Below are 57671 nucleotides of genomic sequence, written 5' to 3'. Positions count from 1 at the left end.
CAGGGCGTACAGCTTCAGTCGGTCACCGCCTTGGCAGGAGGCTTGGCGGCCGCGCAATACCTGGCGGGTGGCGTTGAATCGTTCAGTAAGCTATTCAGAACGGATCACACCATAACCTATGGAGGTACTGATCGAGATGCGATCTTTGAGCAGCAGCTGTCAGTCAGATGTAAAGATCGGATTGTGCCAAATGTGACTGCTCGCTTGCGAACGAATGCTGCCGAGATCATCATCGATGGCATTCAACGTATGTCAGTTTTCGCGCAAAGCTACGATGCAGTGGACGCTTCGTACAAGACCGAACTGGCGCGAATCACTGCAGGTGCTGCGGAAATCGGCTCGGATAAAAATCTAACGGAAGATGAGAAGAAGAAAAGGTTGAACGCGTTGAAGTTGGCGGCAACCAAGCTGGGCGTAACAAAGGCCAATCTGGATAAGTACCAGGCCCCGGTCGACTCTGCAAAGGCGATGCTGGCCACGGACATGAAGGCGCTTGGGGAGTCACTTATATGGGGGCAGCAAGCCTTAGTCGACCAGAAATTGCTTCCGTTGCATGCAAGCAAGATTGACACGAAAAGTCTGAGCCGGGTGACGTATGAACTAACAGTCGAGGATGGCATGATCACATCTTCGGCAATGTTCCGTAGTGATCGAATCAGGCCCGTCTCAACAGCTGAGCTGACATACTATTTGAGGGATAACCAGAACTTGCCAATTAGTGCGGGTTACTGGACGAAAACCAGCGCAGACGACACGGTAAAGATGAAGAAGCTGGAGTTCAATGATGTCGAGAACTCTATGAAGGTGGCGAGCCGGGCTCAACCCGAGCCAGAAGCACCGGCAGCCCCAGCGCCGAAGGCTACTGCTCAAACCCCATGACGCGGAATCCGTGGCCCTGGCGACACTCCCGTTGGGGGAGCGTCGCCAGGGCCGCTGTGGTGTCCGATGTGGTTAGCTGGCCAGACTAGCGACGCATTTGAGTAGATGGTGATGACCTAGCGGGCGATCGTTGCTTGGTAACGGATGCACCTTGATGCGTGCAGTTGGCATGTTGATCATCCTGGCAGCAGCGGCTCTGACTGTCTCACCTACCGGCAATATGTCGCTGCAGTTTAAGACCTATCTCAACCGCGGCGATTTACGCCAAACGGCCTTAGGGCGTTACGATTGCCTCCTGAATGATGCAGGGATCATTGGCCTAAGCGGAATTTTCTCGTTCGATAGTCCAGCACAAGCTTGTAGCGGCTGAGGCCGTCTCGTCCGAGCGCCACATCGAAGGATACGGTCTCGGCACCGCGGGGCAGAAGGAAGACGGAAACATTGGTAAATGCATGTACTAGCCGCAATCGCTCACCAGGCAGCGCAACGTCCGGAGGAAGGCGACAGCCGGCGGACGCGAAGGGGTTCCCAACCTCTGACAACCAGCTCGGATCACCCGCTCTCGTTCATCAGTTTCCAAGGCCAAAAAAAGCAGACACGGCTCCCTGCGGCACTGTCTAATAAGGGCGACCAGGTTGCTGGTAACCTTGCCCGCCATGGAAGCCTTAAACACTACGCAACCCGCCGCGATCAGGATCATCGTTGTCCCGTCGCCTACCCGGAAGAAGCGTATTGCGTTGCACCGCCGCAGATCCCGCGACGACCATATCGCGTCGTCACACACCAAGTTTGGAATCACTCAATTTCGGCTGAAACTCTGCGTTGGCAGGCTAACCGTTTCGGCCGCTCAAGATGTCTGAGTCTCGCGCCAACCCGCCCTTGCACTATCGTCTAGACGATCTGCGCGTCGACGTGGCGCGGCAGAGTGTGATTCGTAACGGTAGTCAGGTGCTGGACGTATCCGGACTCAGCTTCCGCCTGCTGCATTGCCTGCTGGCGCAAGGCACCCGGGTTGTCGGCTTCGATGAGCTGATCACGCAGGTCTGGGCTCCTGCTCACGTCAACGAAGAAACTGTGACCCAACGCGTGCGCCTGTTGCGTCAGGCACTGGGCGACGATGGGCGCCAAGCGCGCTACCTGCGCTCGGTGCGCGGACAGGGCTACCAGCTCTGCAGCGAGCCTGTTGCCGAAGATACAGCGGCTACCTTGACGCCTGTATCCAAGCATCGCCTCACGTTCTCGGTGGCTGCCCTGTTGATGGTGTCGGCTGGCATCGCCTGGTGGAAGTGGCCGGTATTCCATACAGGCACTATCTCGCCGTTGCTGCTGCGCGCGGAGCATTACGCCGGCATCGGCCAGCAGGACAACAATGAGCGCGCGATCGCGCTGTATCACCAACGCTTGCAGGAAGCTCCAGACGATGTGCAGGCACTGTTGGGCGTTGCCCGCGCCCAAGCCGCTCGCCTATGCCTTTACAACGGCAGCCGCGAGGACGCCGACGAGGCGCAGGCTTTGGCGGAGGCGGTGATCGCGCGGCAACCGCGGCTGGCCGCCGCCCACGCGGTGCTGGCCTACGCCCACGATTGCCGTGGCGAGGTCGAAGCGGCAATTTCCGGCTACGAGCGTGCCGTGCAGCTGGATCCGTCGGCTGATGCAAGCCGCGCATCAGCTGCATATCTGTACGCACGCCAAGGACGATTGAGTGAAGCACTTGCCACCAACTTGGCCGTACGTCGCCCCGAGCACCTGCGCTTCTGGGAACTGCAGGTCGCCTCCAACCTCGACCTGCTCGGGTACACCACAGCAGCGGAGACACGCTACCGGCGCAGCTTCCAGCTGTATCCCGACAACGTGTTCTCCAACCTCGCCTGGCCAACCTTTCTTTACGAACATGGGCGCGCTGGCGAAGTGCAGGCGGCGCTGGACGAGGCGCTGGCGCGGCGGACCGAGCATGCGGCGCTGTATCTGCTGGCCACGGAGTTGGCGCTGCAGCGTGGTGATCTCGCTGTAGCGCGGGCGCAAGTTCAGCGGGCCCGCGCGCTGAAGCCACATGCAAGCCTGCCGACGACCCTCGCCTGGGTCACCGGGGCTGAACTCAAACCGCCGGCAGCGGTGCTGCTGGAGCACTCCGCTGCCTTGCGCGCGGGATTGGCGCAAGGCAGCGATCCCGTCGATGGTCTCGATGCCGCCCTGCTAGCGGAGCTCGCCGGCTACCGCCATGCCGCACTGGCGGCGCTACAGGCAGCGGTCGCCGCCGGCTACCGCGATGCCGGCTATCTGCGCGTGTCACCGTTGTTCGCCGGTCTGCGCGATGATCCCGGCTTCGCCTCGGTGCTGGCCATGATGGAAACAGCCGTCGCAGCCGACCGGACACGCGTGAACACAACTGGCCAGCTACCGCGTGATGCGGACACGGTCACGGTAGCGCGCTGAGGATGTAGTCCTGCAGCAGCTTTTTGGTTTCCTGATGCATGCCCCGCTGATTGAAGCGGGTACGGGTCACGACGACCACCAGCTGTTTCTCCGGTACCACGAATACGGCGTTGCCACCATTGCCGGACATCGTCCACCCATGCAGTTGTTGTGCGCCTGCGGTGAACGGAAAGCGCCACATCTGGTAGCCGTAATCCGCATCGAATGGGGTCTGTGCCCGCACCTGCGTCATCGCCCGTATCCAGTCGGCCGGCAGGATCTGCCGGCCTTTCCAGCGCCCGGCGTCAATGATCAGCTGGCCCAGTTTGGCAAGGTCCCGGCTTCGATATTCGGTGCCGCCGCCTCCCATACCGACTCCCTCGGACGAATTCCGCCAAGTTGCCTTTTCGATCCCCAGCGGCCGCTCCAGAACGTCGGCCGCGAAACGCTCCAAGGGCATTCCACTGGCGAGTTCAACAATGGCGCCGAGCAGGAAAGAGTTGGCGGTGCAGTAGGCGAAGGCACGCCCGTGCGGACTGTCCGCTGGCCGCTTGGTCCATGGCGCATAGCCACGCTCGGGCAGGCCGAGGGCGAAGCCCGTCCAGTCGGCGCTGACGTACATGCGCTCCTCGTGGCCGGCCGAGTACTGGTTGTTGTCGTCGCACTCCCACTGCGCGCTCATCGTGAGCAGGTCTTCGAGCGTGATCGCATCTTTGAAAGAACCCTGATGCGCGGGTGTCCTGTCCGGAAAGAAGCTCAACACCGGCGCTTTGACGCCGGCGATCATGCCCCGGTCGATCGCTGCGCCCACTAGCATCGCGGTCACGCTCTTGGTTAAAGAGCGGGTGTTGTGCAGGGTCATGCGGTCGGCACCGTTGAAATAGGCCTCGTGGACCAGCACGCCTTGGTGTACTACCAGCACGCTGGTGGTGTCAGGTGCCTGGCCACTGGTGATCGCAGCGTCCAAGGCGGCGAGCCGGGCAACATCCAAGCCGTGCGCGGCTGGATCGGTGGCTGTCCAATCGTCACTGGATGCAGAGGGCGGTGCGGCAGCGGCCGTAGAAAGCACGGGCAGAATGAAGGCCGTGAACAGGGCAAGGCGGATCAGGAATGACATCACAACGCTCCAAATGGGGAGCAGCCAGCTCACCGTACTGCGGAGTGAAGTGCCTGATGCTCGAATGAAGATTTATGAAGTCTTTTACGATCAACAGCTTGCAATTACGGAGTCAGCTCGAGAGCAAAGTAAGTATGCCCTGGCAAAGCTGCGGGTTTTAAGCAGTTGGGGTCCCTCAAAGGGGCCTTTCCCAATCGCTAAGAGCAACATCAACAGCTAGAAGCAATGGGGTGAATCCGGCTGAGAGATAGGTCAAGCCTTGGTAGTCCCCGGCAAAGCCAGGGGACTTCCTTAGGAAAACTTCATGTCGTGTGTCTGCTCTCGGCCAGAACTAGGGACCTTCCCTTCCCTACCCCCCCGATAACGACTCCTAATCCCCTGCCCCATCGCCCGCTATCGGCAAGAAGCAGGCGATTCGCATCTCCGGCCGGTTCAGTCAGTTCTGGATGCGTGTCAACACGAATGACAACTCCATTCGTAAGCCGCACATCAAGCGAGATAAGGGGCGGTTAGTACCCTCTCAACTTTATTGTTCCCGCTTCTTCTTACGTAGAGTTTGTAATTGCTTGTTTACCAGGCTGCCTATGGCCCGGTTTCTAGCAAGCGCACTACTTCAGCCCTATCCTCCAGGCCCGCTTGAAAATCCGCGGGAAGGACGGGTTCGTAAGCGTCGCCCTTCAGCAGGAAGATACGGGTGGTGCCGGTCACGTAGTCCTGCATCATGCCAAGCTCGTGATGCCACATCCGCCACAGAGGTACACGCAGCGTGCGCGGCGGCGGCTTGGTCTGAGCGAACAGCACCTCCTGCACTTCAAGGTTTAGCCAGATCTGGTTGGTCAGGCCCGGGCCTGTTCGGGCGGCACGATCAGTCACCGGCTGTCCCTGGCCATCGACCATATCGACACTGGCAACCTTCGCGACGACCACATGATCGGCCTTGCGCACCTTCTCTTCCAACGGCGTCGGCGCGATGGTGGTTGTCAGGGCAAGGCTAGGGAGACACATCGCCAACAGCAGCAACATAGTTTTCATGAATCCTCCATCTTCCTATCGACCGTCGCATCTGCGTGGGCGCATTCCCAGACTGATGTTTGCCATTGAGTTTCCGAGCAGGGCAATTCCGGACGCTTCCCTTGCCCAGGTTACGCCGGCTCTGGTGACGGTCCAAGCAGATGCGCCAATCGCTCACCATGGAATCATAGAAAACCGTCCTTGGCGCACACCCACGGGCGAAATCCAACGATGAAGAATACCCATGGAACATCAGAGTCCGAGTCGTGCAGTAGCTCCTTTACCGCACGAATCTTGACCCCGCTGCGGACAACCGTTTCGCCATTCAACAGTATCGCTGACGACCTTGAGCCAACCACTTTGTCGACATAGCCGTAGCAGATGCAGTAGCGGCACAGAACTGAAAGATAGAAAACAAGGCGAGTACGACAGTAATCGCGACCAAAACTGGACTGGCCAGCCTTTCGTAGACACCTGGGAGCCATAATCTAGGCACTCGATGTGGACCCGGCATCACGCGGCGCGTGTTACGCAGCTGGGCGGTCGGAGGGCTTCGATGCGGTCGAGACGGAGGATATCCGAGTGCATCTGATGCAAGGCAAGGGTTACGGCAGTCAGCGTTTCCGGCGTCACGTCGAATCGCCGGCTGGGCGCTGCGCCGATGCTCGCCCGCGTGGGCGACCGCGTCTCATCCAGCGTGAAATTGAACCTGGAACCTTTAGGCCGCGGGAAAAAGTTATGGCTCGCGCTGAACAATTGATTGGAAATGACACGACGCGCCTGCCTATGCTTCGCCTCGAAGTCGATCCATGACAGTTCATGACACAACGGCAGCATCCGGCAACGCGAAGCCCTGGGACACCAACGGTGTGGCGTAGCGGAACCGCAAAAACGGTGTCAGGGGCAACTTCCCGAGGCCGTTCCGGCCAGGACGGTCACCGGCGGAGACTAATTGTTCCTGACCCTTCTCGTTGCCGAATCCCTGTAAACATCAATGGCTGAAGTTATGCACAACTACAAATCCTCCCTCGCCGGATTCAGTGCACTCTGGTTTGCGTCATGCCTGGCATTGAGCACGCTCGCTCACGCGACGGAACCCGCGACTGGCGCCAAACCTTTTGAATGGAAATCCAGCGAGCCCCTGATCAAGCCTCCCGCCGATGCCAAACATATCCATGGCGTCAAAGACCCAACCGTCGTCTACCACGACAATCGATACCATGTATTCATGACCACGGCCGCGGCAACAGGCTGGGGCATGGCCTATACGAGCTTCGCTGATTGGGACGAAGCGCCGAAGGCGCCCCTGTTTATGCTCGACCAGTCCCCCATCGGGCCGGGTTACCGCGCTGCGCCGCAGGTGTTCTATTTCGCGCCGCAAAAGCTCTGGTATCTGATTTACCAAGGCGGCGACCCGTTGTATTCCACCACCAAGAATCTGGCCGATCCCCGCTCATGGACGGCGCCGCAGCCGTTCTACCCGACCATCCCGGAAAGCGTTAAAGACGCCAACGGCAAGGCGGCCTGGCTGGACTTCTGGAACATCTGCGACGACAAGAAGTGCCATCTGTTTTTCACCGACGACCACGGCAGCTTCTTCCGCGGTGAAACAACGGTGGAGCGCTTCCCCCATGGCTTCTCCGAGCCCGTGGTCGTCATGAAGGAAAAGCGCGAGGACATGTTCGAGGCGAGCAACACCTACAAGATCACCGGCACCCACCAGTACTTGACGCTGATCGAAGCGATCGGACCCACCGGCAGGTACTTCCGGGCATGGACAGCCGATCGCCTGGACGGCAAGTGGCAACCCATTCCCGGTGCCAGGATGAACACGTTCGCTGGCGCGGAAAACGTCAAGTTCGACGGCCGGATCTGGTCCGAAGGCGTATCCCATGGCGAACTGATCCGCGATGGCGTCGACCAGACGCTGAGCATCGACCCCTGCCAGCCGCTGAGATTCCTCTACCAGGGCTTGGACATGGAAAAAGACAAGAAGTACGAGTACATCGAACTGCCCTATCGGCTGGGCGTGATCACCGCCACCGCCCCAAACGCCATCAGCGAGTTGTGCAAGGAATGAACATGAGTGTAGTGAAGAGCAGCGTACTGGCGCTTGCAATGCTGGCGACCGCTCCCGTGTTCGCCGCCGTGACCATCAGCATCGATCCGGCCAAGCCTGGTGCCGTCATCAACAAGAATGTCTACGGCCAGTTCGCCGAACACCTGGGCACCGGCGTCTACGAAGGCATGTGGGTCGGCCCCACGTCGAACATCCCCAACACCCGGGGCTGGCGCAATGACGTCGTCGGCGCGCTCAAGGAGTTGCACGTGCCGCTGGTGCGTTGGCCGGGCGGCTGCTTCGCCGACACCTATCATTGGCGCGACGGCATCGGCCCTCAGGACAAGCGCCCGAGCAACATCAACGGTAATGGCAACGTAGAACAGATCAACGCTGTCGGCACCCACGAATTCTTCGACCTGATCGACATGCTGGGTGCCGACGCCTACGTCAACGGCAACGTCGGTACCGGCACCGTGCAAGAGATGTCCGATTGGGTCGAGTACATGACGGCGGACGGGGGCTCGCCCCTGGCCAGGCTGCGCGCTCAGAACGGGCGCGAAAAGCCGTTCAAAGTCGCCTTCTTCGGTATCGGCAACGAGTTGTGGGGCTGCGGCGGCAACCTGAAGCCCGAGTACTACGCGGCCCTGTACAGCAATTACGAGACCTTCCTGAGGGCGCCCGCGCAGTCCAGGCCAAAAATGATCGCCAGCGGCGGCAGTGGCTTCGACACCACGTGGACCGATGTCCTGAGCAAGGAACTGAAAGGCCGCACGACCGGCATCAGCGTCCATCAGTACACCATCGTAGGCGCCACTTGGGAGGACAAGGGCGCGGCCCTCGGCTTCAAGGAAGGCGGGTGGATCTCGATCCTTGCCAATACCTTGAAGATGGATCAGCTGATCAAAGATCACGTGGCGGTACTGGACAAGACCGATCCCGAGAAGAAGATCGGGATGATGATCGATGAGTGGGGCACCTGGTATGACGACGCCGACAAGGGCGCCAGAAGCGCGTTGTTCCAGCAGAACTCCCTGCGCGACGCGCTCGTGGCGGCGCTCAACTTCAACATCTTCCATGAGCACGCGGAACGGGTGCCGCTGACCACCATTGCCCAGATGGTCAACGTCCTGCAGGCGATGATCCTGACCGACAAGGAGAAGATGGTTCTGACCCCGACCTACTACGCCTTCCAGATGTATGTACCGTTTCAGGATGCCACGTCGCTGCCGCTGGCAATCAAGGACAACACCCGCTACACCCTGGGCGCAGTGACCATTCCGGGCGTGAGCGCTTCGGCGGCGCGCGCTAAAGACGGCAAGCTGTACCTGGCACTGGTCAACACCGATCCGCACAAGCCGGTCGATGTCGCCGTCAACGTCGCCGGCACAAAGGTAAAAGCGGCGGCCGGCAAGGTGCTGACCTCGACCGTGATGGATGCGCATAACACGTTCCAGAATCCGCAGGTCGTCAAGCCGGCCGCCTTCAGCGCGCGTGCCGCAGGCGGCAAGCTGTCGATCAATGTGCCTGCCAAGGCCGTGATGGTGGTCGCTTTGGAGGAGTAGACGATGCGATCACTTTCAATCACGGCGATTCTGGCGGCGTTACTGGTATGCGTGCCGGCCCTTGGCTTCGCCGAACCCAAGCAACGCCTGATTGTCCTCAGCGATATCGAGGCCGATCCCGATGACAGCCAGTCGCTCGTGCGCTTGCTTCTGTACGCGAACCAGATCGATATCGAAGGCATCGTCGCCACTACCTCTACGCATCAGAAGTCGCGTATCGCACCGGCATCCATGCAGGTGATCATCGATGCCTACGGCCGAGTTCAACCCAATCTGTCGAAGCACGAACCGGGTTTTCCGAAAGCGGAGGCGCTGAAAGCGGTGGTGCGTTCCGGCTCGCAGCTCTATGGCATGCAAGGTGTCGGCGACGGCAAGGACTCGCCGGGATCGGACGCCATCATCAAGGCCCTGGAGAAAAATGACACGCGGCCCCTATGGGTTGCGGTTTGGGGCGGCGCTAATACGCTTGCTCAAGCGTTGTATCGGATTGAACACGACAGGACGCCGGAGCAGACCGCTCGCCTGGTAAGCAGGTTGCGCGTCTACACGATCTCCGATCAGGACGATTCCGGTTTCTGGATACGCAAAGAGTTTCCCGAATTGTTTTACATCGTCAGCCCCGGCGGATATGGCAATGGCACTTGGACTGGCATCCACACAGCCGAGCCGGGCTTCGACAGCTCTGAAGTGAGCAACAATTGGATCGCCGCGCATATTCAACAAGGGCATGGAGCGCTGGGCGCGATGTATCCGGATGTCTCTTTTGGCATGGAGGGCGATACGCCCTCCTTCCTGTCCTTGATACCCAACGGTCTGAACGCACCCGAGCATCCGGACTGGGGCGGCTGGGGTGGACGCTACGAGTTGTATACGCCAGCGTTGGAGAACACCAATCCGGAAGGCTTCACCGGCAACGTACCTGTATTGCAAGAACCTCGTGCTATCTGGACCAACGCCGTGGATAGTTACAGGCCGATGGTCTACAACGACTATGGCCGCAGCGTGCGTGCCCACGACAAAGTCAGCAGTGGGTACAGGACCACGATCTGGCGCTGGCGCAAAGAATTCCAGAATGATTTCGCTGCCCGAATGGATTGGAGCATCAAGCCATACGAGGGGGCGAATCATCCGCCAGTGGTAAAGCTCGGCCATAGCGATCGGCTGACCGTCAAATCCGGCGAAGACTTCATGATGAGCGCCGCCGGCAGCTTCGACCCCGATGGAGATAGCTTGAGCTACCTGTGGTTTCAGTATCCCGAAGCTGGCAGCTACAAGAAGGAAATCAAACTGGGGTATGCGGAAAATCATCATACCGTTTGGGGGCAGGCGCCAGTGGTAAGCAAGGCGGAGACCGCGCACTTCATCGTTCAGGTGATCGATAAGGGCAGTCCCGCGCTGACGCGCTACCAACGCGTCATCGTCACTTTCACACCGGAGGACGGAAGGAATTAAGCGGCGTTTTCCTGCATGCCGCTGGCACCCGCCGCGAGCTCTTCCCATCAGATCGCCGCAGAAGCAAAAGCTCGCGCCGAGGACGGCGCTCCTACGGGTCATGGACCTTTTGCTTTTGTAGGAGCGGCGTCCCGCCGCGAGCTCTTCCGTCAGGTGGCGGTTCCGCCCCCACGTGGTCTTATGAATCAAAAACGACCTCGTAGAACCCTGCGTGGACTGAAACGGCACGAGCATGCTGGTGCGGTGCTGCATTCAAAAAAAGATATGGCGCGCTCCCAACAATTCATTGGATATGACGCGACGCGCTGCCTATGCTTCGCCTTGAAGCAGGACGCGAGCTCAATCGACACGCGCCCCGCATTTCATTAGCCATTGTGGCGATCCAGACCAGGCACATAAGGCCGAACCGCCGCAGGCGGTCCCGCCCTGCGTGAGCCGATCAATCTGAAAGGTGAAGCGCATGTGGCCTGAATCGAAATCGCCCGGAGTTGTCGTATCCGGGCTGCTGTTATGCATGGCCTTGACGCTGATGGCAGGCGCGGCGCCGACATTTAATTGACGATTGCTGGCATGGCCAGCGCGACGCCGACGGCAACATCCATCCCGACCCCAAGCGCTTCCCATCCGGCATGAAGGCGCTGGCGGACTATGTGCATGGCAAGGGACTCAAGCTGGGCATCTACTCGGACGCAGGCGCGACCACCTGCGGCGGCCGTCCCGGCAGCCGCGGCCACGAGTATCAGGATGCGCGGACCTATGCGAGCTGGGGCATCGATTACGTCAAGTACGACTGGTGCGACACCGCGAGCTTGAACCCCGAAGCGGCGTACACCACGATGCGCGACGCGATCGCCAAGGCGGGGCGTCCGATGCTGTTCAGCATATGCGAATGGGGCATAAGCAAGCCGTGGGAATGGGCCGGTCAGGTCGGCCATTCGTGGCGAACCACGCCCGATATCTACAATTGCTTCGACTGCGAATTCAGTCCCGGTTTCTCGACTGGTCTGGGCGTGCTGCGCATCCTCGACAAGCAGGCAGGCCTGCGCAAGTTCGCAGGGCCCGGCCACTGGAACGATATGGACATGCTCGAAGTGGGCAACGGCATGAGCGAGGATGAAGACCGTGCCCATCTGTCGATCTGGGCGATGATGGCCTCGCCCCTCATCCTGGGCAACGACCTGCGTTCCATGTCCGAGTCGACCCGCCGCATCCTGACCAACCCCGGCGTGATCGCGGTGAACCAGGACAAGCTGGGTGTACAGGCACTGCGTGTCCTGGCCGACGGTCCGCTGGAGGTCTATGCCAAACCGCTCGACGGCGGCCAATGGGCACTGATGTTCCTGAATCGCTCCAACCAGCCTGCCGACGTTCGCCATGACTGGAAGAAGCAAGTCCTGATGGATGACCTGAGCAAGAGGTCGGTCGATTTCAAGCAGACCGTCTACCGCTGGTCCGACCTGTGGAGCAAGAAGACGGGCGACACCAGCAGCAAACTGGAAGCGCGGCTGGCGCCGCACAGCGTGCTGATGCTGCTCCTGACCGGCCCTGCGAAACCATAGGGCGGGTGAGGATGGAAGGGCGACGCTTGTGGCCGGCCAGTGCGGCAGGGCGCAAACCTTCCAATGGATCGAAACGCCGACGGGCGAACTGGTGCTGATGTCATTGGCGCAGGCAAGATCGAAAACTGCACAGTTACAGCAGAATTCTAAGTTCGGAACCTTTGGACATCGCGCTCACGTGGTCCGGCACCCGGTGAGCATTTCAGGCAACCGGATTTTTCAACAGAGTAGACCGAAACCAGACGCCAGCCGTGTCGCGTTAGGATCCTGCCGCAGCAATGGCTCGCTCGATTCTCCGGTCCGGTATCAGCCATATCAGAGCCACCGAAACATAGAGCGCTTGTGCTACCCAGTTGGCCTGGAAAGAGAGGATGATCGCGCTTATGTAGAGGATCGGCGGCAGTTTTCCCTTCCAGTCTTTTCCAATGGCGCGCTTCAACACCGATTGCGGGCCACTTGCGGAAATGATGCACCGCTGTAGCAGATAGTAGGCAGCCGCGGCCATGAGAAGAACGAACCCATACGCAGCAGAAGGCAACGCTTCGAAGTGATTCTCCCCCATCCAGCCGGTGGCGAATGGAAACAGCGACAGCCAAAAGAGAAAATTAAGATTGGCCCAAAGCATACCGCCCGACACCTTCTTGGCTGCATGAATCAAGTGGTGATGGTTGTTCCAGTAGATGCCGATATAGACGAAGCTCAGGATGTAGCTCAGAAAGCTGGGCAACAAAGGCCGCAGTGCATCAAGATCGGCGCCATGCGGAACCTTCAGCTCCAACACCATGATGGTGATGACGATCGCCATCACACCATCACTGAACCCTTCCATCCGTCCTTTTCCCATCACCCTATCCTGAGCCTGCAGGTTAACCAAGGTGGCAATCCATTGCCGGTAAACGTCGCGAAACGATCAGTTCGACCGCGCGGCCGCCAGCACCAGTTCTGCGACAGCCTCCGGATGGGACACCATCACCGCATGCGAAGCACCGGGCACGATGATCGTCTTCCTTGAGTTCGCGCGGTCTGCCATGAAAGCAAGCGCGGCGGGCGGGATATTCTTGTCCTTATCGCCATAAACGAACCAGGAGGGGATCCGCTTCCAGGCCGACGCGCCAGCCGGCTCGTTGAGCGCCGCTTCGGTCACGGGGCGCTGCGAAGCCGCCATCAGTGCCGCTTCGGCTTCCGCCACGTCTGCAGCGAACTGATCGTGAAACTTGTCCTGGCGGATGTAGAGGTCTTTGCCACCGGTTGTCAGCGTGACTGCCGGGGCCAAAGCCGTGCCGAGGCTGCTACCCGGGAACTTTCCTGAAAGCCCGGCTGCAGTCTCTCCAATTTCCGCTGCGAATGCCGCAACGAAAACCAAGCCCTTTATGTTTCGACCTGAGCCGGCGATCTCGCCTATCACCAAGCCGCCATAGGAATGCCCTACCAGTACGACGGGCGTCTCGATTGAGTCGACGATGTCGCTGAGATACTGAGCGTCGCTCTTGACGCTTCGTAGAGGATTGGCGACAGCGACCACCGGATAGCCTTGGCTCCGAAGAACCGCGACCACCCCATTCCACGAGGACGCTTCCGCAAAAGCGCCATGCACCAGGACGATGGTGGGCTTGTCGGTTTGGGCAACAGCAGCCGAAGAAAACACCATTGCCGCAATCAGAAGAGCAGATGCGATCAGTTTATTCATTTCTATATTCCTTCTCTTGGTTGACATCGCCCATGAACGGTCGCAAAGGACGCTCCATTCGATGAGCCGTGATTAACGAGCCGTGATTAACGTGTGCGTGCCATGGGGCTGGGATGGTGGACATGCGGTATCTGCAGCGCTCCGGATAGATACCCATCCAGCCAGTCCCGGAAATACGTCTTTGCGGTTAGCGCGTGGGGCCCGGGGGTGAGCATGTGATCGTCCAGGATCGCGCCGTAGTAGCTCGCCGTCGGGTCCGCCACCACTGGCCTGTCGTCCTGATAGCTGTACATGACCCATTGAACGAGTTCGCACAATCGGTAGGATTCGGGCCCGGCAATCTCGGTGGGTGCGTCCGAGGGAGGCATCGTCACCCGCTCCACCAGCAGATTGGCCACGTCGTCCGCCGCTACTGGCTGTACCAAGGCAGGTGATAGATGGACGGTCTCCCTGCCACTGCCGGGCGGGATGATGTTGGCCATGAACTCGAAGAACTGTGTCGATTGCACGAGGGTATGCGGGACACTCGAACGCCTCACGAGGTTCTCCTGTATTTCCTTGGCCCGGAAGTACCCGCTGGTCTGTAGGCGCCGGGTGCCGACTACCGACAGCGCAACGTGATGGGAGACACCGGCGCGCGCGCCAGCTGCAAGTAGTTGTTCGGTCGACCGCCGGAAAAACTCGGTAACGTCTGGCTCGTCGAATGAGGGTGCATTGGTCACGTCCACAACGGCATGGGCGCCGCTCAAGGCCCCATCCAATCCTTCGCCGGTAACGGTGTTCACGCAGGATCTCCGGGAAGCGGCAATCACCTCGTGTCCGCGCAATCTCAGCCTGCTCACGAGCTTGGCACCGATCAGGCCATGTCCGCCCGCCACTACTATTTTCATGGTCGGTCTCCCCATCACATGACGATGGGACGGGATGGGCTGGAGCTGAGGGGCACGCCACTTTCACCCAGTAGCTGCCGCAGATCGATCTCGATGGAGTTACATATCTGCGAGATGGGGACGTCGTTCGCCCCGCCCTCGAATGGATTGGCGCTGCTCTCTCCCACCTGATCCAGTGCGGCGTACATCCAGGAAATCAGCACACCCAGGGGAATCGCCAGCCACACCATGTGACCTGCCATCACGCCCTCGACGAGCTGATTCAGGCGCTCCAGCTCGCTGATTATTCCCAGCGGCAGCAGGAAGCACAGGATCCTGACGAATATCGCGTTGATGACGGCGTACTGCCTCGGATACGGATAGTTCTTGATCCGCTCGCTCTTCGCCTGCAGGTCCTGGAACTCCTTGAGTATCTTCTGTAGCTCGAAGAAGACATTGGCTGGAATGACGCCCGAATCAAGCGTGGCCTTGAGCGCTTCGCTTTGCAGGCCGAGGACTTGGGTCGCTTTGCCATTGGCGATGAGAATTCGACTCTTCTCTTCCGGAGAAACGTACTTCGCGATCTCCACTTCCAGAGCGCGCTCTTTCTCCGGGACGCCGTAGTTCTTCAGATACTCCGCGTTGGACGCCTTCTTGGCGGTTTCCCATGCCTTGCTGTCCCGCATCTGATAGCGCAACGCCGTCAGCCAGGCCAGGTGGCGATAGATCAGGCGCTGCGATTCTTTGCCGTCTGACAGGAAGTCCCTGCTCACGGTGCCCCAGAGACGGCTCATGCCGGCGATGGAGGCCCAGATCTGCTGCGCCTCCCAGGTCCTGTTGTAGGTCTGGGTGCTCTTGAAGCCCGCCATCAGGGCGACCGTGGTGCCCAACATGAAAGCTACGCCCCAGGGAATGGTCAGCCACTTGAGGCCGACAACCTGATAGAGCACCACGACAGCGGCATTGAAGGCAATCAGCGCGTAAAGCGGGCGCCTGGTCCAAAGAACGAACTCTGCGAATTTGTATGAGCGACCGGCAAGCATGACGGTTGATCTCCTAGGGGTGGAAGCTCTGCTGGCGGTGGAACATCGCCGGGAAACTGGCAGCTCCAGACGGCTCGCTACTCAAGTTCGTCTTCTTCGCTGGCGATCGCCGCAAACACGCCGGCATCCGCGAACATTCGCTCCAGGAAGCTCAGCAGGTTCCTGAAGTCATTCAGCGGAATATCTTTCCGGGTGGCCCAGCGCAGCATGACGAACAGATAGGGATCCGCGATTGATCGGGTTCCGGCCAGCCATTCCCTCCCCTCCAACTGAACATCCAAACGCTGCAGATGAGCACTTACTTGGATTCGCGCTTGGTCAGCCAGTGCTCCCGCTTGGTCTTCATCGGGAAGGAAGCGTGACGGGGTGAAGATGGGCTTGAATGCCATGTGGACGTCAGAGTTGAGATAGGCGAGCCAACGCATCACCTCGGCACGGCCTCGGGTGCTGCCGTCACCCAGGAGCGCCGCTTCCGGACGCTGTTCGGCGATGTATCCCAGAATCGCGACGTTCTCCGTCAAGACGAAGCCGTCATGCAGCAGCATGGGGACGGTGCCGTTGGGATTCATCTGCAGGTACTCGTCCGACTTGATCGTCTCCGAGCTCATGCGCACGGTTTCATGAGCAATGCCAGTCCACTGCAGGACGATATGGTCTGCCAATGAACATGCTCCTGGGAAGTAATAGAGTTTCATGGGGTTGTTCCAGTGAATTGTTCTTCGAAAGCGGTGATGCCGTTCTTGTGGTGCTTCTTGTCCGTCGTTTCGTCGTGTTGCTGATCGGAGTTCCGCGGGGACACCGCGCCGACGTGGGTTGTCCCGTGCACGAACGGATGGAAAGTGCACGCCCGTTACAGCCTCCTCGACGAGCTGACATCCGTCTTCTTCGTTACGACGGACAAGAAGCATTTGACGCTTTTCGGCTCCGCACTACTGCACTGGCGATGGGGTTTGAAGTGGAGAGGTGCAAGTGCCGTTCGTTGAATACAGGTTAGGTCCGCACCTATGGCGACGGAAGCCTTGGCCAGGGATGCAGCGTGTTGTTCATCGCGCAACAATTCGTCGCGCTTTCATCACGGTTTCCCTGCATGTTGGAAAACACGCGATACGGTAGGAGCGGCGTCTCGCCGCGAGCTCTTGCTTCCACCATGGTCTGACAGAAAGAGCTCGCGCCGGGACGGCGCTCCCACGGAATCGCGGATTGATGGATAGCTATGCGATACGACCGAGCAGAACGGTCTCTAAGTCACCCGCTCTGGCACTGGTCTTGTCCGCTCGATGCCGAATCGGGTGTATATCCATAAGAATGCGAAGAACCCGAAGTAGCCGACCAACAGCGCTCTCCCGATCCAGTTCTCCACCGAGTTGACGTCGATACCGCGACCAAGCATCCGGGGCAAAACGTCCGCCACGGCACCGATGCCAACGGCGCCGAGCAGCACGAACGACAAGACGAATACACCTAGCGCGACCTGGTATCCGCGGCCACGATAGCGAATGGATTTCACCTTGCCGCGATCAAGCCACGGAAGCAGAAATAGCGCGAGGATGGCCAGGAACATCACCAGCACGCCAGATACTTTGTCGGGCACCACGCGCAACATCGCGTAGAACGGCGTGAAGTACCAAACGGGTTTGATGTGCTCCGGGGTGACCAGCGGATTGGCTTCGACGAAGTTGTCGTACTCCAGGAACAGTCCGCCCACGGTCGGTGCGAAGAAGATCAGGAATGCGGCCACCAGCAGGAACACCACGGTACTGAGAAAGTCCTCGGCCGTGTAGTACGGGTGGAATGGAATGCCATCCAGTGGATGGCCATCACCCCCGGTCTTATCGTGGATCTCGATGCCGTCCGGGTTGTTGGAACCCACCTCGTGCAGCGCCAGGATGTGCACCGTTACCAGCAACAGCAACACAATGGGCAACGCGACCACATGCAGCGCGAAGAACCGATTCAGCGTGGCATCCCCGGGCACATAATCGCCCATGATCCAGTGCGACAAGCTGTCGCCGACCACCGGTATCGCGCCGAACAGCGAGATGATCACCTTCGCGCCCCAGAAAGACATCTGGCCCCAAGGCAGCACGTAACCCATGAAGGCCTCGGCCATGAGGACCAGGTAGATCGACATACCGAGAATCCACACCAGTTCGCGTGGCCGCTTGTACGATCCATACAGCATTCCGCGCAGCATATGGGCGTAAATCACCACAAAAAAGAGCGAAGCGCCGGTGGAATGCATGTAGCGGATCAGCCACCCCCATTCGACGTCGCGCATGATGTACTCGACGGAGGCAAAGGCTTCCGCCGACGATGGCTTGAAGTGCATCGCCAGGAAGATGCCCGTCGCCAGTTGATTGACCAGCGTCACCAGCGCGAGCACCCCGAAGTAGTACCAAACGTTGAAGTTCTTCGGCGCGTAGTACCGGCTTGTGTGTGCGGCGATGAATGAGATCAGGGGCAGCCGATCCTCGGCCCACGCCAGTAGCCGGTTACGGGGACGTATGCGAACTATCTTCAGGGCCACGACAGTTCTCCTTGCTGAATGCAGCAGTCAGGAGGGATTTCCGTCGCCAGCAGCTGGCGACAGCGGTTCGGGTGCAACCGACACCACGTGGTCGATGCCGCGGCGGAACATCTTCGAGTAGGGACAGATGCGCTCGGTGTTGCGCACCAGCTCAGCGGCCAGCGCCCGATCGAGTCCAGGAAGACTGGCGCGGATCTCGGCTGACAGCAGGAACAGTCCATCCACCGGGTCGCGCGCGAACGTCACTGCGGCATCCACAACCAATTCCTTGAGCTCCACACCGGAACGGCACGCAAGCAGTGTCAGAGCGCCGTGGAAGCAGGCGGCATAGCCGGCCGCGAGCAACTGCTCGGGGTTGCTGCCACCGCCTGGCCCGCCGAGTTCGTTCGGCAGGCGCAGATTCACTTCGAGCGCACCGTCATCTGACTTCACGACCCCCGAGACGCGACCATGCGCGGCCTCGCCACCCGTCACCCGCACACGTCCGGTGTAGAGCTCTTGGGTATCCTCGCCGTAGTACTTGTCCAGCATGCTTGTCGGTGGCGGTTGCAACGGAGTCATGAACGCGTGGTGTCCTCATTGGTTGTTCTGTTCGGCACAGGCGCAGCAGTCCAGTTGCCGGGGCGCGTTCCTCAGCAGCCGGACGTCGCAGTGTTATGCGCGCGGTGCGGAGCGGGCGAACTCGGACTGTTCCACCCAGCGTTCGAAGTTCATCGCGCCCTGCCAGGCGTTCCCTTCGGGAACCAGCGTGTTGGTCTTGAGCTCGGCACCGAAGTAGCGTGCATGCACATCGCTGATCACTTTGCGGGGATCCTGGGTGATGCTCAGGAAGCGCTGCGCCAGATCAGACAACCGCTCGCGTTCCGGCCCCGATATCTCCACGGTGTCATTGGCAGGTGCCTGCACCGCAATGCGTGCGACCGCGTCAGCCACGTCGTCGGATGCGATCGGTTGCACCAGCGCTGGGGCCAAACGCACGGTGTCGCCATCCGTGGCCGACTTGATGATGCCAGGCAGGAATTCGAAGAACTGAGTCGAGTGGATGATGGTGTATGGGATGCCGGCATTGCGGATCAACTCTTCCTGCGCAATCTTGGCGCGGAAGTAGCCGCTGTCGGTCAGCTTCTGAGTTCCGACTACGGAAAGCGCCACATGGTGGCCCACGTTTGCCTTGGCTTCCGCGCCGAGCACATTGCGGCCGGCGGTTCGGAAGAAGTCCATCACCGCCGCGTCCTCGAAGGATGGTGAATTGGAAAGATCCACGACGGTGTCGGTGCCCGCCATGGCGGCATCGAGCCCTTCGCCGGTGAGAATGTCGATGCCGGTCGAGGGTGCTGCGACGACTACCTCGTGCCCTTGGTCACGCAAGCGCGACACCAGCTTGCTTCCGATCAATCCGGTACCACCGATGACTACAACTTTCATGTTCCACCTCTTCATGTGCTAGCGCGGGGAACCAGCCTTCCTGGAGAACGGAAGACCGGCGAGTGCGGAAATGATCCTAGGAGCGCAGCACCGGAGGCAGTAGCCGTTGCTCGGGATGCACGGTGTTTCCCGTTTGGCACCAATCGCCTGTTGCTCATATCGGCTCGCGACCGACCAAAGCTGTAGCAAGCCTTGGCGGTGTGTGCGGGCATTGGTGCATCGCGCTCAACACCGCGCATCCCTCCGGCGATCTACTCACACAGCAGGGCGCCACCTAGATTGACCGCGGACCAGAGGCACATGTCTTGCGGTCTCCCCACCCCTGAAGGAGTTAGTCATGACGCAACGTGTTGATTACCAGCAGCAATCCCCCGAACTTTTCAAGAAGTTCGTCGAGTTCAATCTGCTGGCCAAGCAGTCGGCGATCGAGGAATCCATCAGCGATCTCGTCTCCATTCGTGCTTCGCAGCTAAACGGCTGTGCGTTCTGCCTGGACATGCACATCAAGCAGGCCACCATCCACGGCGAGCGCCCCCTGCGTCTGCATCACCTTGCCTCCTGGCGCGAGTCGCAGCTGTTCATCCCCCGCGAACGCGCTGCCCTGGCCTGGACCGAAGCGCTAACCCAATTGCCGCCGCAGGGCGTGCCGGACGACATCTACGATCGCGTCCGCACGCAGCTGTCGGAGAAAGAAATCTCCGACCTCACTTTCGTGGTGATGGCGATCAACGCCTGGAACCGCATCAATGTTGGTTTCCGCACCGTGCCGGGCAGCTACGACAAGGCGTTCGGCCTGGAAAAGGCCAAGCTGTCCTGAAATCGGCCGCCGGACGTCCACTGCCCGGCGGCTATTTTTACCTCGCGATCTGCCGCGGCAGATACAGGAGTTACCGATGCACATTCACCGTTCTCTCAGCCTGCTCGCCCTGATGTGGTCCGGCGCCACCATGGCCCAGGGTCCGGTTCATGATGCTGGAAATGACGACGCCCCTCCCCCCGTCGTCACTCACGTCATGACCCAAGCGCTTCCGGACTATCCTGGCAAGGAAGCGTTGATGATCACCGTTGAGTTTCCTCCTGGCGGCGTCGATCCGATCCATCGCCATGATGCCCACGGGTTCATCTATGTACTCGAGGGTTCGATCGTGATGGGCGTGGCCGGCGGCAAGGAAGTCACGCTGACACCAGGCCAGAGCTTCCACGAAGGCCCCAAGGATCTGCACACGGTCGGGCGCAACGCCAGCAAGGAGAAGCCGGCGAAGTTCCTCGTGCTGCTGCTGAAGGATGTCGGCAAGCCGGCGGTGATTCCGGTCCCCTGAGCGAGGTTGCGATGGCGTCCGCCGGGCCAGTGTGCCCGGCGGACGCTGTTTTGCGTCAGATCATCCAGGGCAGTCATGCTTTCCTTCTCCCTTCGGGAGAAGAGCCTGCCCTCGCGAAGGCGGGGGTGGCGCGCAGCGACGGATGAGGGAATGGCGCGTCCGCTTGCAACAAACGCTATTGGCGAGTCATTGCCATTCCCTCATCCGCCCCCCGTATCAAGTACGGGGCAGGCTCTTCGGGCACCTCGCTTCACGCCTCAGCCCTGCGCAGCACGCAGGGCATTCAGGCACGCACGAGCCGATGGCTCGTAAGCCGCATGCCCTCATCCCGAAGGAAGAAGGAAGAAGGAAAAGAGCCTCGCCTTCGCTCAATGGCTTCTCCCATGGAGTGCAAGGTGCCGAGTCCCGACTGCACCGGATCTGCCATGGCATGAAACAGAAGATTCTCTAGAACCTTCGTCGCCAGCTATTCCTCGAACGGGGAACTCAACAGACTGTCGACCATCGACGGTGGCTCGTAGCCATGAACATAGCGCGCGCCGAAATCTCGCGCAAAATTATCGTAGGTGGTCTCCGGTCGGTGCTCGCAAAGACTGCATATCGCTTGAGTGAAACGTTGCTTCATCGCCAGGCGGGGGAACTCTTCCATGATTCGCGCGATCTGCTGCCCCGGCAGGCGCTCATAACCCCACCCGCCCCAGTCCAATCCGACGCCCAGCACGCATAGTGCGGCCTCGGCTTCTTTGTGTAGGCAGATCGACGGAGTGGAGTTGAGCGCGATGCTGTCCCAGATCAGCTGGGCCCGCCGTGTGTCCACATTGAAGCTGGAGGCGAGCTCCTGTGCGAAGTTGGCGCCCTCCACCTCGAACCGAAGCGGACCGACAAACGCCTCGGATAGGCCGATGTCGTGCAATAGCGCCGACACGGCCAACACTTCGGCATCGTAGGAATCCCCCTTCTGTTCCGCGATCAAGGTCGCGAAAAGCCACGATCGCATCACGTGATTGAATAGATACGGATCCAGATGTTCGCGCGCAATTTCGTAGGCGCGCTTGACTAACGGTGTATCCGCGACGGCGATGCCCGCGATTGTGCGCACAGGCAGAGACGAGACATCCGGGTGCAGCGGTGATTTCGATTTTGATTTGTCGATCAATTGCATGGCGATGCTCCGCTCAGGTAGTCGCGTCAATAAGATCAAGCACCGCTTGGGCGAACGCCTGCGGATCCTCCTGAGGCAGGTTGTGACCCACGCCGGGCACGATGCGGTGCGCGAGCCGGCGGGTAAAGTACTTGGCCTGGGCGCTGCCGTCGGTCGCCGCGACGACACCATCGGCGTCGCCATCCAGCGTGATCGTTGGCACCGTGATCGGAGGCAGCTCCGCCAGGCGGCGCTCGATATCGGCGTATCGTGCGGTCCCCTCGGCCCCGCCCAACCGGTGCCGATAGGAGTGGATGACGACGTCGACGAAATCCGGATTGTCGAACGCGCTTGCGCTGCGCTCGAAGGTCGCCTCGTCGAACGCCCAAGTCGGCGAGTTCCGTTCCCACAGGATGCGCGCAATGTCGCGTCGATTCTCGGCAAGACCACGCTGTCCGCGCTCGCTCTGGAAGTAATGCTGGTACCACAAGCCCCATTCCACGCGAGCGGGTGCGGGCCGCACGGACGCGGCGATGTCCTGAATCAGATAACCGTTCACCGAGACCAGCCCGCGGCAGCGCTCCGGCCAAAGCGCTGCGACCACGCAGGCCGCACGGCCACCCCAGTCGTATCCCGCGAGGATCGCGCCGGGGATCTTCAAGGCATCCATCAACGCGATCACGTCCGCGCCTATCGCGCCCTGCTGACCCGAGCGCGGCTCCGATGGATCAACGAAGCGCGTGGCCCGGTGTCCACGCAAGTAAGGCACCACTACGCGGCAGCCTCGCGCGGCAAGCATCGGCGCGACATCCTGGTAGCTGTGCACGTCATAGGGAAAGCCATGCAGCAGGACTACCGGCGCGCCGTCGCGCGAACCGAGATCGTGATAGTCCACGTCCAACGGGTCTGCGCGGATGCGCTGCAGTGGTCCCAGTCCTTGATCTGGAATGACGGCTTCCGCCGCGAGCCCAGTCTTTGCCATCAGCGGGCCAATCGCCGCGACAACGCCGCGCGAGGCGAAGCCAATCACCGCGGTCGTCATGATCTCTCTGCGTCTTTCGTCGATGCGTTCCATCGTGCACTCCTTCAGCGTGGGTTGAAGGCAGCGTATTTCCCGCTTCATCTCGGCCGGTAGACCCGGCGCAGTGCTCACGATGTTGCCCGCTCGGAATCAATGCGTGGATGGACGCGCTGGCACCATTGATGCCTCGAGATCAACATCGTGCAGCCTCATCCATGTCTACCGCAACGCCAACGGACTTCCTATCGTGCTCACATCATCCAGACGTCGAGCACGAACATGGTCTCCGACGCGAGCTGCTTCGTGACCGGATCACCCTGCATGCCGACCGCGGCGTATCGCTGTTGTGACGCCATCGCGGATGGTGACCCCGCCTTCCTTCTCCGCCACTCAGGAAGCTGATCCCAATGCGCAAGCTTTTCTTCGACAAACGTGCCAGCTACGCCATGGCGGCCGCTCCCTCCATCGATTTCATTCGCCGCCGGCTGCTTGTATCGAGCCTCGGCGCGGTAACGATGGCCGCCGTCATTCCCCTGTCCGCCACCCGGGCCGTGACCCACGGCCCCCTTACTCCCACCCCCTCCACAAGGAATCGCGCTATGCAATCGATCACCACCCAAGACGGCACCGAGATCTTCTACAAGGACTGGGGCGTCGGCCAACCCGTCGTGTTCCATCATGGCTGGCCGCTGTCCAGCGACGATTGGGACGCGCAGATGCTGTTCTTTCTCGAACAAGGGTATCGCGTCATCGCGCACGACCGGCGCGGCCATGGCCGCTCCAGCCAGACGGCGACCGGTAACGACATGGATACCTATGCCGCCGACGTCGCTGCGTTGGCCGCACACTTGGACCTGCGCGATGCGATCCACGTCGGCCACTCCACCGGTGGCGGCGAAGCGGCGCGCTACGTCGCTCGCCATGGCGCCGGCCGCGTGGCCAAGTTGGTATTGATCGGCGCGGTGCCGCCGTTGATGCTGAAGACCGCTGACAATCCGGGCGGTCTGCCACGCGAAGTATTCGATGGCCTGCGTAAGAACCTTGCCGCCAACCGCTCGGGTTTCTACTGGGACTTTCCGATTCCCTTCTATGGGTTCAACCGCCCCGGCAACTCGTTGTCCGAACCACTACGGATGAACTGGTGGCGCCAGGGCATGATGGGCGGCGCCAAAGCGCAGTACGACTGCATCGAAGCGTTCTCGGCAACGGACTTCACCGAAGACCTGAAGCGCATCGATGCGCCAACCTTGGTGATGCATGGCGACGACGACCAGATCGTGCCGATCGAAGACTCCGCGACGCTCTCGTCCAAGCTGCTGCGCAATGCCACCCTGAAGATCTACAAGGGATTCCCGCACGGCATGTGCACGACGCATGGTGACGTCATCAACCGTGACTTGCTCGCGTACTTTCGCGCTAGCTAAGACCTTACTCAACGTGGCACCAGTCAATGGCCACTCTGTCGCATCCTCCCGCGAAACACGCGGCGGATGCGGCGGATATCGACGATCCAAAATTGCTCTCTTGTCGCATCAATCTTAGTCGAGGGTGCCTATGCGATGGCGGCGGGTCCACTTGCAAATAGCGTTCGCCGAGCATCTACCGGAACAGCACGGCGTCGCCAGAACAGACGTCATAAGCCAGACTCAAAGCTCGATGATGCCGCGCCGCGCCGCCACCGTGACGGCGTGAGTACGGTCCGCGACATCCAACTTGGAGAATATGCTCTTCAGATGCCCTTTGACGGTCTCTTCGGACAAGCCGAGCTCTGATGCCACCTGCTTGTTTGCCTTCCCGATCGATACGAGCCGGAGGACCGCGACCTCACGATCGGTCAATGCCTCGTCGATCACATGAAGCGCGATCTCGTCGGCAACGTCGCGGTGAACGTGGCGTTGGCCACGATGAACGTTGTGAATTGCATCAATCAACTCGGTTCGCAGACTACTCTTCAAGAGATACCCGACCGCGCCCGCCTTCAATGCACGAACCGCCTGGACATCTCCGGCGTAAGTAGTGAGCACGATGATTCGGGCATTGGGATGCTCGGAACGAATCGCAGTGATCGCATCGACGCCATTCATGCCCGGCATCTGCAAATCCATGAGCGTCACATCCGGATGCAGTTCACGAAACCGATCGATGGCTTCGCTGCCATTGCGTGCCTCGCCGACCATCGTCATGTTGGTCTGATTCTCGAGAATCGCGGCAACGCCGTCGCGAAGCACGGGATGGTCATCGACAACCAGGACGCGAATCTTCGGTTCAGTCATCTGCCGGATTCCTCCGCATAAAGTGCCGCAACCAAGTTCGCCTGCGCGACATGCGCTTCGCAAACGCCAGCTCAGCCGGCAGGGTCAGTGTAATCTCGGAACCATCGTCGGGATCGCTGCTGATGGTCATGCTGCCGCCAATCCTTTCGGCGCGCTCGCGCATGCCGACCATGCCGAAATGGCCTTCCTTGTGGCCACGCAGCAGCACGCCATCGGGAATTCCAATGCCGTAGTCTCGCACGCGTATGGCCAGGTGCCGCGCCTCGAAGCCTACCGCCACCTCGGCGGAAGGCGCGTGTGCGTGGTAGGCGATATTGAGCAGTGCCTCACGCACGATCCTGGTAATTTCCGCAGCGACGAGCGGATGCAAGGGGCGCGACTTTCCCTCAACGACGATGCGAACCGGGATCGGTGGATCGAACGGCGTGGCTGCCACGAGCTGCTCGATAATTGCGCAAAGATCGTTTGTCCCCTCAGGGTAGCCGCGCAGGTCCTGAACGCGATTGCGGGCGTCCAGAACAACATCGTCGGCCGCCGCCAGTGCCGCCTCTAGCTGCTCTCGCGACCTCTCCTCGGCCGGAATCCGGTCCGCGACTGCCTGAAAACGGAGGATCAGGCCTTGAACGCCTTGCAGCAACGTATCGTGGAGCTCGCGCGCGATGCGTTCGCGCTCCTTGATTCGCTCCTCCAACCGGCTCCGGATGCGGTTTGCGATCTGCGCCATGCGCAACCGATACAAGAACCACAGGGAAACAACCACCAGGCCGGTGCACAGCAGCAGGAACCACACCGATTGAACGAAGGTAGGCGGAATCTCGAAATCGAGGGCAGCGCCAGTCCGGTTCCAAACGCCATCATTGTTGGCGGCGATTGCGCGAAACCTGTACTTGCCCGGTGGCAGGTTCGTATAAAACGCCTGCCGTCTCGTGCCGGGATCGACCCAATCCCGATCGAAGCCTTCGAGCATGTAGCGAGCCTGCACGCGACCCGGGTCTGCAAAACTCAGTACGGCGAAATCTATTTCTATATTGGCTGTCGCTGCGGGTAGCTTCAGTGTCGTCGGATCGCGGTATGCACGGCCATCGCCATTTATCGACTTGATTGCCAGGCTGGGAGGCAGTGCATTGCGCACAATGCGCGCGGGATCCATCCACAGCGTCCCGGTTTCGGTTGCAATCCATAATCGTCCATCGCCGCCGCGCACCATGGAGCGTTGCGAATGCGAATGAGGACGACTCATCAACCCATCGCCCCGGCCGAGCGATAGAGTGGGCGCAGAAAATGCCTTTTCACTGAAGGCGCGTTCAAGATCTTGCGGCTGAATTAGCACCAGCGATTTTGGATAGGCAAGCCACGTGTCGCCTTCCGGAGTCCGCACCACCCCGTTGATGCGGCTGCCAAGGGACACTTCAGAGGCCCATATGGTATCGACGCGTCCCGCGCGAAATCGCGACAAACCGAAGGCGCCGGCGGCAAATACATAGTCGCCTGCAGAGTGGAGAGTGAGCACCTTGAGTTCACTTTCCCCAAAATCGAGACGTGTGAACGTCCTCCCGGAATCCTCCAACCAAACCAATCTGTCTCCCGATTGGACGACCACACCCCCTCGTGGTGTTCGGACCATCGTGGTTGGATAGAAATCGGCTTGATCACCTGACGACAGAACCGCCTCCCAACTTCCGTGCCGGTATCGGTGTACGCCGCCTCTGGCCGCGGATATCCAATAGTCGCCATGCGCGTCAAAGGCGCAGTCATAAATTACGTTGTGGCGAGCGCTCCTGTCGGGGCGTTCGATCGTCTGGCGGACGCGGCCGTTTGCCCAGACGATGATCTGCGTCGGGAGGCCAATCCAGATGGCGCCATCTGGCGCCTCGCAGAGGCTCTGCGGCTCCGCGACAGTGCGCAAGAACAGCTTCGGCGCCATACCGGGTCTAGCCCGATAGATTGTCCGCGCTTGCCCGATATAGACGCTTCCATCGGACGCATCCAGAAGCTTGTCGCCATAGGCGGCTGGGGACCCAAGCGCGGGTTCGGCGATCAGCGTAGCGGGCCGGAATTTATCCAGCCCTCCTTCAGTGCCGATCCAGATGTTTCCCTCCCGGTCTTCCATTACTTGGCTGGTGACATCCGAGGACAGCCCATCGCGGCTGGTGAAGGATTCCGCTCCGGCGCCGCCACCGTCGGGAGAGTCGCTCGGCATCGCGAGACGTTTTACGCCGTCGTAGCGGGTCGCGATCCAGAGGTTTCCCTCGCGATCGAACAGCGGCGCGCCCCGGATCTCTTCGTCGCCGGTGCGATAGGGTGCGTTCAATGGCGGCGGTGATCCACGCCCGCCGGGTCCCGTGATGGGATAGCTTCCATGTGGCTCAGAGAGCCACACCCGGCCGGCCGAATCCTGCGACAACCTGGCACGAGGCGTTTGCCGATAGATCTCGAATCGCTCGGCGCCCGGTGATAAACGAGCGACCCCCGTGCTGCACGCGATCCAGAGCGCGCCATCGGCCGCCACAAGCATGTTTGAGGAATTGCTTTTCGGAAGGCCATCCGCCGCGTTGAACGTTCGCCAGCGTCCATTATGAAAACGGAGCACCTCTGCATCGTAGTTGGCTGTCAACGCCCATATCGCACCATCCGCGCCTTCCACCATTGCAGCGATCCGACTTGGAGCCGCTGGTGCATCCAGGATGCGGAGTGCACCGTGGCGATAGATGGCGAAGCGGCGTGATGTCTCGAAGTTGGTCCAGACATCGCCACTCTTCGTCACCAATAATGCACTCGGTAAATCGTGTTTTTTACCGTTATTTTCAGGTTCTATCAGCTGAAACCTGAGCCCGTCGAATCGGTGCAGCCCCTCCCCCGTCGCAAGCCAGAGGAAACCGTCTCGTCCTTGCGCCATCGCCACCACCGGCACCGGGGCTTCGCTCCCCTCGATCCAACGTTGGTGTGAGTAGTGGGTAAGGCGGCGAGGCTCCTCCGCAGATGTCGCCAAAGGCAGAACCGCCAAGACGGTAAACAGGAGGATTCTGAGTAGCCACACCGTCGCTTTCACCCGTTTCTTGGCTTCGGCCAACCAGCCGCTTGTCGTGGGCCGTTATAGCCCTAGTTTGTCCGCCTGAACCCGAACATCCTACCCCTCCATCGAGGTGCTGCGACATCCCCCCGTTCGGGGCTTAGCGAAGGAACGACAGGGCGATATCGTCGGCGGATGATTAAATACGTATACCGCTACCCTGATGGTACCGTCGGGTTCGCTTTGTTGCTTATTCGCATGTGCTACGCGTTTGTCGCCTTTGGGACCGCCGCGGCGTTGTCGGCAATTTCCATAAGCACCCACCTCTTTTATCTGGCCGCGGGGCTGATTGCTTTGCTCTTGGTGGTTGGATTCGCGACGCGATTGGCTGCCTTGCTTCTCGGCGTCGCGGTTTTCGCTGCTCTGACCATCTCCAGTCCGATCCAGCAGATGCTTCTTGCGGGTCACGTCGGCGGCTGCGCCGCCATCATGCTGATGGGAGCCGGTGCCTTCTCAATCGATGCTCGCCGCCACGGCCGCCGCGTCATTCAACTCCAAGCCAACACTCCTGATCGAGGCACCCCGGATCGAGGGGCCGGTGACTGACCTGTCTTGGGCTGCCGCCTATGCGGTGTTGCTGGCAGGCTCAATCGACCGCGTTGAAGGCACGAGGGCACCATGTCAATCATCTCGCCATCCAAAGACTCGTTTGAGCATCGCGATCCGCTGACCTCCAGTCTATCGGCGAGTTATGCGGGGGTAGTCGCCTTCATCGCAGTCGCCAATGAGGGCAGTTTCTCCCGGGCCGCCGACCGGCTGGGGGTCGGCCGCTCGGCAGTCAGCCGGAGTGTGCAGAAGTTGGAGGGGCAACTTGGCGCGCGCCTCTTCCTGCGGACAACACGCAGCACTACGATCACCCACGAAGGTGAATTGTTCTACGAGAACTGTCGTCCCGGTGTCGAGCGCATCCTGCAAGCCATGGAAGAAATGCGCGATCTGCGCGAGGGTCCGCCACAAGGGCAGCTGAAGATCAGTGCCACCCATGGGTTCGGTCGCAAGGTGGTCGCGCCGCTACTGGCTGAATTCCGGGCGCATTTTCCGACACTGGCGCTGGAACTGCTGCTGGAGGAGCGTGCGGTTGATCTGGTAACCGACCGCGTCGATGTCGCCTTCCGCGATGGTCGCCTGGAAGACAGCCAGGTCATCGCCAAGCAACTGATCCCCATGCGGATGCTGGTTTGCGCATCACCCGATTACGTTCGGCGGAACGGTGTGCCGGCGTCCGTCGACGATCTGGCCGCACACGCCTGCATCAACCAACGCCTGGCAAATGGTCGCCTGCAGTCCTGGGACTTCAAAGTCGATGGTCATCCACGCAGTATTACTCCGAGTGCAGACATTACGCTCAGCGATCCCTCGCTGGTGATGCAGGCGGTGCTCGATGGCCACGGACTGGCCCAGCTGGCTGGGTACCAGGTCTGCGAGGCACTGCGCGCCGGCACGTTGGTAGCATGCCTTGGCCACGTCACGCCTGATGATCGTGGGCACTATCTGTGCTACCTGAGCCGCCAGCAGTTACCCAAGCGGATCCGGGTGTTCGTCGACTTCATGACCACCCGGATACGCTCCCTGGATCTTGACTGTCTCGGTGAATCGAGCGAACGACGCCAATCTGCCCCGATCCCGGCGCCAGCCACCAAGGTTGGCATCGCGGCATGAACTGAGGGTATCGGTGCGCGGTGGACAACACCGTGCGGCCCGATACAGACCTACCGCCGTCGGCGCGCAATGCCTAGCATCAAAGGCCTGCCAGCGACCCAGCGGGATGCGTCTCTTGGCTTCGAGGCAGGTCATCGGCTCGATCGGGATCCGGCGGTAGATCATCCCTATTCCCACCACGGCATAAGGAACAATCATGGCATCTCCCATCTCCACAGCTCAGTTGGAAGTGGCAGTAAAACCGCCTCTCCTGTCGTCAGCTCTGGCGTTATGCGCGCGCATCCTGATCGCCACCATCTTTGTACTTTCGGGTATGTCGAAGCTGGCAGACCCGAGTGGAACCATCAGTTATATTGCGTCCGTCGGGCTACCTCTTCCAACATCTGGCTTCATCCTGGCAGTTTTTGTGGAGATTTTTGGCGGAGCGGCGCTGATTCTGGGTTACCGCACCCGATGGATCGCTTCGGTACTCGCAATCTTCTCCGTTGCAGCAGCCGTTGCGTTCCACAACCAGTTCGGTGATCAGAACCAGTTCACCCACTTTCTGAAAAACCTGGCAATCGCTGGCGGTCTCCTACAGGTCACCGCTTTCGGTCCAGGTAATTTCAGTTTGGATGGCCGACGTTAGAACGGCGATTCGTCGGCTGAATGATATGACTATCTGTTCGTCGATCGATTGAATCCGCAATCGAAAGCTGCCCTTCCCTACCCTCGACAATGGCCGCTAATCGCCCCTCCCCACGGGGTGACTCTTCGGCCGCGAACCAACGTGCTGCTTCCGAACGCATCGTTCGCATGCAGGTCATCGAAGCGCGTGTCCGTTCGGCTATGCCATGTAGCCTCTTCAAGGCTTGAGGCTGCCGCAGTCCTAAATTTCCTGTCGGCGGCACGCGGCGACTAGCTCATTGAAGGGGTCGTTATTCTGTGCGACCCGCTCCTCAACGGTTCCGAACATGACGACCGCGGCCGTTGGGCGCGCGAGATCCGGCAACGGGCCGAGCAAAGGGTCGAGCATGATCACTGCTCGCGGCAGGTCCGGATATTCGGTGCCCAGGCGCATCACCGTCGCCGCCCCATCGAATGGCCTATCAGGATCGGCTTCGTGGGCTTCATGGTCTGCATGAATCCAACGACATCTTTGATGAGGGTGTCGCCAGTGCTGGAGTCTGTGAAGGGATCCAACAACCCATCAGCGCCAGCGGCGATTTCGAAATCGTCGGAACCGCCGATGTGCCGGCGGAAGCCGGCGCTGCTTCGACACTCGTCCGCGTGAAGCGCGCCTCGCCTCAGGGTCTAATCGAGGCATCAAGCGGCGGCCTTACTCCAGGAGCTTCAGGTGAACACGTGGGGACAGGCAGTGATGCGGATGCTGGAATTGGGCAGGTAACCAGCGGTTGCACGACGTCGATAGGCAGTACGTAACCGAGCTTATCGCCGATCTTGCAGTATCCACACGCCGAAAGACGATGAAACTGTGCGCGAGTTACTGTTGGTGCGGTGCCGCATTCAAAAACGATATAGCTCATTAAGAACAATTCATTGGTGCAACATGGTGCGCCTGCGTAGGGTCGCCTCGAAGTTGCTCTATTGCCGCTTGGCGGTACGACGGAGCAGCCGGCAACACTAAGCCCTGTAACGCCAGTGATGGCGTTGCGGATTAGCAAGAATCGTGTTGGTCGAAATTGGGAGGATTCATGTCGAATCGCAAACCTTTCGCTTCAGTTCGCTCGCTCCGCGCCAGATTCATTGGAAAAATGTCGATGTTGTGCGCAACCGCGCTCCTGTTTGCAGGACCCGCATTTGCACAGCTTCCACCCGCTCAGCAAGTCGCAGACCAGATCCGGATCGGCTGGAATGTGGGTAACACCATGGAAGCCATCTGTGGCGAGACTGCCTGGGGCAATCCCGCCGTCACGCAACAACTCATCAACTCCGTGAAAGCTGCCGGCTTCAATGCCATCCGTATTCCGGCGGCCTGGGACTGTCATGCCAACCAACAGACACAGACCATCGACTCCACCTGGATGGCGCGCGTCAAACAGGTGGTGGACTACGCGTACAGCCAGGACATGTATGTGGTCCTGAACATCCATTGGGATGGTGGCTGGCTCGAGGAGCATCCGCTTTACTCGCATCAGGTCGCGAATAATCAGAAGCAGCGCAACTATTGGACCCAAATCGCCAACACGTTCCGCAACTACAATGAGCGCGTGCTGTTCGCCGGCACCAACGAAGTCCGCGCCAACTACGGGACGCCGACCACCGAGCACAACACCGTCCAACAGTCCTACAACCAGACCTTCGTCGAAGCCGTGCGTGCCACCGGCGGCAACAATGCGTCGCGCACGCTCATCGTACAGACGTACAACACGAACATTCAGCACGGCCTCAACTTCTTCAATATGCCGTCGGACTCGATCGCCAACCGGCTCATGGTCGAGGTCCATTTCTATGATCCGTACAACTACACGCTGGATCCGGCCGGGAGCTGTTTGTATTGGGGCTCGCCCTATCCGCCGCAAAGCGACTGTTCCTGGGCCCAGGAAAGCTATGTCGACAGTCTCTTCTCGCAGGTCCGCACCCGGTGGGTGAACAACGGCATTCCGGTGATCATCGGTGAATACGGCGTCGAGCTTCGCTCTGGCATGAACCGGCAGTCGCGCGAGTATTATCTGGAATACATCAACCGTGCTGCCCGCCTCAATGGCATCAAGACCTTTTACTGGGACAACGGGACATCCGGCTTTGCATTGTTCAACCGTTCCAATGGCTCGATCGTTGATGCCGGTGCCGTCAACGCGATCAAGCGAGGGGCCGATTCCGGCCAGATCATTGCAAACGGCACGTACCGGGTGATTTCCCGGCACAGCGGCAAGGCGCTCGACGTCAGCGGCGGCAATACTGCCGAGGGTGCGAACGTCATCCAGTGGACGTATGGCGGCGGCAACAACCAACGCTGGACGTTCGCTCACCTGGGAAACAACACCTATAGGATCACCGGCGTTCAAAGCGGAAAGGCTTTGCAAGTAGCCAGTACATCGACAACCAATGGAACCAACGTGGATATCCGCACCTACACCGGCGCCAATAATCAACGTTGGGTAGTCTCGGCGACCAGCGGGGGTTTCTATCGGCTGTCACCCGCCAGCAGCACCGGCTCCGCGCTGGATGTCTCGGGCGTCTCGTCGGCCGATGGCGCAAACGTCCAGCAGTGGAGCTGGGTGAATGGCAACAATCAACAGTGGGCGATTCAAGTTCCCTGACCGCTCTTGCGAACGCTGGATCTGTGGATGACAGAGGCGGTCACAGCTAGCGCTATGACCGCCTTTTTGCTGGTCTGCTTTCAGGCGTAGGTAGTGGCGGACGACGTCCTGATTTGTGATGAATGAGAGGAAGAGGATGAAGTCGCTCTCGAGTTTTGTACTTGCCTGTGTATTCCAGTCGCTGCCCGCACAGGCCAAGGAAGCCATACTCTTCGACGGGAAGGAAGTCGCCTCCATTATTCATCAGGACCACCGCACCGCCGAGCTGGGGCCATTTGTTGGCACGTGAGCTTCAGGCACTGACTGGTCGCAATACACTAATCAGTATTTTGCTGGACGAGTGTTCTTGTTGGCTTAGGGAACCTCTGAATAATTGTCGTCGTCCCCGCGAAGGCGGGGATCCAGCGACTTAAGCCATTGAAAGCAAAGACACTGGGTTCCCGCGTTCGCGGGAATGACGAGCAAAAGCCGAATTGTTCAGACCTTCCTTAGGTTAGTTGAACTGCGGCCACCATTTGCCAAACATTGCACATTGCAGTGCGCATGCCTGAAGGTTGCTGACCTTCCCTACCCTCGATAACGGCCGCTGATTGCGCTGCATCGTAGGATTCGCGAACTGAGTCAACACGTGGATAGCTTCGCGATCAGTTCGCCGAGCTGTTCAAAACGTCTCGTTTATCGCTTCCCGTGCGCCAGTGCCGGACGCGTCGAGCGCTTCCTTTGTGGGATACAGCTCGCTCATGACGAGCAGCGTCTTGCCGTCGCGCTCTTCGCACGTCAAGAGTAGGTATTTTCCTTGCCAAAACTGATTCATCAATCGAACGATCATTACGAAATTGATATAGCGCCACGTCAAATTGCGATCGCTCCTCGCGGGCTTTGACAGGGGTTTGGCGATATTCTCAAAACCACTCTGGGTGAACGCCCGCAACAGCTATTGAAGGTCACACCTACGATGAGCCTCGTCAACTTGCTGCATCGCATCGCGCTCTGCTGGGCAGCCTTTGCCTGTGGTGCCGCGTCGGCCGCCGAACCATCGCCCGGCGCCAATCCTGTGTTGCGTGATCGCTTCACCGCCGACCCCGCGCCGCTGGTCGTGGGCGACACGGTCTACCTCTACGTCGGCCGTGACGAGGCCAAGGGCGACGACTTCTTCCTCATGAAGGAATGGCTTAGCTATTCGTCCAAGGACCTGCGCCACTGGACCGCCCACGGCACCTTCATGAAGCCGACCGACTTCAAGTGGGCGGTGGGCGACGCCTGGGCCGCGCAGGTGGTGCAGCGCAATGGCCGCTTCTACTTCTACGCCACCGTGCAGCACGACGACACGCAGCCCGGCAAGGCCATCGGCGTCGCCGTGGCCGACAATCCGCTGGGCCCGTTCAAGGATGCGCGCGGCTCGGCGTTGGTCACCGATGCCACGACGCCTAGCCCCTACGGTTGGAACGACATCGACCCCACCGTGTTCATCGACGACGACGGCACTGCCTGGATGGCCTGGGGCAACCCGGTGCTCTACCTGGCCCGGCTCAAGCCGAACATGACCGAGCTGGACGGGCCCATCGAGAAGATCGCGCTGCCCAACTACACCGAGGGGCCGTGGCTGTCCAAGCGCAACGGCATGTACTACATGACGTACGCATCCATGGCGCACCAGAACGTATGGGAGCACCTGTCCTATGCCACTGCGCCCAGCCTGCGCGGGCCCTGGACTTACCAGGGCCTGCTGACCGGCCGGACGAAAAATAGCTACACCATCCACGCGGGCGTCATCGACGACTTCAAGGGCCAGTCCTACCTGGTCTATCACACCGGCGAGCTGACCCTGCCCGACGGCCAGACCGGCGCCGGCAATCGCCGCTCCGTCACGATGGAGTACCTCTACTACGACGCCGATGGCCTCACGTGGCCCGTCGCGCAGACCGAGGCCGGCATCAGCACACCGCCCAAGCCGCCCGCAGGCAAGGTGCCCGCGCCGGCGGACCCGGGCCGCTCCGACACCCGCGTGGCCGTCCAGCAGTTCGCCCAGGGCTATCCCGAAAGCTGGCCGGGCCACCCGGCGCTGGCCTCGGTCGCCCGGCCTTTCGACCAGGCCCCCGAGCCCGTGGGCTTCAACCGCGACGGCGGCGCCACCCGCCTGGTGCAGACCTTCGTGCCGCCCGCCGACATCGCACTGGGCCGGCTCAGCTTGTACGCCGGCGACGGCCACGGCACGGACGCCGCGCACCCGCTGCGGCTGTCGCTGCGCGACGTGGAGGCCGGCACCGAACTGCTCGGCACCGGCGAGGGGCTCGCCATCGCCTACCGGCCGCAAGGGGCCGGCCTGCTGAGCTTCGACTTCAGCGCTCATCCGCCCATCGTGCTGCAGGCCGGGCGCCGCTACGCGCTGGCGCTTCATGGCCAGAAGGAGGCGCTGACGATCAATCTGCGCGCCAGCCGCGGCGACGTCTATGCCGACGGCGAGGCCAGCCTCGACGACCGGCCGCTGAAGGACAAGGAGGGCCGCCCCGCGGACTTCGCGTTTGCGCTTTACGCGCTCCAAGCACGCGATGCCGTGACTCGCAATGATTAACTCCGGAGACAAACACTTGGACCAGAACCCTGACAGCCTGAGCCGCGCTTCCGCCGCCTCTCCTGCCCGTCTCATGAACCGTCCGATTTTATTTCCGATTTTATTTCTGATCGTCCTCGTCCTCGCGGCCATCGCGCCTCAGTCCGTTCCGACGGCACACGCGGCAGAGGCGGCTCCTGCCCACAATCCGATTATCTGGGCCGACGTTCCTGACATCGCCATCATCCGGGTAGGCAAGACCTACTACATGAGCAGCACGACGATGCACATGAGCCCGGGCCTGCCGATCATGAAGTCGACGGACCTGGTCAACTGGCGTATGGCCTCCTACGCCTATGAAACCCTTGCCGACAACGAAGCCCTCCGCCTGGAAAACGGCAAGAACGCCTACGGTGCCGGCTCCTGGGCCAGCAGCCTGCGTTACCACGACGGCGTGTTCCATGCCTCGACGTTCTCCGCCACCAGCGGACGCACCCACGTCTACACCACCCGCGATCCGGATCGCGGCCCGTGGAAAGAAACCAGCTTCGAGCCGGTGCTGCATGACCACAGCCTGTTCTTCGACGACGACGGTCGCGTCTACATGGTTTACGGGGGCGGCCGCATCATGCTCACCGAGCTGAAACCCGACCTCTCCGGAATCAAACCCGGCGGCGTGAACAAGGTCCTCATCGAAAACGTCAACACCCTCTTCGGCGCCGACCTGGGCGGGCTCAATGGCGAGGGCTCGCAGCTTTCCAAGATCAACGGCCGCTACTACCTCTTCAACATCGCCTCGCCCGGAAGCCGCTGGGCGCGCACCGTCATCGTTCACCGCGCTGACGCAATCGACGGTCCCTACGAGGGTCGCATCGCGCTCGATGATCGCGGTATCGCTCAGGGCGGTCTCATCGATACCCCGGATGGCAAATGGTACGCCTATCTTTTCAAGGACAACGGCGCCGTCGGTCGCATCCCTTACCTCGTGCCCGTGACGTGGAAGGACGGCTGGCCCGTGCTCGGCAAAGACGGCAAGGTGCCCATGACGCTCGACATCCCCGCCGGCGAACAGGGTGTCTCCGGCGCCTCCGGCATCGTTGCCTCCGACGAATTCGACCGCCAGCCCGGCGACCCTGCCCTGCCCCTCGCCTGGCAATGGAATCACAATCCCGAGCCTGGTTACTGGTCGTTCGCCAAGCGCCCGGGCTACCTGAGCTTGGTCACCAACCGGATCGTTTCCACTCTGCCGGAAGCGCGGAATACCCTCACCCAGCGCACCTTTGGCCCTAGCAGTTCCGCCACCACCAGCATCGACGTGAGCGGCATGAAAGACGGCGACTGGGCCGGCTTGGCCGCTTTTCAGAAACGCTATGGTTTTGTAGGCGTAAAGATGAGCAACGGCGCGAGATCTCTCGTCATGGTGAGCGCCGACTCCGACCATCCCGAGGAAATCGCCTCCATTCCCCTCTCTGGCGACACCGTTCACCTCAAGGTCGAAAGCGAATTTGAGCCCGCGCCCGAAGTCGCCAGCTTCTCCTACAGCCTCGACGGCAAATCCTGGACTCCCATCGGTCGTCCCTCGAAACTTACCTACTCCTTCCCCCACTTCATGGGTTATCGCTTCGCCCTGTTCTTTTATTCGACCAAGACCGCTGGCGGCCGTGTGGACTTTGACTACTACCGGATCGGGCAAAGCGGCGCCTCCCGCTGACTTCGCCAGCGCCGGAGGGCCCGAGAAACATCAACACCGTGATTGTGGTGCTTGAAGTTCCTTACGGCAGCAGGAAGCGCAAGCCAACACCCGGTTCCGTGGCGATCCAGCGCGGCGCCGCTGCCTCGTCGCCGAGCTTTTGCCGCAACTTGGCGACAAGGATGCGTAGGTAATGCGTGTCCTCCTGGTGCGTCGGGCCCCATATCTCGCGCAGCAGTTGCGGTTGCGTGACCACTCGCCCCGCATGCTGGACCAGGAACGCGAGCAACGCATACTCCTTGCGCGACAGCGTCACGGGTTCTCCCGCAAGGCTGACCTCGCGCAGCGACAAGTCGACGCGAAGGTGCCCGTCGTCGAAAACGGGGGGTGCTTCACCGGACATGGCATGCGAGCGGAGTGCGGCGCGGATGCGTGCCATCAACTCCTGCACGCCAAACGGCTTGGTTACGTAATCGTTGGCACCCGCATCGAGCGCGGCCACTTTTTCCGCTTCGCTCGAACGTACCGTCAGCATGATGACCGGCACCTGCGACCACTGCCGCAGCTCCTTCAATACCGCCAGTCCGTCGCGGTCCGGCAAGCCCATGTCGAGGACGAGCACATCCGCGCCGCGCAAAGCCAATGCATCCAGGCCTGCTTGGCCGGTGTCGGCAAGATCGACCACGTAGCCTTGGGCGCGCAGGCTGATCTCCAGGAATTTCCGGATCTGCGGTTCGTCATCGATCACCAGCACGCGTGCAGGTGGCACGGAAGCGCTTTCGATGCGCTTGTCGGTCATGAGAGCTTGGCGGGAAGCGGTTCCATGCGCGGTAGCGTAATCCGGATCGTAGTTCCGGTGCCAGACCGACCTGGCAGCGCTTCAACGCTGCCTCCATGCGCTCCGATCATGCCCTGCGTGATAGCTAGTCCAAGGCCGGTGCCCATACGGCCGCGATCGCCACGCTCGACGCTGAAGAACATATCGAAGATGCGCTTGCGCTCCTCTTCCGGAATGCCTGGGCCGCGATCCTCAACGTCGATGCGCAACTGGCCGTCGTCCTGGTCACGCGCATGAATCACCAGCGCTTCACCCGTGGGAGAAAATTTCGCGGCATTCTCAATGACGTTGAACAGCGCTTGCTCGACCAGCGCCGGATGGACCCAAATGGGCCGAAGGTTCTCAGCGATATTCAGCTCAACGCGCGCTTCCGGCTGGTAACGCTGCAAACGGCCAACCGCCGATCCGAGCAACTCGTCAACACCGATCCAATCTCGGTTGAGTGTCAATCCACCGTGCCCCAACCGAGTCATATCGAGCAAATTCTGGATATAGCGATCGAGTCGCTGGCCCTCGAGCCGGATCGTTTCCAGAAGGCTATGACGGTCCTCTCGGCTCATCTGTTCGCCATAATTATCGAGACTGCCGGCGGACCCTATGATTGAGGCGAGTGGTGAACGCAGATCATGCGATACCGAAGACAACAAGGCAGAACGCAAGCGTTCGGTTTCTCCGGTGACGCGAGCATTTTCCAAGTCCGCCACTAGGCGCGTTCGCATGATGGCTTGCGCGATGTCATCAGCCATGGCCTCCGCCAATCGCCGCTGTTCCACGCCAACGCGTTGCGTGTTGGCGGCGAACCGCATTCCGATCACACCGGGCGTGGCGCCATCCACCGTCAATGGCAGGAACCACCAATCGGAGTTGGCCAGCGTATTGGTGAACCGGCCAGCGGCCTGGCGATTCTTGCGTGCCCAGTCAGCAGCCGCACGATCCCTGTCGTGCATCATCGGCGCGTCGCCCTGATCAAAAGGTTCGTCGCCTAGCTGCACTACGGTCTCGACGCCGAAAGCGCGCTTCAATGCCATACGACCGGCGTTAATGACCTGTCCCAAGTCCGCGGCGCTGGCCAGCTGTCGCCCCAGGGTTTGCAAAGCGGTGGCGTGGGCGTTGGCCGCGCGTAACGCAACCACTTGCGCGCGCAGCTTGGATGCCAAACGTCCCGCGACCAATGCTGCCGCCAAAAACAGCAGCACGGTCACGACGCCCTGGCGCGCACCGATGAGGAACGTGTAACGCGGCTCGATAAAAAAGAAATTGTAGGCAAAGAAGCACAACGTAGCCGCGATCACTGCGGCCGTCATCCGTGTTCGGGATGCCACCACCACCACCGCGACGATGAAGATGGTCGACAGGTCGTCCAATCCCACCCAGCGCTCGGCCAGCCAGCCCGCCGCAATCGCCAATGCCGCGGCAACGATGGCAAGTACGAGGTCGTTCCGCGTCAGCAGTCCGCGCACATCGAGCAGCGAACGCCGCGCCTTGGCCCGTGCCTCGGGCGTACTGACAATGGTGAGTTCGTAGTGAGCTCCACGCTGCAGCAGCTGCTGAGTAAGCGTACGGTTGAACATGCGCGCGAACGGGCGCTCACGGGTGCGCCCAAGCACGATGGTGGATGCCCCGCTGCGTGCGGCGTGATCCAGCAAAGCGTCGGCAACGCTAGGGCCGTGCAGAACTTCGGTATCGCCACCCAGACGGCGAGCCAGCGAAAATGCACGATCGAGTTCAAGCTGCTGTGCATCGTCGGTTGTCCCACCCGTCTGGACCGTCACCACGGTCCAGGGTGCATCACGGCGTTCGGCCAGCCTGCGGGAAATACGGACCAGGTATTCCGATTGTCCTCGCCCGTCGATGGCTACCACCACGCGGCGGCGCAGTGCCATCCCGGGTAGGCCACGTGCCGCCTGCGATTCGCGCAGGTCGCTGTCGACGCGGTCAGCGGCGGTCTGCATGGCCAGTTCGCGCAATGCTGCCAGGTTGGACGGCGAGAAGAAGGCCTGCAGTGCATGCGCCGCCTGCTCGGGCACATAGACCTTTCCTTGCTGAAGGCGTTCGATCAATTCGCGCGGTGGAAGGTCGACGAGAATGATGTCGCGCAGACGGTCGAATATCACGTCTGGCACTGTCTCGCTGACACGCACGCCGGTGATGCGGTGCACGACATCGTTGAGACTTTCCAGGTGCTGGATGTTGACGGTGGTGTAGACATCGATACCCGCGTCCAGCAGTTCGATCACGTCCTGCCAGCGCCGGTCATGGCGGCTGCCGGGCACATTGCGATGTGCTAGCTCGTCGATCAGCGCCACCGCGGGTTTGCGCACGAGCAATGCGTCGAGATCGAACTCTTCCAGTTTGTGACCTTGATACTCGACCTTCTTGCGCGGCACCACCTCCAGGCCTTCCAGCAGTGCCTGCGTTTCGGCACGGCCGTGGGTTTCAGCAATACCGACGACAACATCCATGCCTCGCCGTTGCAGTTCACGCGCCCGCCCAAGCATGGCGTAGGTCTTGCCCACGCCGGGCGCGGCGCCGAGAAAGATCGTCAGCCGGCCGGCGTCCTGCCGCCGCAACTCGTCGATAAGCGCATCGGCTTGCACGCTGCGTGGATCAATCATGGGCAATGTGAGGAGTGAGGAGTGAGGAGTGAGGAGGCTTCTCGCTTTTGTCCCCTTTGTAAAGGGGGTTACGGGGGATTTGCTCTTGCTCTTAAGAAAAACAGAAGCAGGAGCAAATTCCCCTCAATCCCCCTTGACCAGCCATTCGGCTGTTGAGAAGCGCTGGCAAAGGGGGAGGCAAAGCAAAAGCTCTTGCCGATCACCGCTTTTAAACGACATTACTCGGCTTGGCCCAGTGCATCCAGCGCCAGGTTCAAGCGCAGCACATTGATACGTGGCTGTCCCAGCACGCCGAATTGGGGCAGTTCGGTATGCGCCTGGACCATGCCGGCGACCACCGACGGCGCCAGCCCGCGTGCGCGGGCGACGCGGGCGATTTGTATTTGTACGGCACGTGGCGATAGATGCGGATCCATCCCGCCGCCTGATTGCGTCACCAGCTCGCTGGGTACATCCGCAGGTGCAACGCCTTCACGCGCAGCCACCGCAATAATGGCCGCGTTGATACGTTTGCGAAGCTCCGGATTGCTGCGCGCCTGATTGCTGCCAGCGGCCGCCATCGGGTCGTAGTTGGCCGCGGAAGGCCGAGCCTGGAAGTAGCGATCGTCGTTGAACGGTTGCGCGACCAGTTCCGAGTCGCGCGCTTGGCCGTCCAGTACGACCAAGCTGCCGGTCGCCTGTCGTGGAAACAGGAGGCGGCCCAGGGCAGTGCCGACCAGCGAATACAGCAGGCCGAATCCAAGCAGCACCAGCACAGCCAAAAATAATGGAGCACGCAGCGAGGTGCGGTCGTCGATAGTGGACGTGGTCATTTCAAGCTCCCGCTGCAACCAGCAGCAAGTCGATCAGTTTGATGGCGATGAACGGTAGCAGCATGCCGCCGAGACCGTAGATCAGCATGTTCCGGCGCAGTAATGACACCGCACTGGCCGGCTTGAAACGCACGCCTTTCAGCGCCAGCGGGATCAAGGCCGGAATGATCAGCGCATTGAAGATCAGCGCGGCAAGCACTGCGTTGGTCGGACTGGAAAGCCGCATCACGTTGAGCGCGGCCATCGAAGGAATCGCGGCGGCAAACAGCGCCGGCAGGATAGCGAAGTACTTCGATACGTCGTTCGCCAGCGAGAAGGTGGTCAATGCGCCACGGGTGATCAGCTGCTGCTTGCCGACTTCCACCACCGCCAGCAACTTGGCCGGATCAGAATCGAGATCGACCATGTTGCCGGCTTCCTTGGCCGCCTGGGTGCCTGAGTTCATCGCTAGTCCGATGTCGGCCTGCGCCAATGCCGGTGCATCGTTGGTGCCATCCCCCACCATGGCGATCAGGTGCCCGCCCGCCTGTTCGGCGCGAATGCGGGCGAGCTTGTCCTCTGGCCTGGCTTCGGCGATGTAATCATCGACGCCGGCCTCGGCGGCGATCGCCGCTGCCGTGAGTGGATTGTCACCGGTAATCATCACCGTCTTGATGCCCATCTCGCGCATCCGTGCGAAGCGTTCCTTGACGCCCTGTTTCACTACGTCTGATAGTTCCACCACACCCAGCACATGCTTGCCATCGCTGACTACCAGGGGCGTTGCGCCGCCCCGGGCTACTTGTTCGATGCGAGCGGTCAGTTCCGCGGGCACTTGTCCACCCAATTGACGTACATGAGCGGCAATCGCATCGCCCGCGCCTTTCCTGATGGCGCGTACCGGCTGGCCTTGCTCGCCCGTGAGATCGACGCCGGACATGCGCGTTTGCGCGGTGAACTGGATGTAGTGCGCGCGCTCGGGTTCGGCGACCGCACTGTGCCGTTCGCGCGCCAGCTTGACGATCGACTTGCCTTCCGGCGTCGGGTCCGCCAGCGACGCAAGCAAGGCGGCATCGCGCAGGATTTCGCTGTCGATGCCGGCCAACGGATGGAACGCGGTAGCCTGACGATCGCCATAGGTGATGGTGCCGGTCTTATCCAGTAGCAGCACATCGATATCGCCGGCGATTTCGACCGCCTTGCCGGACTTGGCCAGTACATTGGCTTGTAGTGCGCGATTCATTCCAGCGATGCCTATGGCGGGCAGAAGGCCTCCGATGGTGGTGGGAATCAGGCACACCAGCAGTGCGATCAACAGCAAGGGGTCCAGTCGGGCACCGACAAAGCTGGCGAGGAAGGGCAAGGTCGCGACCACCACCAGGAAGGTCAACGTCATCGCGGCCAGCAGCATCGTCAATGCGATTTCATTCGGAGTCTTCTGCCGGTTGGCGCCTTCGACGAGTGCGATCATCCGATCTAGGAAGCTGCCGCCGGGTTCCGCGCTTATCTGCACAATGACTTCGTCGGACAGTACCTTGGTGCCGCCGATGACGCCGCTGCGATCGGTTCCCGCTTCACGTAGTACGGGTGCAGATTCGCCGGTGACGGCCGCTTCGTTGATTGTTGCCAGGCCACGGATGATTTCACCGTCGGCAGGAATGAACTCGCCTTCGGACACGATGACACGATCGCCCGGACGCAGTTGCGAAGCGGGAACGCGGCTTTCCTGGTCACGGCCATCGAGCTTGCGGGCCGTCAGGTCCCGCCGTGCTGCGCGGAGCGATGCCGCCTGGCCGCGACCTCGCGCTTCGGCTACGGCCTCAGCGAAGTTGGCGAACAATACGGTGACAAACAGAATCAACGTCACGCTGATGCCGAACCCGATGTTGACGGGTGTCGTAGCGGCAATCAGCGCAGACAGCACGGTGCCGCCCAGTACGACCGCCATGACAGGACTGCGGATCGCCTGTCGCGGTGACAGCTTACGGAACGATTCGGCCAGCGCGGCGCGGAAACCCGCGGCGTCCAGTCCGGCTGCGGCATGGCGACGAGCGGCGCCAAGATGTTGGGTGGTATCGGTCACAGTCATTACCTCAGAAGCCCGGTACAGTGCCGGCCAGCGACAGGTGTTCCGCTATCGGGCCAAGGACCAGGGCGGGCATGAATTGCAGAACGGTCAGAACCACGATGATCGCGACTAGGGTCAGCGCAAACGTGGGCGACTCGACGTGCAGCGTGCCGGCGCCTTCGGGTGCGACGCGCTTGCGCGCCATCATTCCCGCGATTGCCAGCGGCACGATCAGGGCGGGATAACGACCCAATGCGAGAACCAGGGCGCACGTAAGATTCCACCAATACGTCGCATCACCCAGGCCCTCAAAGCCCGAGCCATTGTTGGCGAATGCCGAGGTGTACTCGTAGAAGACCTGGCTGATGCCATGGAAACCTGGATTCGAGTTGCCTGTGAACTGCGGCAGCGCCAGCGTCAGTGCCGTGAAACCGAGCAGGACAATAGGCTGCAGCAGGATCAACAACGCCAGTAGCCTGACTTCCGGTGCTTCGATCTTGCGGCCGAAAAGCTCCGGCGTGCGCCCGGTCATCAGACCGGACAAGAACACCGCCAGTAACAGGTAAACTAGAAATTGCGACAAGCCGCAACCAATACCGCCCCAGATCGCGTTGATCAGCATATTGGTGATAGCGACGCCGCCGGTCAGCGGGGCCAGCGAATCGTGCATTGAGTTGACCGACCCGTTGCTGGTTTGCGTAGTGAGCGTCGCCCACAATGCCGAGGCATCGGCGCCGAAACGTACCTCCTTGCCTTCCATAAGCGCCGGATCGGTTGCGGTCGGTGAATATCCTTCCGACCACACGGCAGCACCGGTGGAAATTACCGACATCAGCAATATGCTGCCGAAGACCAGCCCGGTGAGCCGGCGCCTGCGAGTGAACCCGCCGACCATGAACGTGATCGATATGGGGATCAGAATGATGGCCAACGTTTCCATCAGGTTGGAGAGCGGCGTCGGGTTCTCCAGCGCGACCGAGCTGTTGGGGCCGTACCAGCCGCCGCCATTAGTGCCGAGCTGCTTGACCGCCACCATCGGTGCCACCGGACCGAGCGGGATCTTTTGTTCCTTCATTTCGACGGAAGCATCGATCGGCGCAACGGTTGGTCCGCCCTGCAGCGTTGCCGGCACGCCTTGCGAGACCAGCAGAAGCGTCCATAACAGGCATAACGGAAGCATGAAGCGCAGCGTCGCTCGGGTCAGATCGACCCAGTAGTTGCCGAGATCGCGTGGGGCATCCTCGCGTATGGCCGGGTTTCCCCTGATGTCATTGGCCGATCCATGGACATCGACAACAGGCAAAGACGCATCGGCGGTGTCCGCCTTCGAAACCTCCGCGGCCGCCATGGCTTCGCGACCACCAAACAACCCGCGCAAGGTCGCTACCACCAGCGCGAGACCCATCATCGGCGTGATCACCTGCAATCCCACAATGGCGACCATCTGCGACAGATAGCTCAGCTGTGCTTGTCCCGAGTAATGCTGCTGATTGGTGTTCGTGAGAAACGACACCATCGTGTGCAACGCGGTATCCAAGCGCATGTTGGGAATGCCATCAGGGTTCAATGGCAACCAGAATTGGGTTACCAGCAGCACCCATACCGCAACCCCAAGCACCAAATTGCTTAGCACAAAGGCCTTGGCGTAGCCTTTCCAGCTCATCCCACGCTGCGGATCGGTGCCCAGCACACGATAGATCAAGCGCTCGGCCGGCCCGAATACGCGATCAAGCGCGGAGCGCTCGCCGCGCATCACGTGCGCCAGGTAGTGGCCTAGCGGCCATCCAAGGCCAATCGCCAATGCAAATACCAGGAAGATCTCGATCATCGTCGTTCAACCAGTGTGAGAATTGAGGCAGGCGCTTACGCAGCCGCTGAATAGCGTGGTGTGCCGCCGCGCGAAGCTCAGAAATCTTCAGGGCGCAAGACCACGTACAGCAAGTAGGCGGCGGCAATCACCACTGCGATACCGCACACCAGAAAAAGCCAACCAGGCATTGTCGTATTCCCTTGGAGGGTCAATGAAACGAGGCATATGAATCGGCAACGGCACGACGCTTCTGCCACGGCGGGAATTTTGATCCAGCGCCCGTAAAGCCTCTATTGCACGACGATGCTGGCGTCGTAAATTCTGTGTAAAGCTTCAACCTCTGGCCCAGCAGCGCAACAGAGTTTACGAGGAATTTACGCGCCTGGAGCCGATTGCGCCTTCCGCTTTTATGGTGTTCCTCCGAACACTGAACACTCCGCGACAAGCATCGCGCGTCCTTGGGCGTGGTCGCCATATGCATTGCCCGTCAAAACCGACATGAATACCGCGACCGAGCACTCCACCCCTGCCGAATCTCCTTCAGATCATGCCGGCATCGTGCCCAAGGCGCTGCTGCACAACCTCAAGCACAACAAGGTGCTGCACGAACACAACATGCTGTTGACGGTGGAAACCAAGGCCGTGCCGGTCGTGTCCGCGGATTCGCGACTCACCATCGATACCATTGCCGCGGACTTTTACCGCGCCACGATCCGCTATGGTTTCATGGAAACACCCGATATCCCGCTGGCCGTGATGCGCTCCATCGATTGCGCCGGCATCTGTTTCGATCCTATGGATACGACGTATTTCGCCAGCCGGGAAACCATTGTCGCGAGCCGACATCGCGGCATGCCTATCTGGCGCGACAAACTGTTTGGTTTCATGCATCGGAACGCGGCACCGGCAACGGACTTCTTCCGTATCCCAACGACGCGACTGGTCGAACTGGGCGCGCCTATTGAGATCTAAGATCGAGCGGCTGCTTTGAGTCGAAAGCTACCCTTCCCTACCCCGATAACTGCCCTTATTTCACTGATCGCAACAGAAGCAACCGCACGTGGTGCGTGCCTGCGTCGTCGATCAGCGCGATATGGTCGCTGTCCTGCTTTTGCCCGTCGATGGTGAGTTCGGACACCCTCGGGACACCCGTGTCTTCCAGAGCGTCCACTTGGCATATTTCGATGTGGTAGATGCTTTCGCCATGCCGATAACGGATATGGCAGGTTTCCCATTCGGCCGGCAAGCACGGTTGCAGGTGCAGGTTATCGCCCTCTCTGCGCAAGCCGATTAGCGATTCCAGCAGTAGCCGATACATCCAGCCCGCCGAACCCGTGTACCAGGTCCAGCCGCCGCGGCCGGTATGCGGCGCTACTGCGTAGACGTCGGCAGCCAGAACGTAAGGCTCCACCTTATAGCGATCCATGGCCTGCGCATCCAGGCTGTGCTGGATCGGATTGATCATGCGGGCCAGCTCCCAGGCCCGTTCGCCATCGCCGAGCTTGGCGAACGCCATCGCCGCCCATATCGCCGCATGCGTGTACTGGCCGCCGTTTTCGCGCACGCCGGGGACATAGCCGCGAATGTAGCCAGGGTCCTTGGAAATGCGGTCGAATGGCGGGTCCAACAGTTGGATCAGCCCGGCATCGCGCTTGATGAGATGATGGTCCAGCGACGCCATGGCCTGCCGCGAGCGCGCCGGATCGCCGGCACCGGACAGCACCGACCAGCTTTGCGAAATCGAATCGATCCGGCACTCGTCGTTTTGGGCCGAGCCCAGCGCGGTGCCATCGTCGAACCAGGCGCGCTTGTACCAGTCGCCATCCCAGGCATGCTTATCGAGGTTGCCACGCAAGGTCTGCGCTGCAGCGTCGCATGCGTCCGCGAACGTGGCATCGCCCCGCTCGCGCGCCACCGGAGCGAACTGCTCCAGTACGTGGAACAGAAAAAAGCCCAGCCATACGCTTTCGCCCTCGCCGCCCTCGCCCACCCGGTTCATGCCATCGTTCCAGTCGCCCGTGCCGATCAATGGCAGCCCCCGCTTTCCGAGCAGCGACAGGCCTCGGCGCAGCGCTTGCACGCAGTGGTCGTAGAACGGCGCGTGCAAGTGCGAAGCGACCGGCAGGTCGTAATAGGATTCCTCCTCCGCGCTGACACTGCGACCATCGATATAACGGACGTCCTCGTCCAGCAGGCTGCGGTCGCCGGTGACCTGCAGGTAGCGGCAGGCGGCCAGCGGCAGCCAGAGGTAATCGTCGGAGCAGCGCGTGCGTACACCGTGGTCCTGCGGCGGGTGCCACCAGTGCAGCACATCGCCTTGCAGGAACTGGTGAGCGGCGCTGCGCAGCAAGTGCTCGCGGGTCAAAGCCGGTGTCGCGTGCACCAACGCCATCATGTCCTGCAATTGATCGCGGAAGCCGTACGCGCCGCCGGATTGGTAGTAACCACTACGTGCCAGATAGCGGCACGCCAAGGTCTGATACGGCAGCCAACCATTGACCAGCAGATCCACGGCCGGGTCAGGTGTGGTGACCTGTAGTCCGTCGAGCATCTGTCGCCAATGATTACGCACTTGAGCCAACGCATCGTGTGCGACATCGTCGCCGCGCAGGCGGCGCGCCAGTTGCAACGCTTCCTCGCGGTCTTTCCCGGCCCCCAGGCGAAACACGGTTTGACTGCTGGCACCAGCAGGCAGCGTCAGCGGAACCTGTATCGCAGCGCAGGGATCGAGGCCTGCCCCCAGACGTCCGGACAACCGCTCGCGACGCAATGCTTGGGGGGTGGCGAGGTCGCCGTTGCGGCCCAGGAACTCCTCGCGATCGCCGCTGCAGCTGCGGGCGCCGTCAGCAGGAATGCAGGCGTCCACGTCGAAGAATGCGGTGCATCCGGAAAATTCGGCACTGTAGGGATTACGCGCCAGCAGCGCGCCGCCAGGGCCATCCTGCTCGGTGACGATGTGCATCTGCGACTTCGCGCGCAGGTCGCCCAGTATCCATTCGACGTAACCGGTCGCCGAAACCCGGCGAGTGCGCCCGGAGAGATTGCGCAGCTTCAGCACGGAAAACTTCACCGCGTCCTGCAAGGCGACGTAGACCCATAGTTCGCTGGCGATGCCGTCCTGCTCATGTTCGTAAACGCTATAGCCGAAGCCGTGGCGGGTGCGATAACTCCCTTCGCCACGGCAGGGCAAGGGCTGTGGCGACCATACCCGGCCGCTATCCTCGTCGCGCAGGTAGAACGCCTCGCCACAGGCATCGGCGACCGGGTCGTTATGCCATGGCGAAAGCCGAAACTCATGCGCGTTCTCGAACCAGGTATAACCGGCAGCGCTTTCGCTCATCACCGTGCCCAGCTGAGCATTGGACATGACGTTGGCCCAAGGCGCCGGCGTCGGCGCACCTTCGCGCACCGTGATCACGTACTCGCGGCCATCGACAGCGAAAGCACCGGTACCGTTGTCGAAGAGTTCCGCGCTATCGACGGTCTCGAACGGCCATTTGGCCTCGTCCAACACGGCGACTTCCTCGTCGTTGGCAGCATGCGCGGGCCGGTCTTGGTCGTCCTCATCGCGGTCTGGGAGTGGTACCAACTCGGGCATGCCACGGGGTAGCGGCAGATTGCGCCCGATCTGCGCGGCCAGCGTCCCGCGCTGATCGCTGACGATCACCCGCGCCACCGCCTGCAACAAGATGCGGTCCTCCTGCGAAATATTCTGCACCGGGCGCACGAAGATGCCGCCGGGCCGCTCCAGTACATTCGCCTCGGCATCGGCCGAGATCATGCCGAGTATCTGCTCCTGCAATTGCTGCCGGTAGCCACTCTGGCTTTCGTTCCAGATGACCAGGTCGGCATGCAGACCCTTGAGCCGCCAGTAAGCGTGCGCCTGCACCATCTGCCGCACCAACTCGATGTTGTCGGCGTCGCCGATCTGGAGCAGCGCGATCGGCAGGTCGCCAGAAATAGCATGCCCCCACAAGCCCGACTGCCCGCGGCGGTTCTGCATTAGCAACTCGCTGTCCGCGCGAAGCGTGGGATGCGAATACACCATCAGTCCCGCCAAGCGCTCATACAGCTGCGCATCGCTTTGGGAAGCGTTGATCTGCCGCCGCACCACCTGGCTATGGGTCCATGCCAGATCGAACACGCGATCGGCCAGACGTCTGTCCCGGTATTTGTCGACCAATGCAACGCATGCCGCCCTGTCGCCACCGACGCCATAGACCATATCGATGATCGCGGTCTGTTCCGGCGCCAGGACGATGCGGGTACGGATCGCCACCACCGGGTCCAGCACCGAGCCGGCCGAATCCGAGAGCACATCATCGCTAGTCAACGCACGCGGCGCGCGCACGTTATTGCAGCGGCCGATGAAGCGAGCGCGGTCGGTTTCGTAGGAGATGGCGCTTATATCCGCGTCATGCACCGCCACCAGATGGAACATCCACGGCGCGGCCTCGTCGTGCGAGCGCGGTCTGCGCGTGCACAGCAATGCCTGCTTGTCGCGCACGATCTCGGTTTGTACGAACAAGTTGCTGAAGGCCGGGTGCAGCTCATCGGCAACGGCCGGCGCCAGCACCACTTCGGCATAGGTGGTGATCTCGATGACACGCGAGTGCCGCGACCGATTGCTGATACGCAACCGTCGTAGCTCGATGTCGTCCTCGGCCGAGATCGCCACTTCCAGATGAGTCTCGTATCCACGCTTGCTGCCGCGGAACTCGGCCTTGGCATCCGAGAAGATCGCCTCGTAGTTGTCCACCGCCACCGCGGTAGGCTGATAGGCAGCCGACCAGTACTCACCACTGGTCACGTCGCGCAGATAGCAGAAGCTGCCCCAGTTGTCCCGCGTCGCGTCTTCGCGCCAGCGTGTGATCGACATGTCGCCCAAACGACTGTAGCCGCCGCCGGCGCTGCTGAGCAGACCGTGGTAGCGCCCGTTCGACAGCAGCTGCACCGCAGGCCGTGAAACGCCGGGGTCGCGTATCAGGCGCAACGGCGCTTCGCCCTCGCGCTCGCTATGGCTGTGGCGCGCACCGCCGTCGCCGGCTTCATGGGGATGGAAGACGCCCGCGCGCGGGATGCGTTCCTGCAGCAATAGCAGCGTCGCCTGGAACTCGGCATCGGCACCGAAGCGCTTTTGCATCGGCTGCTCGCGCAGCAAGTGGTCAAGAGCAAGCAGCCCCATGCCTTGATGGTGGGCCATGAACGAACGCACCACCGCGTATTCCTGCCCCGGCGGCACCCTGCCCGCCGTGTAGTCGATCGCCTCATGCAGTCCGAAGCGGCCGCCGAAGCCTTCCTCGGTCAAGCGTTGGAGGTTCTGACAGGCTGCCTCCGGCGCGACCATCAGCGCCATCATGCTCGCGTAGGGCGCGATTACCAGGTCATGGTCGAGGCCGCGCTTGAGCCCCAGGCCAGGCACGCCGAATGCCCGGTACTGGTAGTTCATCCGTGCATCGACGGCGTTGTAGCCGGATTCGGAAACCCCCCACGGCACGCCATGCCGGTCGCCGTGCGCGATCTGTGCCTGGACGGCGTGCTGCGAGGTTTGCTCCAGCAGCGTGTCGGCGTAGCTGGGCATGACCAACTGCGGCATCAGGTACTCGAACATCGAGCCGCTCCACGACAGCAGCGTGGATTGGCCATCGACTTCGGTGAGCAGGCGCCCAAGGGCGAACCAACTCTCCTGCGGCAACTGCCCTTGGGCGATGGCGACGAAGCTGCAAAGCCGCGCCTCGGAGGCCAGAAGATCGTAGTAACCCTGATCCAGGCGCCGCTCGTCGACGTTGTAGCCGATAGCCAGCAGGCGTCGCACCGGGTCGTACAGGAAGCCGTATTCCATCAGCGAAAGCTGTCCGGCGACATGCGCCAGATGTTCCAGCTGATGGATGCGTGCACGCGCCCGCGCGGCCACTTCCGGCTGCCCGGCAAGCGCGGCCAGCTCCCGCAATGTCGGCAGCGGTATATCGCCATCTTGTTTGTGCGCCGCCGGATCGTCGATAACCGCCCAAGGCGCCAGGCTGCGGATCTCGTCCAAGCCGGACTGGCAGGCCTGCAGCAACGACTGCGGCCAATGCGGCAACAGCAGATCGGCCGGCAGCTCGGGTGACGCCGGCTCCTGTGGCAGCCACAGCGCAGCGATTGCCGCCGCTTGCGACGCCAATTCGCTCAGCGCCCGCCACGCCTGCGGCAGGCTTTCCGGTGGTTGAGCGCACGCCGCCTTTATCGCCAGCCCGAACGCATCCAGTGCATCGTCCAATGCCACGGTCAAGCCGCTCGCCCGCAGTCGCTCCTGGCGCAGCACGCCGAACGTGTCGGCCAGGCCGTCGTAGGTCGCCGTCGCCAGCACCGGTCCATCGCACAACGCCAGCAATCCTTGCCGCAGCGTCAGCAGGTGTCCTGCCAGGTTGCCGCTATCCACCGTGGACAGGTACTTCGGCGGCAGCGGCTCCAAGCTGGCCGTGTCGTACCAGTTGTAGAAATGACCGCGATGGCGCGGCAGCGTCTCCATCGTCGCCAGCGTCAGCCGGGTGCGCTCGATCACCCCGCCGCTTTGCAGGTAGCCTAGATCGTAGGCCGCCAGATTGCCCAACAACGCCAGCCCGATATTGGTCGGCGAGGTGCGGCGTGCGACGACCAGTTGCGGATGCTCCTGCACGTTGTCCGGCGGCAGCCAATGATCTTCGGCGCGCATGTGTACTTCGAAGAAAGCCCAGGTGCGCCGGGCCAGCCGGCCAAGAAACGCCCGCTGCGGTACCGATAGCTGTGAATGCCGCGGCGTTCCCGCACCGCTCATCCACGTCATCAGCCACGGCGATAGCGACCACAGCGCCAGCAGTGGACCGGCCACCCACAGCGCGTGCGGGTGTCGCCATGCCAACCCGATCACCACCGCGACCGCGAACAACGAAGCCGGGGCCATGTTGCGCAGTTCTGCCGCGCCGCCGCCAGCAAGCGAGCGCTCGACTTCGCTGGACGCATCCCACTGCAGCAAGCGGCGGCGGCTCAACACCATGCGCCACAACGTCCGCAGGATTGCCACCGTGCTGTATCCCGCTTCGTAAGGCAGGCAAGCCAGCGTCACCAAGGCGCGCAGCAGCTGCGACGACAGCGCCTCGCCGGCCAAGCCGAGATGGGTACTCCAGGCCAGGTCCGGGGGCTTGCTCACCGCGTTGTGCAGCGCCGACACCAGCGCCGGCAGGAAGAACAGACTGAGCAAGCATAAGGTCCACACCAGCGCGGACGGTAGCGACCACCAGCCCAGCAACAGCAGCGCGGTGGCGGCAAGCGGCACCAGACTGCGGCGCAGATTGTCCAGCAGCTTGGCGCGCGACAGCGTCGACAAGGGATTGGGCTGGTAACCGCGATGGGCACGCGGCACCCAAGGCAGCAACCAGGGCAGCAGTTGCCAGTCGCCACGTATCCAGCGGCCGCGGCGCTTCACGTCAGCCGCGTAGCGCGATGGATAATCCTCGAACAAGCGCACGTCGCTGACCAGTCCTGCCCGCGCATAGCAGCCTTCCAGCAAGTCGTGGCTGAGGATGCGGTTGTCAGGCAGCCTGCCAGCCAGCACTTGTTCGAACGTATCTACCTCGTAGATGCCCTTGCCGACGAACGAGCCTTCCCCGAACAGATCCTGGTACACGTCCGACACCGTCCGCGTGTAGGGATCGATACCTGGTTCGCTCCCGAACAGCCGCGCATAGCGGCTGATCCGATGCGCACTCATGCTGCCGACGCTGGGCTGCAGAATGCCGTAACCCCGGGTGACCCGGCCTTTCTCGGGGTCGATGCGCGCCCGGTTCAGCGGATGCGCCAAGGTGGCGACGAATTCGCGTGCCGCATCGCGCGGCAACCGCGTATCCGTGTCCAGGGTGATCACATAGCGCACATGCGCCAGCGCTGCGACCGCACCGATCACCCGGCTGAAGTCGGCGGACGGCTTGCCGCCGTGCAGGACCCGGTTCAACGCTGCCAATTTGCCGCGTTTACGCTCGTGCCCCATCCAGGTACGTTCGCCAGCGTTCCATATGCGCGGGCGGTGGAACAAGAAGAAGCGGTCGCCGCTTTCTGGCGCATATCGATTATTCAAGGAAGCGATTTGCGCCGCCGCATGATCCAGCAGGGCGGCATCGGCAGGCAGTGTGGACTGAGCGGCATCCAGAAAATCGGTCAGCAATGCGAAGTGGAGGTTCGCCTCCCGATTGGCCAGGAAGCGGACTTCCAGGCCTTCGATCAATTCGTCCACCGCAGCGGCATCAGTGAGCATGCTCGGAACCGCGACCAGCGTACGCGAGTCCGCCGGCACGCCTTTGGAAAAATCCATCCGCGGCAGGGTGCGCGGGGGAACCCACAACGTTGATATCCAGTTGACCAGCGCAATACCCAATTCGCTGAAGACGACTAATCCCGCCAACGCGATGACAGCCAAAAGCCAAGGCGGCGTATTGGCCTGTTGTATTTCCAGTTGCCGGATCAGAGTCCACGCGCCGATCAATGCGACAGCGGCGATCGGCGTCATATAGGTAACAAGCGACCGCGTGCGTGGCGGAACCCACGGCACACGGTTTGCGTTCGGCAGGCCGCCGACCGCATTCGCCATTTCGCGCAGGCCATCGTCTATCAGGTAGTAGCCGACGTGACGGCGATCATCGCCAGCGCCGGCCATTGCCAGCCGCACGACGCATTCGGCCACATCGCCTTCGCTGGCACCGCTCCGCCGCGCCAGCATCTCCACGCTATGCCGGTAGCTGTCGCGCGTGTGGAAATCCATCTGCGCGTAGGTGCCATCCGGATCCCGGCGCAGGTGGCTTTCGACGGCGCTCAAATCTTCGACGAAATCGCGCCAATCCATCGTGGAAAGGAAACGCAGGCTGGCGATGCTGTTGCTGATCGATACCTGGTCGGCCGCCTGTTGCTGGCTTTCGAAATGCACGAGTTCCTCGACGCGCTGGCCGCCGTCGGCCAGCCACTGCTCGACCCAGGTGACCGGCATCGCCAGTACGCCACCGCGGCCATGCAGCCCGCGTACCAGTTCCGCGACGAAGGCGCCTGACAAGGGTGGCTGCGAGCGCGCCATGTCCGCGACCACCAGCACCACGCTCTTCGGATCCTCCACGGCGGTCGTGTTGAGCTGCTTGGCCCAGTCGCTGGCCAGGCGATGGTCGATGCCGTCGCGCACCACCCGTGCGGCTACCCGCCGGAGGTTCTCCAGCAGGCCCAGGCGCAGCATGATCGGAATCGCCCACAGTTCTCCGAGCTTCAGTGGGGTCGTGGTCTGGTAGGCAGCCACGAATCGGCCCATGGCATCGGCATCGATCCTGCCATCGCCATGCGCGATGGCTTCCATCGACAGCGCGTAGACGCGCGGAAGGCCGACCGATGGACCGTTCGACAATGCCGGCAGCTGCCGGCTATATCCCGTGGGCAGGTGGCGCCGGGCGGTAAGTATCTGGTCTTCGACCAGATGGAAGTTGTCGAGCAGCCACTCGCCGGCCGGCGTTATCCGGACATCATCGCGCAGCATGGCGACCAGCATCGCCCTCGCATCGCGCAGCACTTCTTCGTTCTGTTTGAGGCGTGCGAGCAGTGCTTCGGGACTGCGCCCGCTACGCACGCGATGGGAGCGGGCCAGCGCTGCACCGTGCAACGCCATTTGTTCGCCGCTGAAAAGCTGGGCACGCAATGGCTCTTCGGTATGCGGAGGCTGCCGCCTGGAGCGGCGGAGAGCCGAACGTGCGACGGCAAGGCTGCGTCGAAAAGGAAGCAACCATCCACGTACCGCACGCCAAACCGATACCATTCAAATCCAGTGAGGCCAGAAAGCCCACATTCGCGCAACCTTAACACTCGGCGGTGGCTCAGGCATGAATGCGGGCCATTGCGCGAACTTCCTTTGAACGCGAAGACTCTGGATGCAGCGACTGCTGCGCCTGCCGTCATCGTTCGACGACGATATCGCGTGCCCAGTAGGCATCGAACTGCCGCGCCTGGCGTGGCGTCAGCTCTTTGGCGAGGGCGGCGCGAATGGTTTCCATCGCATCGGCTTCTCCGCTCTCCAGTTCTCGCGCCAGTTCAACCCGGGCGCGCTGGTCGATGCGCAAGTTGCCGAATGGATCGAAGTAGGAGTCGACACGCTGGCGGTCGAGCACGCCGTCCCAGCCCGCCGGCTGCGACGCGCCGGCACGGTTTGCGATCTCTCGGTAGGCGACGATCGCGCTTTCGCGACTCATCGTTCCGCGCAATCGTGCGTAGCGCGTGCGCAGCAGAGCGACTTCGGCATCGTCTGATTCGCGCGTCAGCGTGTCGAGCACGCGTCCGGTCCAATCCCAGTCGACGTTGCCGGTGGCCGCCTGTACGCCGAGCAGATTGAAACGCGCGATCGCCAAGTAGTAGTCACGCTGGTGGTGAGCGGCAATCTGCTTCGCCGATGGCAGGCCGATCTGCGAGGGCTGGATCACTTCGATACCGGGCGTACCGGCCAGGATCGCTTCGATGTCGTACTTGTGGAACTCGCCCACCACCACTAATACCGTGCCGCCGGCATGTGCCCTGGCCGCCGCCGCGATCCGCTGCGCCTGCAGGAACGTGCGGTATAGATATAGTCGGCGCGGCAGGTCGCGCGCGGCCTGTTCCGGGACATTCCGTATCCAGTCGTCGACCTTCGCCAGATTTTTGCGGTCATCGGCATGGAATAGCCCACGCTGCAGTGCCGCTGGTTCCGGAAACGCCAGAAACGCCCGCGGTGTCCGAACCTCGGGCAAGGTCGAGATCGACATACTGAATCCGAGCACTTCGTCCTCCGCCGGCGGCATCCAGTCGAACGGGCATAGCGAGATCCCGCAGGCACGCGCCAGCGGCACGACAACATCCTGGATTTCGTAGGTGAATTCGTAATGATCGTTGCGTGCGAACTGCTCGGGCGCGCGTTCGACACATATCGCCTGCGGTGCCAGCCGGGTCACGAATGCGGCGAGCGCAGCGGGCTGGTCGGACTCGGACACGAGCTGCGCGGCATGGTTCACGCCAAGCACCACGACACGGGTAGTCGCAGGCGCTTCTTTGGCCGCGGCAGGCAAGGCGGCCAGCGACAGCAGGCAGGCCATCGTCAGGTGCAAGACGAATCGGACAAGCATCGTGGTTCCGGCTGGATCGAGAGCAGCTACCCTAGGGTGCTGGCGCACCCGGTGGATGTGCCGATGGTCACCAAGGGCAACGCCTGAACCGGCGAAGCGCGTTCGGCTTGAATGAACTTTTAGGCCCCCTTTTTACCCGTGAAAACCCTACTTCTTGAGGTGTTTTTCCCACTGTACTGGCTCCCATGGGTGAAGCTCATGGACAAAAATACGCGCCTTGACTGCCGGATCATTGGCTATGATCTCTCTAGCCTCGCTCTCGTCAGCAACTTCGAGCACAACGGCACCGCCAGCATTGTCTGTGAGCGGGCCCGCCATCTTCATGATGCCCTTGGCATACAGAGACAGCATGTATTTACCGTGATCACGGAGCGGCAGCTCAGTAACGAGCTTTCCTTGCGGCCAAGCTGGGCCTGGCCGATAGATGAGAAGGTATGTGGTCTTCGCGGCATCGGCTGGTTCCGATGCGACGGCGCCAGCTTGGGCGAGGATACCGATTGCAGCTACAAAGGTGAGCAACACTGATTTTATTTGCATAATCTCTACGCCAGAGAAGGTGTGGATGTGGGTCCTAACGTTTGAACTAAGCCGAGCCGCGAAGTGGTTTCGGCTTGAGTAAATTGTTAGGCGTCGTCCGCCAGCTATTGACCAAGCCGGACTAGAACTTGGGTGTTTGACAGCCGCCGATATTCAGAGCGACGCCTAACTACCTAATAGCCGGACCCCGAAGTCCGGTACGAACACGCGATAATCACTTGCTTCCTTCTTCCCACCACGCTGTGCGCGCTACCGCAGTTGGCGTCGCACGAACGCGTCCACGGC

The 57671-nt window shown here is 61.2% G+C and carries 43 protein-coding genes and 2 pseudogenes (2 of these 45 cut by a window edge); 18 read left to right on the top strand and 27 right to left on the bottom strand.

Going from position 1 to position 57671, the window contains the following annotated elements:
• The 3 genes from AB6O04_RS14510 to AB6O04_RS14500 form a co-directional block, all read left to right on the top strand.
• Positions 1-879, top strand: the 3' portion of a protein-coding gene (locus AB6O04_RS14510; protein WP_368564773.1) for a hypothetical protein. Its footprint begins 549 nt before the window's first position; 879 of the gene's 1428 nt are visible here — the last part of the coding sequence; the start codon falls outside the window, past its left edge; the stop codon is at positions 877-879.
• A 169-nt stretch (positions 880-1048) separates the two neighbouring features.
• On the top strand, positions 1049-1249 hold the full coding sequence (locus AB6O04_RS14505) for a hypothetical protein (protein WP_368564772.1): 201 nt from the start codon (positions 1049-1051) through the stop codon (positions 1247-1249).
• A 482-nt stretch (positions 1250-1731) separates the two neighbouring features.
• Positions 1732-3312, top strand: coding sequence for a winged helix-turn-helix domain-containing protein (locus AB6O04_RS14500; RefSeq protein ID WP_368564771.1), 1581 nt, complete (start codon positions 1732-1734; stop codon positions 3310-3312).
• Here the strand turns inward: AB6O04_RS14500 and AB6O04_RS14495 are convergent.
• Together AB6O04_RS14495 and AB6O04_RS14490 are read right to left on the bottom strand one after the other, a co-directional pair.
• The gene (locus AB6O04_RS14495; RefSeq protein ID WP_368564770.1) at positions 3296-4441 is read right to left on the bottom strand and encodes a serine hydrolase domain-containing protein; all 1146 of its coding nucleotides are present in this window, start codon (positions 4439-4441) and stop codon (positions 3296-3298) included. The genes AB6O04_RS14500 and AB6O04_RS14495 overlap by 17 nt on opposite strands.
• 549 nt (positions 4442-4990) lie before the next feature.
• On the bottom strand, positions 4991-5431 hold the full coding sequence (locus tag AB6O04_RS14490) for a hypothetical protein (protein WP_368564769.1): 441 nt from the start codon (positions 5429-5431) through the stop codon (positions 4991-4993).
• Between the two features lie 982 nt (positions 5432-6413).
• Here AB6O04_RS14490 and AB6O04_RS14485 point away from each other — a divergent pair.
• The 4 genes from AB6O04_RS14485 to AB6O04_RS14470 all read left to right on the top strand — a co-directional run bounded on the left by AB6O04_RS14485 (position 6414) and on the right by AB6O04_RS14470 (position 12054).
• The gene (locus tag AB6O04_RS14485; protein WP_368564768.1) at positions 6414-7499 is read left to right on the top strand and encodes a non-reducing end alpha-L-arabinofuranosidase family hydrolase; all 1086 of its coding nucleotides are present in this window, start codon (positions 6414-6416) and stop codon (positions 7497-7499) included.
• A gap of 2 nt (positions 7500-7501) precedes the next feature.
• Positions 7502-9043 carry an alpha-N-arabinofuranosidase gene (locus AB6O04_RS14480; protein WP_368564767.1) on the top strand — a complete coding sequence of 514 codons (1542 nt, stop codon included), beginning with the start codon at positions 7502-7504 and terminating at the stop codon, positions 9041-9043.
• 3 nt (positions 9044-9046) lie between these two features.
• On the top strand, positions 9047-10495 hold the full coding sequence (locus AB6O04_RS14475; protein ID WP_368564766.1) for a nucleoside hydrolase-like domain-containing protein: 1449 nt from the start codon (positions 9047-9049) through the stop codon (positions 10493-10495).
• Positions 10496-11049: 554 nt separating this feature from the next.
• The gene (locus tag AB6O04_RS14470) at positions 11050-12054 is read left to right on the top strand and encodes a glycoside hydrolase family 27 protein (RefSeq protein ID WP_368564793.1); all 1005 of its coding nucleotides are present in this window, start codon (positions 11050-11052) and stop codon (positions 12052-12054) included.
• A gap of 259 nt (positions 12055-12313) precedes the next feature.
• Here AB6O04_RS14470 and AB6O04_RS14465 read toward each other — a convergent pair whose 3' ends face one another.
• The 8 genes and pseudogenes from AB6O04_RS14465 to AB6O04_RS14430 all read right to left on the bottom strand — a co-directional run bounded on the left by AB6O04_RS14465 (position 12314) and on the right by AB6O04_RS14430 (position 19605).
• Entirely contained in the window at positions 12314-12928 is a 615-nt protein-coding gene (locus AB6O04_RS14465) for a TMEM175 family protein (protein WP_368564764.1), read from the bottom strand.
• Positions 12929-12964: 36 nt separating this feature from the next.
• A complete protein-coding gene (locus AB6O04_RS14460) occupies positions 12965-13741 on the bottom strand; it encodes an alpha/beta fold hydrolase (RefSeq protein ID WP_368564762.1) in 777 nt (258 codons plus the stop codon).
• Positions 13742-13827: 86 nt separating this feature from the next.
• Positions 13828-14631, bottom strand: coding sequence for an SDR family oxidoreductase (locus AB6O04_RS14455; RefSeq protein WP_368564761.1), 804 nt, complete (start codon positions 14629-14631; stop codon positions 13828-13830).
• Between the two features lie 14 nt (positions 14632-14645).
• Complete coding sequence (locus tag AB6O04_RS14450; RefSeq protein WP_368564759.1) at positions 14646-15653, bottom strand: bestrophin family protein; 1008 nt, start codon at positions 15651-15653, stop codon at positions 14646-14648.
• 77 nt (positions 15654-15730) lie between these two features.
• Entirely contained in the window at positions 15731-16561 is an 831-nt protein-coding gene (locus AB6O04_RS14445; RefSeq protein WP_368564758.1) for a glutathione S-transferase family protein, read from the bottom strand.
• A gap of 332 nt (positions 16562-16893) precedes the next feature.
• Positions 16894-18078: pseudogene (locus tag AB6O04_RS14440) on the bottom strand (cytochrome bc complex cytochrome b subunit); the annotation flags it as partial.
• Positions 18079-18207: 129 nt separating this feature from the next.
• Positions 18208-18741: an Ohr family peroxiredoxin gene (locus tag AB6O04_RS14435; protein WP_368564756.1), complete on the bottom strand. Its 534-nt coding sequence runs from the start codon at positions 18739-18741 to the stop codon at positions 18208-18210.
• 93 nt (positions 18742-18834) lie between these two features.
• On the bottom strand, positions 18835-19605 hold the full coding sequence (locus AB6O04_RS14430; protein ID WP_368564754.1) for an SDR family oxidoreductase: 771 nt from the start codon (positions 19603-19605) through the stop codon (positions 18835-18837).
• Positions 19606-19942: 337 nt separating this feature from the next.
• Between AB6O04_RS14430 and AB6O04_RS14425 the strand changes: the two genes are divergently transcribed.
• Together AB6O04_RS14425 and AB6O04_RS14420 are read left to right on the top strand one after the other, a co-directional pair.
• Positions 19943-20422, top strand: a complete 480-nt coding sequence (locus AB6O04_RS14425) for a carboxymuconolactone decarboxylase family protein (RefSeq protein WP_368564753.1) — start codon at positions 19943-19945, stop codon at positions 20420-20422.
• Between the two features lie 76 nt (positions 20423-20498).
• The gene (locus AB6O04_RS14420) at positions 20499-20924 is read left to right on the top strand and encodes a cupin domain-containing protein (RefSeq protein ID WP_368564751.1); all 426 of its coding nucleotides are present in this window, start codon (positions 20499-20501) and stop codon (positions 20922-20924) included.
• Positions 20925-21390: 466 nt separating this feature from the next.
• Here the strand turns inward: AB6O04_RS14420 and AB6O04_RS14415 are convergent, their stop codons facing one another.
• The 3 genes from AB6O04_RS14415 to AB6O04_RS14405 form a co-directional block, all read right to left on the bottom strand.
• Entirely contained in the window at positions 21391-22086 is a 696-nt protein-coding gene (locus tag AB6O04_RS14415; protein ID WP_368564750.1) for an HD domain-containing protein, read from the bottom strand.
• Positions 22087-22099: 13 nt separating this feature from the next.
• A complete protein-coding gene (locus AB6O04_RS14410) occupies positions 22100-23140 on the bottom strand; it encodes an alpha/beta fold hydrolase (RefSeq protein WP_368564749.1) in 1041 nt (346 codons plus the stop codon).
• A 197-nt stretch (positions 23141-23337) separates the two neighbouring features.
• Entirely contained in the window at positions 23338-23646 is a 309-nt protein-coding gene (locus AB6O04_RS14405) for a hypothetical protein (RefSeq protein WP_368564748.1), read from the bottom strand.
• Positions 23647-23685: 39 nt separating this feature from the next.
• On the opposite strand from AB6O04_RS14405, the gene AB6O04_RS14400 reads away from it, so the two are divergent.
• Positions 23686-24510, top strand: a complete 825-nt coding sequence (locus tag AB6O04_RS14400) for an alpha/beta fold hydrolase (RefSeq protein WP_368564746.1) — start codon at positions 23686-23688, stop codon at positions 24508-24510.
• Between the two features lie 222 nt (positions 24511-24732).
• On the opposite strand, the gene AB6O04_RS14395 is transcribed toward AB6O04_RS14400, so the two are convergent.
• On the bottom strand, positions 24733-25359 hold the full coding sequence (locus AB6O04_RS14395) for a response regulator (RefSeq protein ID WP_368564745.1): 627 nt from the start codon (positions 25357-25359) through the stop codon (positions 24733-24735).
• On the bottom strand, positions 25352-28429 hold the full coding sequence (locus tag AB6O04_RS14390) for a two-component regulator propeller domain-containing protein (RefSeq protein ID WP_368564743.1): 3078 nt from the start codon (positions 28427-28429) through the stop codon (positions 25352-25354). Before AB6O04_RS14390 ends, AB6O04_RS14395 begins: the two co-directional genes overlap by 8 nt.
• A gap of 135 nt (positions 28430-28564) precedes the next feature.
• Here AB6O04_RS14390 and AB6O04_RS14385 point away from each other — a divergent pair, with 135 nt between their 5' ends.
• The 3 genes from AB6O04_RS14385 to AB6O04_RS14375 all read left to right on the top strand — a co-directional run bounded on the left by AB6O04_RS14385 (position 28565) and on the right by AB6O04_RS14375 (position 30716).
• Positions 28565-28975, top strand: a complete 411-nt coding sequence (locus tag AB6O04_RS14385; RefSeq protein ID WP_368564741.1) for a hypothetical protein — start codon at positions 28565-28567, stop codon at positions 28973-28975.
• Positions 28976-29047: 72 nt separating this feature from the next.
• Positions 29048-30088: a LysR family transcriptional regulator gene (locus AB6O04_RS14380; protein WP_368564739.1), complete on the top strand. Its 1041-nt coding sequence runs from the start codon at positions 29048-29050 to the stop codon at positions 30086-30088.
• Positions 30089-30284: 196 nt separating this feature from the next.
• Positions 30285-30716 carry a DoxX family protein gene (locus AB6O04_RS14375; protein WP_368564738.1) on the top strand — a complete coding sequence of 144 codons (432 nt, stop codon included), beginning with the start codon at positions 30285-30287 and terminating at the stop codon, positions 30714-30716.
• 240 nt (positions 30717-30956) lie between these two features.
• Here AB6O04_RS14375 and AB6O04_RS14370 read toward each other — a convergent pair whose 3' ends face one another.
• Positions 30957-31148, bottom strand: a complete 192-nt coding sequence (locus AB6O04_RS14370; RefSeq protein WP_368564737.1) for a hypothetical protein — start codon at positions 31146-31148, stop codon at positions 30957-30959.
• A 634-nt stretch (positions 31149-31782) separates the two neighbouring features.
• Between AB6O04_RS14370 and AB6O04_RS14365 the strand changes: the two genes are divergently transcribed.
• Both AB6O04_RS14365 and AB6O04_RS14360 read left to right on the top strand, forming a co-directional pair.
• On the top strand, positions 31783-33351 hold the full coding sequence (locus AB6O04_RS14365) for a cellulase family glycosylhydrolase (protein ID WP_368564736.1): 1569 nt from the start codon (positions 31783-31785) through the stop codon (positions 33349-33351).
• Between the two features lie 136 nt (positions 33352-33487).
• On the top strand, positions 33488-33640 hold the full coding sequence (locus tag AB6O04_RS14360; RefSeq protein ID WP_368564735.1) for a hypothetical protein: 153 nt from the start codon (positions 33488-33490) through the stop codon (positions 33638-33640).
• Positions 33641-34012: 372 nt separating this feature from the next.
• On the opposite strand, the gene AB6O04_RS14355 is transcribed toward AB6O04_RS14360, so the two are convergent.
• Positions 34013-34165, bottom strand: coding sequence for a hypothetical protein (locus AB6O04_RS14355; RefSeq protein WP_368564734.1), 153 nt, complete (start codon positions 34163-34165; stop codon positions 34013-34015).
• Between the two features lie 141 nt (positions 34166-34306).
• On the opposite strand from AB6O04_RS14355, the gene AB6O04_RS14350 reads away from it, so the two are divergent.
• The gene (locus AB6O04_RS14350) at positions 34307-35923 is read left to right on the top strand and encodes a glycoside hydrolase family 43 protein (RefSeq protein ID WP_368564732.1); all 1617 of its coding nucleotides are present in this window, start codon (positions 34307-34309) and stop codon (positions 35921-35923) included.
• 16 nt (positions 35924-35939) lie between these two features.
• Positions 35940-37613 carry a glycoside hydrolase 43 family protein gene (locus tag AB6O04_RS14345; RefSeq protein ID WP_368564731.1) on the top strand — a complete coding sequence of 558 codons (1674 nt, stop codon included), beginning with the start codon at positions 35940-35942 and terminating at the stop codon, positions 37611-37613.
• A 61-nt stretch (positions 37614-37674) separates the two neighbouring features.
• Here the strand turns inward: AB6O04_RS14345 and AB6O04_RS14340 are convergent, their stop codons facing one another.
• The 6 genes from AB6O04_RS14340 to AB6O04_RS14315 all read right to left on the bottom strand — a co-directional run bounded on the left by AB6O04_RS14340 (position 37675) and on the right by AB6O04_RS14315 (position 45902).
• Complete coding sequence (locus tag AB6O04_RS14340; RefSeq protein WP_368564730.1) at positions 37675-38391, bottom strand: response regulator; 717 nt, start codon at positions 38389-38391, stop codon at positions 37675-37677.
• Positions 38388-41045: an ATP-binding protein gene (locus tag AB6O04_RS14335; protein WP_368564729.1), complete on the bottom strand. Its 2658-nt coding sequence runs from the start codon at positions 41043-41045 to the stop codon at positions 38388-38390. The genes AB6O04_RS14340 and AB6O04_RS14335 overlap by 4 nt, the downstream gene beginning before the upstream one ends.
• A gap of 218 nt (positions 41046-41263) precedes the next feature.
• Entirely contained in the window at positions 41264-41857 is a 594-nt protein-coding gene (kdpC, locus tag AB6O04_RS14330; RefSeq protein WP_368564728.1) for a potassium-transporting ATPase subunit KdpC, read from the bottom strand.
• A 1-nt stretch (position 41858) separates the two neighbouring features.
• Positions 41859-43925: a potassium-transporting ATPase subunit KdpB gene (gene kdpB, locus AB6O04_RS14325; protein ID WP_368564727.1), complete on the bottom strand. Its 2067-nt coding sequence runs from the start codon at positions 43923-43925 to the stop codon at positions 41859-41861.
• A 4-nt stretch (positions 43926-43929) separates the two neighbouring features.
• Positions 43930-45732: a potassium-transporting ATPase subunit KdpA gene (gene kdpA / locus AB6O04_RS14320; RefSeq protein WP_368564726.1), complete on the bottom strand. Its 1803-nt coding sequence runs from the start codon at positions 45730-45732 to the stop codon at positions 43930-43932.
• Positions 45733-45809: 77 nt separating this feature from the next.
• Complete coding sequence (locus AB6O04_RS14315; protein ID WP_368564725.1) at positions 45810-45902, bottom strand: potassium-transporting ATPase subunit F; 93 nt, start codon at positions 45900-45902, stop codon at positions 45810-45812.
• Between the two features lie 367 nt (positions 45903-46269).
• Here AB6O04_RS14315 and AB6O04_RS14310 point away from each other — a divergent pair.
• Positions 46270-46686 (top strand): annotated as a pseudogene (locus AB6O04_RS14310) (KUP/HAK/KT family potassium transporter); the annotation flags it as partial.
• A gap of 55 nt (positions 46687-46741) precedes the next feature.
• On the opposite strand, the gene AB6O04_RS14305 reads toward AB6O04_RS14310, so the two are convergent.
• The 4 genes from AB6O04_RS14305 to AB6O04_RS14290 all read right to left on the bottom strand — a co-directional run.
• Positions 46742-55369, bottom strand: coding sequence for a glucoamylase family protein (locus AB6O04_RS14305; protein ID WP_368564791.1), 8628 nt, complete (start codon positions 55367-55369; stop codon positions 46742-46744).
• A gap of 283 nt (positions 55370-55652) precedes the next feature.
• Positions 55653-56849 (bottom strand): hypothetical protein, encoded by a 1197-nt coding sequence (locus tag AB6O04_RS14300; RefSeq protein WP_368564724.1) that lies wholly within the window; start codon positions 56847-56849, stop codon positions 55653-55655.
• Between the two features lie 147 nt (positions 56850-56996).
• Complete coding sequence (locus AB6O04_RS14295) at positions 56997-57386, bottom strand: YciI family protein (RefSeq protein WP_368564722.1); 390 nt, start codon at positions 57384-57386, stop codon at positions 56997-56999.
• Between the two features lie 249 nt (positions 57387-57635).
• Positions 57636-57671, bottom strand: partial view of an alpha/beta hydrolase gene (locus AB6O04_RS14290; protein ID WP_368564720.1) — the end only. The gene runs 873 nt beyond the window's last position; 36 of the gene's 909 nt are visible here — the last part of the coding sequence; its start codon lies off the right edge, out of view; its stop codon occupies positions 57636-57638.

Origin of the sequence: Pseudoxanthomonas sp. UTMC 1351, from assembly GCF_040948865.1 — a bacterium.
In the GTDB taxonomy this organism is placed as follows: Bacteria; Pseudomonadota; Gammaproteobacteria; order Xanthomonadales; family Xanthomonadaceae; genus Pseudoxanthomonas_A.
This window is presented reverse-complemented; position numbering and strand designations above follow the sequence as displayed.

Excerpts from the sequence above, each read along its gene's own strand:
- AB6O04_RS14505 (WP_368564772.1), top strand. The coding sequence starts at position 1,049 with ATGTTGATCATCCTGGCAGCAGCGGCTCTGACTGTCTCACCTACCGGC.
- AB6O04_RS14500 (WP_368564771.1), top strand. The coding sequence starts at position 1,732 with ATGTCTGAGTCTCGCGCCAACCCGCCCTTGCACTATCGTCTAGACGAT.
- AB6O04_RS14490 (WP_368564769.1), bottom strand. The coding sequence starts at position 5,431 with ATGTTGCTGCTGTTGGCGATGTGTCTCCCTAGCCTTGCCCTGACAACC.
- AB6O04_RS14485 (WP_368564768.1), top strand. The coding sequence starts at position 6,414 with ATGGCTGAAGTTATGCACAACTACAAATCCTCCCTCGCCGGATTCAGT.
- AB6O04_RS14480 (WP_368564767.1), top strand. The coding sequence starts at position 7,502 with ATGAGTGTAGTGAAGAGCAGCGTACTGGCGCTTGCAATGCTGGCGACC.
- AB6O04_RS14475 (WP_368564766.1), top strand. The coding sequence starts at position 9,047 with ATGCGATCACTTTCAATCACGGCGATTCTGGCGGCGTTACTGGTATGC.
- AB6O04_RS14460 (WP_368564762.1), bottom strand. The coding sequence starts at position 13,741 with ATGAATAAACTGATCGCATCTGCTCTTCTGATTGCGGCAATGGTGTTT.
- AB6O04_RS14455 (WP_368564761.1), bottom strand. The coding sequence starts at position 14,631 with ATGAAAATAGTAGTGGCGGGCGGACATGGCCTGATCGGTGCCAAGCTC.
- AB6O04_RS14450 (WP_368564759.1), bottom strand. The coding sequence starts at position 15,653 with ATGCTTGCCGGTCGCTCATACAAATTCGCAGAGTTCGTTCTTTGGACC.
- AB6O04_RS14445 (WP_368564758.1), bottom strand. The coding sequence starts at position 16,561 with ATGCTTCTTGTCCGTCGTAACGAAGAAGACGGATGTCAGCTCGTCGAG.
- AB6O04_RS14435 (WP_368564756.1), bottom strand. The coding sequence starts at position 18,741 with ATGACTCCGTTGCAACCGCCACCGACAAGCATGCTGGACAAGTACTAC.
- AB6O04_RS14430 (WP_368564754.1), bottom strand. The coding sequence starts at position 19,605 with ATGAAAGTTGTAGTCATCGGTGGTACCGGATTGATCGGAAGCAAGCTG.
- AB6O04_RS14425 (WP_368564753.1), top strand. The coding sequence starts at position 19,943 with ATGACGCAACGTGTTGATTACCAGCAGCAATCCCCCGAACTTTTCAAG.
- AB6O04_RS14420 (WP_368564751.1), top strand. The coding sequence starts at position 20,499 with ATGCACATTCACCGTTCTCTCAGCCTGCTCGCCCTGATGTGGTCCGGC.
- AB6O04_RS14415 (WP_368564750.1), bottom strand. The coding sequence starts at position 22,086 with ATGCAATTGATCGACAAATCAAAATCGAAATCACCGCTGCACCCGGAT.
- AB6O04_RS14410 (WP_368564749.1), bottom strand. The coding sequence starts at position 23,140 with ATGGAACGCATCGACGAAAGACGCAGAGAGATCATGACGACCGCGGTG.
- AB6O04_RS14400 (WP_368564746.1), top strand. The coding sequence starts at position 23,686 with ATGCAATCGATCACCACCCAAGACGGCACCGAGATCTTCTACAAGGAC.
- AB6O04_RS14395 (WP_368564745.1), bottom strand. The coding sequence starts at position 25,359 with ATGACTGAACCGAAGATTCGCGTCCTGGTTGTCGATGACCATCCCGTG.
- AB6O04_RS14385 (WP_368564741.1), top strand. The coding sequence starts at position 28,565 with ATGATTAAATACGTATACCGCTACCCTGATGGTACCGTCGGGTTCGCT.
- AB6O04_RS14380 (WP_368564739.1), top strand. The coding sequence starts at position 29,048 with ATGTCAATCATCTCGCCATCCAAAGACTCGTTTGAGCATCGCGATCCG.
- AB6O04_RS14375 (WP_368564738.1), top strand. The coding sequence starts at position 30,285 with ATGGCATCTCCCATCTCCACAGCTCAGTTGGAAGTGGCAGTAAAACCG.
- AB6O04_RS14370 (WP_368564737.1), bottom strand. The coding sequence starts at position 31,148 with ATGCGCCTGGGCACCGAATATCCGGACCTGCCGCGAGCAGTGATCATG.
- AB6O04_RS14365 (WP_368564736.1), top strand. The coding sequence starts at position 31,783 with ATGTCGAATCGCAAACCTTTCGCTTCAGTTCGCTCGCTCCGCGCCAGA.
- AB6O04_RS14360 (WP_368564735.1), top strand. The coding sequence starts at position 33,488 with ATGAAGTCGCTCTCGAGTTTTGTACTTGCCTGTGTATTCCAGTCGCTG.
- AB6O04_RS14355 (WP_368564734.1), bottom strand. The coding sequence starts at position 34,165 with ATGAATCAGTTTTGGCAAGGAAAATACCTACTCTTGACGTGCGAAGAG.
- AB6O04_RS14350 (WP_368564732.1), top strand. The coding sequence starts at position 34,307 with ATGAGCCTCGTCAACTTGCTGCATCGCATCGCGCTCTGCTGGGCAGCC.
- AB6O04_RS14340 (WP_368564730.1), bottom strand. The coding sequence starts at position 38,391 with ATGACCGACAAGCGCATCGAAAGCGCTTCCGTGCCACCTGCACGCGTG.
- AB6O04_RS14335 (WP_368564729.1), bottom strand. The coding sequence starts at position 41,045 with ATGATTGATCCACGCAGCGTGCAAGCCGATGCGCTTATCGACGAGTTG.
- kdpC (WP_368564728.1), bottom strand. The coding sequence starts at position 41,857 with ATGACCACGTCCACTATCGACGACCGCACCTCGCTGCGTGCTCCATTA.
- kdpB (WP_368564727.1), bottom strand. The coding sequence starts at position 43,925 with ATGACTGTGACCGATACCACCCAACATCTTGGCGCCGCTCGTCGCCAT.
- kdpA (WP_368564726.1), bottom strand. The coding sequence starts at position 45,732 with ATGATCGAGATCTTCCTGGTATTTGCATTGGCGATTGGCCTTGGATGG.
- AB6O04_RS14315 (WP_368564725.1), bottom strand. The coding sequence starts at position 45,902 with ATGCCTGGTTGGCTTTTTCTGGTGTGCGGTATCGCAGTGGTGATTGCC.
- AB6O04_RS14305 (WP_368564791.1), bottom strand. The coding sequence starts at position 55,369 with ATGGCGTTGCACGGTGCAGCGCTGGCCCGCTCCCATCGCGTGCGTAGC.
- AB6O04_RS14300 (WP_368564724.1), bottom strand. The coding sequence starts at position 56,849 with ATGCTTGTCCGATTCGTCTTGCACCTGACGATGGCCTGCCTGCTGTCG.
- AB6O04_RS14295 (WP_368564722.1), bottom strand. The coding sequence starts at position 57,386 with ATGCAAATAAAATCAGTGTTGCTCACCTTTGTAGCTGCAATCGGTATC.